Genomic DNA, 57,671 nt, shown 5'->3' on the forward strand with positions numbered 1-57,671 from the left:
AGGCAGACCACAGGCCATGGGGATTTGCCCTCCCCCAGCCATGAATAGTGTGTAGGGAAAAAAAACCCCGAATCACTCAGAAGAGGAGCCGCTAAAAACAAACATCTAAATGAGCATCGCCGGCACGGATGCTGCATAACATGCTTCCTTGGGGGAACAACTGGTCAACACAGTGTCAACACTTAAACACGAAAACCCCCTGTGACCAGGAGGTTTACCGTGCCCAAGGTGGGATTCGAACCAGACTATCCCCCCTGCAAACAAAGGGAAATCTTTAACCACCGCGGCAGTACGGCCCAGTACGAGCCAATCCGGACCAATCCGACAAAAAAAGTGTTGACACTGTCAACAGCCCTAAATACGGTCCAAAGAAGAAATTCCCACTAATTCCTTCTCGATTGGCCGAACCCAATCGATTGACGATCTCCTCATAACTGGGACGCTTATTCAGCACCGCACCAACCTTTTCCACGGATGCGAACCACGAGAGCATGTAATGGTTGATGGCGCCGATGACTGTCCTCATATTGGCAAGCTGCGCAGCAATGTTGCTGTTGAGCAGCGAATCCAGAAGGGCTGCTCGATTGCGCAGACGGCAGACACCATCAACAGCCCGTCCAAGCTCATAAGCTGAGGGTATTCGCAAATCGTGGACCACTGAACAACACGTCTTCATTTGAGGATCTTCGACAAATACTCACGACACCATGTCCCCCCCAAACAGTTTTCAGAACATGCATGGCAGGAATGATTAAGGTGGAAGGGCCGACTGGCAGTCGGCCCTTCCTAAACGCTTAAGACTTATTAGCCGTATTCCTGCCCAGCTCTACACCCTAAAGAACTTTTTACGACTGAATGTGTTCCCGATCATTGGGAACACCAGGTGTCTTCGAGCTATTTAGTTCCCTGTATAGAGCCAGCAAATACCTAGGATGGGTTATGTCACGCCGTACCCAACCCCAATAGCTAACTCCAGGCTCAATATTCTCACGCGACCACAAGTGACCTGCATACAAAGCGTTGGCGAGTACTGAACTTAGGACCAAAGCCATCGCTTCGGAGAGCGTAGGCAGAACGAGGTCTGGAACATTGAAAAACACAGTGGCTAGTAGAAGGATTGAACCGGCCACTGGTGCCCACCTGAATTTGGGCACCCGTGATGACGCAGCTATGACGCCGAGGCTAAGTCCTGTTATGAGGTACAGCATGGAATGAATCCTCTCATCATTTTGCCGGTCTGGTGGTCAGTGCGAGAAGCTGTGCTAATAGCAATTTTGGCTGTTGTACCCTACAGCAACTGGGACTGGTACGGCAGCGATGAAAATGCATCCGTTTTCACTCGCAGCCCGCTTAGTATTGTGGAATATTGCACCACCGAAGATCCCACACCATGCGGCACCAATTCCCACTCCTACGAGCGCCAGTGCGCCGCAGAAGAACCCGAGGCTTCCCTGATCCGCGAGAGCTTTAGTTTCACTTTTATTGAGTCCTGCCCCGTAGGCGGCTTGGTACCACTCCCAAGTGGGATCAGCTACAACAGGATACTCAGTTTGGGACGACGGCGTCACGACCTGGATCAAGTCACCTCCTCGGATCTCGTAGTTCGTGGGCACAGATTTCCCTGATGCGTCGCGCGCCCATGCTGGCTTGACCCCGAATGCTGTGTACTTGCCGTCCGCATCGAACCCGATGACATAAATGGATCCATCAGGAGCTTCGACGGGCTGAAATCCATTACCGATTCCATAACTGAACTCGTGGGGGGGGGAAGAAGCGGAACGAATGATCGTTTGAATGCGAACTGAGCCGTTCGTCATGGACTGCACAGCGGCATCAACACTGTTGTCTTGTGATTGATAAACGACGGTTCCGTCGGAACTGGACTTTCCGTTATTCAACTTTAGGTCTTTTGGTAGGGACACATGCAGCGTCGCCTTCTTTTCTGCTTCGATGGAGACGGGCACAGAGGCCGCATCCGGAATTTCGACTTCCACATTTGTGGAACTAAAACGTGTTTTGCCACCGAGGGACATTCCCTGCGAAACAGTGCCTTGATTCGGCGCAACTCTCTGGATGAGGCTCTGAACTTGCTCATCTGAATCCGGAGCCGCCGATGACACACTTGCAGATGTCGCCACCAGAGCGATTGAAGCTCCAAGTACCGTAAGAATTCGCAGAGTCCTAAATTTTGTTGTTTTCACTTAATCCACCTTGATTTCAGATTGCTCCATCCCCCTCAAACCGAGGAGGTTTCAAGATTCCCTAAGGAAGTGACCACGGTATCACTAGTAAGTTGACTAAAACTCAAAGGATACCTGCCTGTCCATAAAAGCAGGAGGACTGTGGCTAATGGCTATAACGGCGCCACTCACGGTTGAAGTTGTCAGTCTTTGCGTTAGAAGCCACCAACATGCTCTTTGAATTTCAGCGCGTATACATCGTCATACTTCTCGGATGAGAGTACGCAGTCTGGGCTGCAAATAGGTAAAGAATTGAGCTCATTTGATGCTCGCATGGAGCAACTAAGACTTTGATAAATGTCCAACCGGACAGCATTTTACGGTTTCGAGCTATCCATAGGGACTAATTTTTCCTTCAAAATGCCCACAAAAGACAAACGCTTTTTTACCTAAATTTTGCATTGGGTCTACCCCGATCTTTTTGTCGACACGGGTCGTCCCCAGGTTTTGTTGACTCCTTGACCTAGCGAGCTGGTGCTCGTGGAAGGATGTCAAACATGCCTACTGCCTATGGGGCGGAGTTCCGCCAGGGAGTCACCGATGTGTTTCGTAAGGGTAAGGCGCGGATCGCGAGGGACTTCTGCTTTTCGGTTACCACCTCGACGCGCTGGATCGCCATGGAACCCCAAGGAGACCGGTGCCGGCCAGTTAGCGGCAGCATCAACGGCCATGGGGAAAATGAAAAACCCAACCGCATGTTGGAGCAGGCGAACGGGACCCTACGCCAGGGGGCGACTCCTTCGGTCTAGGACGTCAACCTGAAATTACTCTTCTACGTGCGGTGTCAACACATGGTGATTTCTGGCGAAAGGCAGACCGCAGGTCATGGGGATTTGCCCTCCTCCAGCCATGAACAGTGTGTAAGGAAAAACTAACCCCGAATCACTCAGCAGGAAGCCGCGAGGATCGAATAGCAAAAGCAAAGTCAACTAATCCAGACGGTGCGGAGCAGGAGCCATCAGCCCAATACCAGGATTGCACCAAGCTCCACCGGCAAGGCCGGACAAAAAGAATGACCCCCTGTTTCCAGGAGGCCAATCTTCGAACATATGTGCCCAAGGTGGGATTCGAACCCACACACCTTTCGATACTGCATTTTGAGTGCAGCGCGTCTGCCGTTCCGCCACTTGGGCCTTTGCAAAAGTGTTGAAATAACCACCGTTACCAAGATCACGCACCCGTTTGTGAATCGCTTCCGAACGAGTGCGCGCAACTACTCTACATGCATATAGGCTGTTTTGTAGAACTGAGGCCGCAATGGCCTAAAAAATTGCCACAGGTGTGGCAATTCATCTCTTTAAAGGAGCCCCCCGTGTCCGAACAAACGGAAACATCCCCCACGACCCCCGCACGCCGCGTGCTTGTCGCTGAAGATGAAACCTTGATCCGCTTGGACATCATGGAGATCCTGCGCGGAGAAGGCTATGACGTGGTGGGTGAGGCCGACAACGGCGAGAAGGCCGTGGAACTGGCCAAGGAACTCCGGCCGGATCTGGTTTTGATGGACGTCAAAATGCCTGTCATGGATGGCATCACCGCCGCCGAGCACATTGTGAAGGCACGCATTGCTCCGGTGGTGCTGCTGACGGCCTTCAGCCAGAAGGAACTGGTTGAGCGCGCCCGCGACGCCGGCGCCATGGCCTATGTGGTCAAGCCCTTTACTCCTGCGGACCTCATCCCCGCCCTGGAAATTGCGCTTTCCCGCCACGAGGAGATCAAGGCCCTGGAGGATGAGGTCTCCGACCTGCAGGAACAGTTCGCCACCCGCAAACTTGTGGAGCGTGCCAAGAGCCTGCTCACCACCAAAATGGGGCTCACGGAGCCGGAAGCCTTCCGCTGGATCCAAAAGACCTCCATGGACCGCCGCCTGAGCATGCGTGAGGTGGCCGAGACCATCATCAACCAGGTGAACTAGACCGGTTCCGCCAGACAAAAAAGCCGCCCTCCCCGAAAGGGGACGGCGGCTTTTTTGCTGTGCAGCAGCTACATGGCTACTCCGTAGGCCAGGGGCCAATCTTTTCCTTATTGGGCCACACACCGTTGACGGACTTGCCTGAATCGGCCAGGTCCCCCACCTTGTGGGCCTTGACCAGGTTGGTGGAACCTGCCTGTCCGGGAGGCGAACCGGCGGCAATGACCACCAGTTCCCCTTCGGCCACGAGGCTCTTTTCCAGCAAGGTGGCGTCCACCTGCTCCGTCATGGCGTCCGTGTGCGCCACCATGGGAACCAGCACGGGCTCAATGCCCCAAGCCAGGGCCAGCTGGTTGCGCACGTGCTCATCCGGGGTGAAGGCGAAGACCTGCTTGGCCGGGCGCAGGCGCGAGAGGCGGTGGGCCGAGTCGCCGGACTGCGTGAAGGTGGCAATGTACTTGGCATCAAGCTGGTCGGCGATCTGCACGGCTGCTGCCGTAATCACGCCGCCGGGGGTGCGGGGGTTGGTGCCCAGGGTGGGAATGCGCTTGAGGCCGTCCTTCTCCGTGGCCTCAATGATGCGTGCCATGGTCTTGACGGTTTCAATGGGGAACTTGCCCACACTGGTCTCACCGGAGAGCATGACTGCATCGGCGCCGTCGAGCACGGCATTGGCACAGTCCGAGGCCTCCGCGCGGGTGGGGCGCGGGTTGTCGATCATGGACTCAAGCACCTGGGTGGCCACAATCACGGGCTTGGCCCAACGGCGTGCCATCTCCACACACTGCTTCTGCACCAGCGGCACGTCTTCCAGCGGCAGCTCTACGCCCAAGTCGCCGCGGGCCACCATGATGGCGTCAAAGGCGTCAACGATCGCTTCCAGGTTGGCCACGGCCTGCGGCTTCTCGATCTTGGCGATGACCGGCACGCGGCGGCCTTCCTCATCCATGATCTCGTGCACGCGCTGGATGTCGGCTGCGTCACGGACGAACGACAGTGCCACCAGGTCGACGCCGCACTCAAGTGACCAGCGCAGGTCGTCCTCATCCTTCTCGCTCAGGGCCGGGACGTTCACGGCAACGCCGGGCAGGTTGATGCCCTTGTTGTTGGAGACCTTGCCCGGCACCGTGACTTCGGTGACAACCTTCACATCATCAACAGCCGTGGCACGGACGGAAACCTTGCCGTCGTCGATCAGCATGATGTCACCCACTTTGACGTCCTCGGTCAAGGACTTCAAGGTGGTGGAGCAGATGTCCTTGGTGCCCGGGACGTCCTGGGTGGTGATGGTGAAGACGTCGCCCACGGCCAGGTCGTGGCCCGTGCCGTTTTCAAAGCGGCCCAGGCGGATCTTGGGTCCCTGCAGGTCAGCCATGATGGCCACCGGCTTGCCCAGGGCGGCAGCGGCCTTGCGCACGTTGGTATACGTGTTTTGGTGGACTGTGTAGTCGCCGTGGCTCATGTTCATGCGGGCTACGTTGACGCCCGCCGCCAGTACCGCAAGTGTGTTTTCATAGCTGGCGATTGCCGGCCCGAAAGTCGCAACAATTTTTGCGCGTCTCAATGTACCTACCTAATGTGTGTTGTCAGCAAAAAAACTTTGGTCCTCACGCATAGCCTATCGCTTTTGCCACTACACCCTGATAGCCGAGTCACTGGGTGAGACGGGTGCCGGCAGGGATGTCTGCCCCATCAAGTGCCGGTCAACGGCTGCTGCGCACGCACGCCCTTCAGCGATGGCCCACACAATCAACGACTGGCCACGCCCGGAATCACCGGCTGCAAAAACCCCCTCCCGGTCCGTCATGTAGTAGCCGTCGCGGTTAATATTGCCGCGCGGGTCCAAGGAGACGGGCAGCTGGTGCAGCAAGGGGGCGGATTCCGGTCCAGTGAAGCCCAAGGCCAGGAACACCAGATCCGCGGCAATGACCCGCTCGGTGCCTTCCTTGGGCACCCGCCGCCCGTGCAGGTATTCGGTCTGGGCAATCTTGAGCCCCGTCAGCTGCCCGTTTTCGCCCAGAAACTCCACCGTGGAGGCCAGGTAGCTGCGCTCACCACCCTCTTCATGGGCACTGGCCACGTCAAAGAGGTTGGGGAACATGGGCCAGGGATGGGAGGCGGCACGCTCCATGGGCGGCTGCTGGCCAATGGCCAAGGTGGTCACCGACGCGGCCTGCTGGCGGTGCGCGGTGCCCAGGCAATCGGCTCCCGTGTCGCCGCCGCCCAGTATGACCACGTGCTTGCCGCGGGCATCAATGTGCCCCGGCACGGCGTCGCCGGCCACTGCCCTGTTGCCCTGCACCAGGTATTCCATGGCAAAGTGCACACCCTTCAGCGCGCGTCCGGGAATGGGCAGATCCCGCGGCACCGTGGCACCCGTGCACACCACCACGGCGTCGTAGCGCCGGCGCAGTTCCTCCCAGCCGAGGTCCTTGCCCACCTCCACACCGGTGCGGAAGCGGGTTCCCTCGGCCTTCATCTGCGCAATCCTGCGGTCCACGCTTTCCTTCTCCAGTTTGAAGTCCGGAATGCCGTAGCGCAGCAGCCCGCCAATGCGGTCATCCCTTTCGTACACGGCAACCGTGTGGCCGGTGCGTGTGAGCTGCTGGGCAGCTGCCAGTCCGGCCGGACCGGAACCAACGACGGCGACAGTCTTGCCGGTGAGCCGGGCCGGCGGCAGCGGGTGCACCCAGTCCTGGTTGAAGGCTTCATCGATGATGGAAACCTCCACCTGCTTAATGGTCACCGCCGGCTGGTTGATGCCCAGCACGCAGGCGCTCTCGCACGGCGCCGGGCACAGCCGCCCGGTCCACTCCGGGAAGTTGTTGGTGGCATGCAGCCGTTCAATGGCCTCCTGGCCCCGGCCCCGCCAACTGAGGTCATTCCATTCCGGAATCAAGTTGCCCAGCGGGCACCCCTGGTGGCAGAACGGCACGCCGCAGTCCATGCAGCGACCGGCCTGCGACTTCAGCACACCCTTTTCCTGCGCCTCATACACTTCCTTCCAGTCCATGATGCGCACGGCGACAGGGCGGCGGGGTTGGGTGATGCGTTCGCGATTTTTCAAGAAACCGTGCGGATCAGCCACCGGTGACCTCCAAAATTTTCTGCCAAACGGCTGGGCCGTCCGGGTCCTGGCCCAGTTCGGCTGCTGCCAACTGGGTTTCCAATACTGCTGCGTAGTCGCGGGGCAGAACCTTGGTGAAGCGGGCCGCCGCGCGGGGGAAGTCGGCCAGCAGCACGTCGGCCGTCTCGGAGCCGGTCTCCTCGGCGTGCCGGCGCAAAAGCGAGCCGATGATGTCGGCGTCGGCGGCGTCGGGCACCAGCAGCATCAGCTCCCCCGCATCCAGGGCGGCCTTGTTCACCAGCGCCGGGTTCAAATCCAGCACATACGCCGTGCCGCCTGACATGCCCGCGCCAAAGTTGCGGCCCGTGGGTCCAAGGATCAGTGCCGTGCCGCCGGTCATGTATTCACAGCCGTGGTCGCCAATGCCTTCCACCACGGCCGTGGCTCCGGAGTTGCGCACCAAAAACCGCTCCCCCACCAAGCCGCGCAGGAACATTTCCCCACTCGTGGCACCGTAGCCAATCACATTGCCGGCAATGACGTTGTGGGCGGCGTTGAAGCTGCTGGAACGCTCCGGGCGGACCGTGATGCGGCCACCGGAGAGGCCCTTGCCCACATAGTCGTTGGCGTCCCCCAGCAGGCGCAGGGTGATTCCGGCCGGCAGGAACGCGCCCAGGGACTGGCCTGCCTGTCCGGTGAGCGTCACATCAATGGTGTCGGTGCCCAGGACCTGGGTGCCGAAGGTGCGTGTGACGTGCCAGCCCAGCATGGTGCCCACGGACCTGTCGGTGTTGACCACCGGAACGCTGATCTTGACGGGTTCGCGGTTGCTCAGCGCCCCGCTGGCCATGGTGACCAGTTGCTGGTCAAAGTGCTTGTCCAGTTCGTGGTTTTGCGTGGTCAACCGGCGCATGGGCGCGTCGGCGGGCACACCGGCGTCGGAGAAGATCGGGCTCAAATCCAGTCCGGCGGTTTTCCAGTGATGCAGCGCCGGGTCAAGGTTCAGCGCCGCGGACTGGCCAATGGCCTCCTCCAGGCTGCGGAACCCGAGGCCGGCAAGGATTTCGCGCACCTCCTCGGCGAGGAATTCAAAGAAGTTCACCACGAACTCCGGCTTGCCGGTAAAGCGGCTGCGCAGCTCGGGGTTCTGCGTTGCCACCCCCACCGGGCAGGTGTCCAAATGGCAGACGCGCATCATGACACAACCGGAAACCACCAGCGGGGCGGTGGCGAAACCGTACTCCTCCGCCCCCAGCAGGGCAGCAACCACCACGTCACGGCCCGTCTTCAACTGGCCGTCCACCTGCACCACCACCCGTTCCCGCAGGCCGTTCAGGCGCAGGGTCTGCTGCGTCTCCGCCAGGCCCAGCTCCCACGGCATGCCTGCATGCTTGAGCGAGTTCAGCGGACTGGCGCCGGTGCCGCCGTCGTGCCCGGAAACCAGGACGACGTCGGCCTTGGCCTTGGTCACACCCGCCGCCACCGTGCCAATGCCCATTTCGGAGACAAGCTTCACGTGGACGCGGGCTTCGGGGTTGGCGCGTTTGCAGTCATAAATGAGCTGGGCCAGGTCCTCAATGGAGTAGATGTCATGGTGCGGCGGCGGGGAAATGAGCCCCACCCCGGGGGTGGAGTGCCGGGTCTCGGCAATCCACGGGTACACCTTCTTGGCCATGAGCTGGCCGCCCTCGCCGGGCTTGGCGCCCTGAGCCATTTTAATTTGAATGTCCTGGGCATGGGTGAGGTACAGGCTGGTCACGCCGAAACGGCCGGAAGCGACCTGCTTGATGGCGCTGCGGCGCTCCGGGTCCAGCAGCCGTTCCACGTCTTCGCCGCCTTCGCCGGTGTTGGACTTGGCGCCCAGCCGGTTCATGGCAATGGCCAGCGTCTGGTGGGCTTCCTGCGAAATGGAACCATAGCTCATGGCGCCGGTGGAGAAGCGCTTGACGATGCTGCCCACGGACTCCACTTCCTCCAGTGGAACGGGGGTGCGCAGACCCTCCTTGAAGTTCAGCAGGCCGCGGAAGGTCATGAGCTTGTTGGCTTGGTCATCAACGCCCTGGGTGTATTGCTTGAAAATGTCATAGCGGCGTTCCCGGGTGGCGTGCTGGAGCCGGAAGACGGTGTCCGGGTTGAACAGGTGCGGCTCCCCGTCGCGGCGCCACTGGTACTCGCCGCCGCCTTCCAGCGGGCGGTGCGGAACGTCGACGCCGTCCACCGGGTAGGCATTGAGGTGGCGGGCATGCACTTCGGCGGCAATGACGTCCAGGCCCACGCCGCCGAGCTGGGTGACGGTGCCGGTGAAATAGGCGTTGATGAGTTCCTGGGACAGGCCCAGGGCTTCAAAGGTCTGCGCCCCGCAGTAGGAGGAGACGGTGGAGATGCCCATTTTGGACATGATCTTCAAAACCCCCTTGCCCAGCGCCTTGATCAGGTTGTACACAGCTTCCTGGGCCGTGACGCCAGTGACGTCGCCGGTGCGGACCAGCTCCTCCACCGATTCCATGGCCAGGTACGGGTTCACCGCCGCCGCGCCGTAGCCCACCAGCACTGCCACATGGTGCACTTCGCGGACGTCACCGCCCTCCACCACCAGGGAGACCTTGGTGCGGTTGGCGCTGCGCAGCAGGTGGTGGTGCACGGCGCTGAGCAGCAGCAGGGAAGGAATGGGGGCCCACGCTGCGGAGGAGTCCCTGTCGGAGAGCACAATGTACTGCACGCCGCGGTTGATGGCGCCGGAAATTTGTTCGTTGATTTCCGCCAGCCGGGCGCGCAGGGCGGGCTCGCCGCCGTCGACCCGGTACAGGCCGCGGACTTTCATGGCGATGCGTGCGCCGCCGGAGCCGTCGGCCGCGGCGGGGCTTTCCATATTGGCAATCTTGGCGAGTTCGTCATTGTTGATGACGGGGAAGGAAAGGGCGAGCTGCGCTGCCTTGACGTTGCTGCGGGAGAGCAAATTGCCCTGCGGTCCAATGGCCGTGTTGAGGGAAGTGACAAGTTCCTCCCGGATGGCGTCCAGCGGCGGGTTGGTCACTTGGGCAAATTGCTGCACAAAGTAGTCAAAGAGCAGGCGCGGACGCTTGGACAGCACCGCCACGGGGGTGTCGGTGCCCATCGCTCCCAGCGGTTCGGCCCCGGCCTTGGCCATGGGGCCCAGCAGGATCTTCAGCTCCTCGGTGGTGTACCCAAAGGTGCGCTGGCGGTGCATCACGGAAGCGCTGGTGTGGATTACATGCTCGCGTTCGGGCAGCTCGGCCAAGGTGATGGTGTTCTCCCGCGCCCATGCGGCATACGGCTTGGCCGCCGCTGCCTGCGCCTTGATCTCGGCGTCGGAAATGATCCGGCCGGCGTCGGTGTCCACGAGGAACATGGTTCCCGGCGCCACCCGGCCCTTGCTGGCAATGGTTTCCGGAGCCAGGTCCAAAACGCCGACCTCTGAGGCCAACACCACCAGGCCGTCGGTGGTGGTCCAGTACCGCGCCGGGCGCAGGCCGTTGCGGTCCAGGGTGGCGCCCACCACGGTGCCGTCCGTGAAGGACACGGCCGCCGGTCCGTCCCAGGGCTCCATCAGCAGCGAGTGGTATTCGTAAAAGGCCTTGCGGTCCGGATCCATGGTGGCGTGGTTTTCCCAAGCCTCCGGAATCATCATCATGACCGCCTCGGTCAGCGGACGGCCGGAAAGCCATAAGAGCTCCGCGACCTCATCAAAGGAGGCCGAATCCGAGGCGCCGGGGGTGCAGATGGGAAACAATTCCTCGGGCGTGTCGCCCAGCAGTTCATGGGCCATGGTGGACTGGCGGGCACGCATCCAGTTGCGGTTGCCCTTGACGGTGTTGATTTCCCCGTTGTGGGCAATGGTGCGGAAGGGCTGCGCCAGCGGCCAGGAGGGGAAGGTGTTGGTGGAAAAGCGGGAGTGCACCACTGCCAGTTTGGACGTGAAGCGCCCGTCGGAGAGGTCCGGGTAGAACGGTTCCAACTGTGCCGTGGTCACCATGCCCTTGTAGACAATGGTCTTGGAGGACAACGACGGGAAATAGACGCCAAACTTTTGCTGGGCCCGCTTGCGCACGCGGAAGGCCTTGCCATCGAGGGCGTTGGCCGCACGGATGTCCAGCGGTTCGGCGGGCTCCGTGGCCAGAGCCAGGAAAAGCTGGCTGAAATGCGGCATGCACGCCCGGGCGCTGGCGCCCACCAACTCGGCGACCACCGGCACCTCGCGCCAGCCCAGGACACGCAGTCCTTCACTGGCGGCAACAGCCTCGATGCCGGCCCTGGCGTCCTGTTGCTCCCCGGCACCGGTGGGCAGGAAGGCAGTACCCACGGCGTAGTGTCCCGGAGCGGGAAGTTCGAAGCCCGCCACTGCACGGAAAAGCTGGTCGGGCACCTGGGTCAGGATGCCTGCGCCATCGCCGGTTCCCTCATCGGCACCGACGGCCCCGCGGTGCTCCAGGTTCCGGAGCGCCACCAGGGCTTTTTCAATAATGTGGTGCCCGGGTGTGCCCCGGAGCGTGGCCACCACCGCCAGGCCGCAGGCATCCTTTTCACTTTCAGGACGGTACAGCCCCCGTTGCCCGGGCATGGCTGCGAAGCGTTTGAAAGGTGAGATGGCCGTGGGCTGCTGGGACCCACGGGAAGATGATGATGCCACGAGGTGTACATCCTTCCCCTGTTGTGCGGTGAATTGGGGACAACGTTGGCCCGGAGCGCGGCAAGAGCGGATCTCTTCCCGCGGTGTGCTTTTCTGACGGATCCCGTGCCGGCCAGATGGTGGCAGGCGATTGCCGTGGTGTGGGCACCATTAGTCTGCACTTGCATCACATAGTCGTGATTTGTCATGCATCTGCACAAAGGTCCACGGTCTTATGAACCATGGCCGTCTTGGTGCCGAGTTTTACTATATAGCCGCCCTCACAGGGCTCAATGGGCAATCTTGCAGTTCGATATAATATGCATGATCAGTAATAGTATGCAGCAAATACGAGCGCTTTCTTTGCTTTCAGGGTCAGTTTTGTTTCGTGCGTGGGTCGATCGACAGCTGGGAGCCCGCATGGCGGGCAGGGCACGCAACACGGTAGGGGGCAGGGGCGCAAGCGGAGGGATGGATTGGCCGCCAGGCGGCGCGAACGTGATACACGCCTACGGGATTGGCCACTGAGTACCTGGTGAAAACGATGACAGCGGATCAAATGGTTGCCCGCGCGGAACCTGCCGCTGCGGCACTCGAGCGGGATGCCAAAGGCATAGCGGCCGCCGCGCGTGAACGGGCCAAGGAAACCATTGTGAAGGGCTTGGCCATCGGGGCGATACGCAATCCGGGGTGGGTGCGCGGTGTGGCTGTGCCAGCTGCTTCGCCTTTCCCCGTGGTTTTTGGGTGCGGCGGAGCTTGCGTGGCGCAGGCCCCACCAACAGCGCGGCCAGAGCCCCTGCGGGGGCCACGCCGCTTTCAACCGCCACCAGTCCGCGGATCTTCACCACCAGGACAGCGGCGCATGATGCCCGGGCCGCTTCTGCCAGGGCATTAAAAGAGGGGCCGGCTAATGCCGGCCCCTCTCCTATTTTTCCCTTGCACAGGAAATCTATGTAGAACAGTCTAAGCCCTTGAGGATCAACGCCATCCTTGCCCGGCCTGAAAATTATGCCCGGCGCTTTCTCGGCGCTGGCCTTTTTGGCTGGTTCTGCGCAGTTCATGCACAGCAGCGCTCAAGGGTTCCGGGGCCAGTTCGCTGGGCTTGACATTACGGACCGCGGCGAGGTCCGCCAGTGCCTTTTTCAAGCCCGCACTGCCCCGCTAATTCTGGCGGGGTGTGTGCTTTTCTGCTTCCGCGGCCGGGTCAAGCTTGGGTCGTCCCGATCATGCGGTTCAGCTCTGCCTGCTCCAGTCCGGCCGCCTCGGCCGTGGTCCGGTATCCGTCCTCCTGCTCGAGGGTCAACGCCGAATCCGTCTCAGGCATTGGTTTTCATCTTTCCCAGCATCTTCGGGCTGGCTTACAGCACGTGGAAGATCAACATATCCCGTGGCTGTCCAGGCATTTCCCCAGCAGCATGGAAAGCCGACCACCGGCACGCGAGGCAGCAAGCACAAGCCATCCCCCGTGGAACCGCAGCAGGTCGGGCTCAGCTTCGCGGCCCCAACGGATTGTCGAGGCAACGGCAAAGGCGGCCCCTTGAGGGCCGCCTTGACGTTGCTGCGTGGCAATGCTGGAAGAGGTCAGGACCTCAAGTGTCCTTGCCGGCGGACTTCGGGGCGGCGTCTGCGCCGCCGGAAGCCATTGGCGCCCCCTTGGAGCCTGCGGCATCGACCGACGTTGCGGCGCCGTTGCCCGGTGCCCCGGCGCCGGCACCTGGACCAGCGGCGCCCTGGGCAGCCACGGGGCCGCGGCCCGGCAGGTATACCGAATTGCTGTCCCCACGGGGCCGGGAGAAGGTCAGGACCAAAAATGCCACCAGGGCAGCCAAGAAGACCAAGATGCTGGTCCACACGTTCAGGCGTGCAGTGACGCCAAAGAAGCTGAGCATCTCAGCGTCGTCAATGCGCAGCATTTCAATCCATACCCGGCCCGCCGTGTAGATCATGGCGTAGAGCAGAAACAACCTGCCGCGGCGCAGCGCGAATCTGCGGTCCACCAACAGCAGCACCACCACACCCAACAGGTTCCAGAGGCACTCGTAAAGGAAGGTGGGGTGAAAGAGCGTGTCGGGGCTGGACCCGGCCGGCACGTACTCGGGAGCCACAGCCAGCCCCCAGGGAAGGGTGGTGGGCCCGCCAAAGAGCTCCTGGTTGAAGTAGTTGCCCCAGCGGCCCAAAGCCTGGGCCAGGAGCACCCCTGGCGCTGCGGCGTCAACAAAGGCGGAAATCTTAACATTCGCGCGGCGGCAGCCAATCCACGCGCCCACCACTCCCAGGACCACTGCGCCCCAGATGCCCAGTCCGCCCAACCATATCTGCGGGATGAGCGCCAGATCGCCCGTGCCATCAAAACCGGGGCCAAAGTAGGCGTCCGGGGAGGAAAACACGTGGTACAGACGGCCGCCAATGATGCCAAAGGGGATGGCCCAAATGGCAATGTCCCAAATGGAACCTTCGGGACCGCCTCGGCGTGTCCAGCGGCGGCCGGTCAGCCAGATGGCTGCCACGATGCCCACCAAAATGCACAGGGCGTAGGCGTGCAGGCGCAGCGGGCCCAAATCGAATCCCGACCAGACGGGTGCGGGAATGGCTGTTGGCAGGGTCCCGGCCAGGGCCTGGGGCGCCAGTGCGGAGATCACTGCGCGGACTCGTTCCCGGTGGCCGCGGCGGCAGCCAGCGGGGCGTCAAATCCCGAGCTGAGCTCCTTGGCCAGGGCTCCCACGGCGTCCACTCCCCCATCCCGGAGGGCGACGACCAGGGCGGTGCCCACAATGACACCGTCGGCATAGGCGGCAATTTCACGCACATGCTCCGGCCGGGACACCCCCAGGCCCACGCAGGCACGTTCGGCCCCGGCACGGTGGGCAGCTGCCACCACCGCCTCTGCGGCGCTGGACACGGAGCTGCGGGCGCCGGTGACACCCATGATGGAGACCGCGTAGGTGAATCCGCGGGTGGCCTGGACGGTCATGGCCACACGCTCGGGCGTCGAAGACGGTGCCACCAGGAACACCCGGTCCAGGCCGTATTTGTCGGAGGCAGCCAGCCATTCGGCCGCCTCATCGGGAATCAGGTCCGGAGTGATGAGCCCGGCCCCGCCTGCTTCGGCGAGGCGGCGGGAAAATTCGTCCACGCCCAGCTGCATGACGGGATTCCAGTAGGTCATGACCATGACCGCGGCGTCACTGTGTTCGGTGATGGCTTTGACAACGTCAAAGACGTCATTGACCTGGAAGCCGTTGGCCAGCGCCTGCGTGGTCGCGGCTTGAATGACCTCCCCATCCATCACGGGATCGGAATACGGGATGCCAATTTCAATGATGTCGGCACCATTGCGAGCCACGGCGATGGCGGCGTCAATGGAGCTTTGCTTGTCCGGATAGCCGGCAGGCAAATAGGCGATCAAGGCTTTGCGGCCCTCCGCCTTCGCCTTCTCAATGGCTGCTGCGGACTTGCTCGGTATGGCGGCGGGCACAGCGGCCGCGGCGGAATCACTCATTGCTGGCATCCTCTGCGTTGTTGTCCATGGTGGCTGCGCCGCCACCGTAGGCTGCGCCCTTGGCCGTGCGGGTGGACAGCCGGGTGCCCTTGACGTGGCCGTCCTCGTCCAGGATGCCAAACCATTCAGCGGCGGTCTGCACATCCTTGTCCCCCCGTCCGGAGAGGTTCACAATGATGACCACGTCCTCGGGCTTGTCGGCGTCGGCAGTGAGGCGCTGGCCCACCTTGAGTGCCCCGGCCAGGGCGTGGGCGGTTTCAATGGCGGGAATGATCCCTTCGCTGCGGCACAGGAGCTTGAAGGCTTCCATCGCTTCGGCGTCGGTGATGGGCTCGTAGGAGACCCGGCCAATGTCGGCCAGATACGCGTGCTCGGGCCCCACACCGGGGTAGTCCAGACCGGCGGAAATTGAATGCGACTCAATGGTCTGGCCGTCCTCGTCCTGCATGAGGAAGGAGCGGGCGCCGTGGAGGACCCCCGGCTTGCCCAGGGTGATGGTTGCTGCGTGGCGGCCGGTTTCGACGCCGTCACCGCCTGCCTCGAAACCGTAGATCTTTACGCTGGGGTCATCGAGGAAACTGTGGAACAAGCCAATGGCGTTGGATCCGCCGCCAATACAGGCGCACAAGGCATCCGGCAGACGGCCAATCTGCTCCAGGATCTGGCTGCGGGCCTCCTCCCCAATGACTTCGTGGAAGAACCGCACCATGGCTGGGAAGGGGTGGGCCCCGGAGACGGTGCCCAGCACGTAATGGGTGCTTTCCACATTGGCCACCCAGTCCCGCAGGGCGTCATTGATCGCGTCCTTGAGGGTTTGTGAGCCGTTGGTGACCGGCACGACCGTGGCACCTAAAAGCTGCATGCGCGCCACGTTCAAGGCCTGGCGGCGGCAATCCTCCGCGCCCATGTACACCACGCATTCCAGATCCAACAACGCAGCGGCGGTGGCGCTGGCCACGCCGTGCTGGCCTGCACCGGTCTCGGCAATGATGCGGGTCTTGCCCATCCGTTTGGCCAGCAGCGCCTGGCCCAGCACATTGTTGATCTTGTGCGAACCCGTGTGGTTGAGGTCCTCGCGCTTGAGGAACACGCGGGCCCCGCCGGCATGGGCGCTGAAGCGCTTGGCTTCAGTCAGCAGGGACGGACGCCCGGTGTAGTTTTTGTTCAGTTCGGCAAGCTGCTGCAGGAATTCCGGATCGGTTTTGGCCTTTTCAAAGGTGTCCTCCACCTCGTCCAGGGCGGCAATGAGCGACTCCGGCATCCAGCGGCCGCCAAAGTTTCCAAAGTAGGGCCCGGGCGCGTGCCGCAGGGACGGCGCTGGATCCGTGTCAACGGGGACGCCGCCTTGTAAGAACGCTGTTGCCGGATCCACCATCTCGGCGGGGTCATGAGACGAAGCTGCTGGCGTGCTTGCCATCAAGTTCACCGTCCTGTTCCTGAATAGAGTATGCACAAAATGCTTTGATGGCAGGGGCCGCATGGCCGCCTGCGTCCAGCCTGCCCGGGTGGGGCAGTGCCGTGTCCTGGCGCCGGCGGGGTCCAGGCCCGTATGCGCCAGGCTCCGGCTATGAAGCGTGGCCCGCCGGTGTTCCGGCGGCCTTGAACTGCGCAATCCGTTCCCGGGGCGTCGCGTCCTTCACCAATGCCTCGCCCACTAAGATGGCGTGGGCTCCGTGGGCCCGGTAATGCTCGACGTCGGATACGTCCCGTACGCCTGATTCGGCCACCACGATGGGTCCTGCCGGAATGCTTCCCGCCAGGGCTGCGAACACGCCGCGGTCCACTTCGAGGGTCTTTAAGTTACGGACATTGATGCCGATGATCCTGCTGCCCACAGCGGTGGCGCGTTCAATTTCCTCCCCCGTGTGGGTCTCCACAATGGCGTTCATGCCCAAGTGGTGGGTCAGGTCCAAATAGCTGCGCAGCTGAACGTCGCTCAGCGCTGCGGCAATGAGCAGCACCGCGTCCGCGCCGTGGGCGCGGGCCTCCCAAATCATGTACTCATCGCAGGTGAAATCCTTGCGCAGCACGGGGATGTCCACGGCTTCGCGCACGGAATCCAAATCCGCCAGGGAACCGCCAAAGCGCCGCTGCTCCGTGAGGACACTGATCACCGCGGCGCCGCCGTCGCGGTAAAGTGCGGCCAGTGCGGCAGGGTCCGCAATCCCGGCCAGCTCGCCCTTGGAGGGGCTGCGGCGCTTTACCTCGGCAATGACCTGCAGCTGCGCGCGGTCCACGGAGTTTCCGCCCAGCGCCGCCCAGGCGTCGCGTGCCGGGTCCAGCTGCTGCACGCGTTCCTGCAGCTGCGTCAGGGTGACCTTGCGCTGCCGGCCCTGCATGTCTTCCCGGACACCGGCAACTATGTCCTGCAAAACACTCACTGCTAGTGGCCGTTGCTCTTTAGTTTGCTGCCGCCCACACCGTAACCTGCCTTGCGCAGCACCGGTCCCAGGATCAGGCCCACAACAATGACGCCAACACCAATCCAGAACAGCACGGTGGCGCTGGCACCAATGACAAAGGCGATGCAGGAAATCAGCACACCCACCAGCATCACACCCACGCAGGTCCACGCAGCGGGGCTGTTGCCGTGGCCCAGTTCAACACCGTGGTCGACCGGCTCGTCCCGGGACAGCTGGGCGCTCTGCTTGTTGCTCATGATAAATCTCCCTATATCAACTCGGATGCTTTGAACTACATTCTGCCATCACTTCAGCACGGAAGCAGCAACCGACAGCCTGCGCCGCGGGCCGCTGAAACTAACGGGTGGGATCTTCCCCCCGGCTGAGGCTGTCCCAGCTGTCTATTTGATCCATGGGGGCGTCCTGCGCCGCCGCCGCGGGTTTTTGCGGGGAGTCGTACTTCGACCGCACACTCCATCCCCGGCCGGCCCACAGCAGCAGCAGGGCGCCCAGGGCCAGCAGAGCTGCCGCCGCCAGGGCAAGCACAGGGAAGATGGTGGTCGTGACATTTTCCGGCCTGCCCTCGATGCCGGTGGCGGCACCCACCTGCGACACCGCCGCCGCTGCCGGGTCCGCCAAGACACCCACCACGGCCGCCATGATGCCCGCGGCGCTGGCAAGGACAATGACGGACGTGAGGATCCGGGCAAATCTGCCGGCAATGGTGGTGGCCAGGGCACCAGCGGCGGCCACCAGCGCGAGGGCGGAGACAACCACCGCCGCCTTGCTGCCGGCAATGTCCAAATCGCTTTGCGCCACTTCGCCGGCACCAATGTCCACATGGATCCAGGTCTGGGTGGTGGTGCCGAACACTGCCAGGGCCGCCAGCAGCGTCAACAGCACCAGCGTGGCTTTGCGCTTCCAGAACGGCAGCGTCACGGCCGTGGTGTGGGGGGCCGGCAGGTCCATGCCGGCGTGTTCGCCGCTCACGGCGCGTCAACCGTGATCGTCGCCAAATCCCGCAGGGAGGCTGCTGCATGCACGGCGCGCAGGGGCGCCGCGGCCTTGTTCACCGTCTCCTGGGCTTCGGTCTCATTGACGGAGTCCGCCACAATGCCGCCGCCGGCCTGCACATAGGCCCTGCCCCCACGCAGCAACGCCGAACGGATGGCAATCGCCATGTCCATGTCGCCGGCAAAATCGAGGTACCCCACCACGCCGCCGTAGATGCCGCGGCGGTGCGGTTCCAGCTCATCCAACAGGCGCAGGGCCCGCGGCTTCGGAGCACCGGAAAGGGTTCCGGCGGGGAACGTGGCGGCCAGGACGTCGTAGGCGCCCTTGTCCGGGCTCAAGGTGCCCACCACGGTGGAGACCAAGTGCATGATGTGGCTGAACCGCTCCACCTCCATAAACTCGGTGACGTCCACCGTGCCCGGCAGGCAGACCTTGGACAGGTCGTTGCGGGACAAATCCACCAGCATCAAGTGCTCGGAACGTTCCTTGGCATCGGCCAGCAAATCCTTGGCCAGGCCCTTGTCCTCCTCAGTGGTGGCGCCGCGCGGCCGCGAGCCGGCAATGGGGTGGGTGATCACCTCGCTGCCCTGGACCGTCACGAGGGCCTCGGGTGAGGATCCCACAATGGAGTACGGGCGCTGCGCTGCGTCTTCAAAACTGAAAAGGTACATGTAGGGGCTCGGGTTGGTGTTGCGCAGCACGCGGTACACATCCAGGGCGGAGGCTTCGCACGCCATTTCAAAGCGGCGGGAAATCACCACCTGGAACACTTCACCATCAACAATGGCCTCCTTGCCGCGGTCAAGGGCCGCCAGGTATTCCCTGCGGTCCCACCGTTCCTGGACGCTGCTGGCAAAACTTGCCCCGGCGCCGTCCAGCACCGACATGGGCTGCGCGACGGGGTGCTGCAGCCGCGCCAGCATGGCGTGGATCCGGGCCACCGCGTCATGCCAGGCGGCGTCGACGTTTTCATCGGTGCCATTGGCGTTCACGGCATTGGCAATGAGCATCACCGAGCCTTCATGGTTGTCATGGACAGCCATGTCCGCCACCAGGTTCAGGGCAACTTCGGGCAACTCCAAATCATCTAGCGGCGGTGCCGGCAGTTTTTCCCAGTGCCGCACCGATTCCCAGCCCACAAAACCCACCAGCCCGGAGGTGAAGGGGGGAAGACCCTCGAAGCGGTCGGTGGCCAGGAGCTTCAGGGTCGCCTCCATGGCTGCCACGGGGTTTCCTGTCAGCGGCACACCCACGGGGGGTTCCCCCTGCCAGAACGTCCCGCCGTCGTTGGTGGTCAGTGTTGCACTGGAACGCACGCCAATGAAGGAATACCGTGACCAGGTGCCGCCCACGGCAGCCGATTCCATCAGGAAGGTGCCCGGTGCGCCGGCGGCCAGGCAGCGGTACAGGCCGATGGGGGTCTGGGCATCGGCCAACACCTTCAGGTGCACCGGAATGACGCGGCGGGTGCGGGCCAGCTCCCTGAATTCGGTCAGGGAGGGGCTGATGAGCTCATGCATCGCTGTTGTGCTTTCTTGACGCGGATTGAAGTTGACGAAGTGGGCGTGCCGGCGCAGTGGCCACGGCGGGGACCGCGACGGGCTACGGCTGGCGGTGGCCTTGGACGGCGGCAAGTCCACGGCCGTCGAAGCAGGAACTGCTGCCCGTATGGCAGGCAGCACCCACCTGGTCCACCGTGATGAGCAGGGCGTCGCCGTCACAGTCCAGGGCAACGCTCTTCACATACTGGAAGTGGCCGGAGGTGTCGCCCTTGCGCCAATATTCCTGGCGGGAACGGGAGTAAAAGGTCACCCGGCCGCTGCTGAGGGTGCGGCGCAGCGCCTCGTCATCCATCCACCCGAGCATGAGGACCTCGCGGCTGTCGAACTGCTGGATGACGGCGGCCACGAGCCCGGCGCCGTCACGTTTGAGCTTCGCGGCCACCTCGGGCGGCAGTGCATGCGCCGGACGGGCGGGGGCGGGCTGGGACTGGGATTCTGGACTTTGTTGCATCGCGCCCAATTCTACCGCCACCAGCTGGCAGAACGCCCATCGTGCCCGGGCCGCCGCCGTCACGGGAGCCCGGAGCCGGCATGGGCCGGGGGCGCATGGGCCGGGGGCGGTGCGGGGCCCCTGCCGAACTTCACGGGGCCCTGCGGCGGTTCCTGGTCCCATCACCGAGGAATACATGCTAATTTTCAAGGGATGCAATACGTAGACCCTTCCCGTGAAGTACTCGCCGAAACCCTGCTCGCTGCCGGGCCGGGAGCTGCCACCTTGTGCGAGGGTTGGCGCACCCAGGAGCTGGCTGCGCACCTTTATCTGCGCGAACACAACCCGCGCGTGGGCCTGGGAATGGTTTTTAGGCCACTGAAGTCGGTGAGCGACAAGGCCATCTCGGCCTTGGCGGAAGAGTCAAGCACCCCCGCCGCCTACACGGCCCTGGTGGAAAAGTTCCGTGCCGGGCCCCCCAAAATCTCACCCTTTGCGCTGAAGACGGTGGATAAGAATGCCAACCTGACGGAATTCTTCGTGCATACCGAAGACATCCGCCGCGCCACGGACCGTTGGGCGCCGCGGACCCTTGATGACGGCTACTCCCTGGCCCTCTGGGCGGAACTGCTCAAACGCGCCGCGATCCTTTACCGCGGCGTGGATCTGGGCATTGTGCTGGTCAGCCCCCAGGGCCCGCGGCACGTGGCCAAGCGGGCGCCGGTCTCCGTGGCCATCATTGGCGATCCCGGGGAACTGCTGCTGCATGCCAATGGCCGCACCGGCCAGGCGCTGGTGTCCTTTGAGGGCCAGCCCGACGCCGTGGCCCTGCTGCAGACGGCCGACGTCGGACTGTAGCGTCAACATCAAGCCGCCACACCCCTGAACCGGCGCCCCTGAACGGGCGGCCCTGAACGGGCGGCGCTGAACGGGCGGCGCGGCGGCTTTGCCGTGGGGGCCGGCGCCTAGCGGACCTGGTACCCGGCGTCCCGGATGGCGGCCTTGACCTCGGCAATGGCGCTGTCGGGGCCAAAGTGGAACACCGACGCCGCCAGCACGGCGTTTGCGCCGGCGGCGACGGCGGGCGGAAAGTGTTCGGCCTTGCCCGCTCCGCCGGAGGCGATGATGGGGATGTTCACTGCGGCGCGGACCAGGCGGATGAGCTCCAGGTCAAAGCCCTCCTTGGTGCCGTCGGCATCAATGGAGTTCAGCAGGATTTCACCCACGCCGCGGTCCGCCGCCTGCCGTGCCCACTCAATGGCATCGAGGCCGGTGCCTTGGCGCCCGCCATGGGTGGTGACTTCAAAACCCGAGGGCGTGAGGGCCCCCCTGGTGCGGCGCGCATCCACACTCAACACCAGCACCTGCGAACCAAAGCGGCGCGTGATGTCATCAATGACGCCCGGGCGGGCAATTGCCGCCGTGTTGATGGAGGCCTTGTCGGCTCCATGGCGCAGCAGCCTGTCCACATCGGCAACCTCACGCACTCCGCCACCAACGGTGAGTGGAATGAAGACCTGTTCGGCGGCACGGGACACCACGTCAAAGGTGGTCTCGCGGTTGCCTGAGGAAGCCGTCACATCCAGGAACGTCAACTCATCGGCTCCGGCGGCGTCGTAGCGGCGGGCCAGTTCCACCGGGTCGCCGGCGTCACGCAGGTTTTGGAACTTGACGCCTTTGACCACGCGCCCGGCGTCCACATCCAGGCAGGGTATGACCCTGATGGCAACACTCATGAGCTGTACTCCTTGTGGGTGGGTGCGGCAGCTAGATGCGGCAGGCGTGGATGTTGCTGACCAGGATGGCGCGGGCGCCCAGATCGTAAAGTTCATCCATGATGCGGTTGGTGTCCTTGGCCAGCACCATGGAGCGCACCGCAACCCAGTCCGAGTCACGCAGCGGCGAAACAGTGGGTGACTCCAGGCCCGGGGTCAGGGCGGTTGCCTGATCCAGCAGGTCCTTGGTCACGTCATAGTCCAGCAGCACGTATTGGCGTGCCACCAGCACACTGTGGAGGCGGCGGATCAACACCTCCACCCCGGCCGGCGGCGTCACACCACGGCGGCCAATGAGCAGGGCCTCGGAGAACAGGATTGGTTCGCCGAAGATTTCCATGCCGGCAGCCTTAAGTGTGCTGCCGGTTTCCACCACGTCGGCAATGGCGTCGGCCACGCCCAGGCGCACGGAGGATTCCACGGCGCCGTCCAGGCGCACCACCGAGGCGTTGATGCCCAGCTCGGCCAAATAGTCACGCAGCAGCCCGTCATAGCTGGTGGCCAGGCGCTTGCCTTCGAGCTCGGCGGTGCTGGAGAAGTGGCCCACCGGTCCGGCAAAGCGGAAGGTGGACGCCGCAAAGCCCAACGGCAGCAGTTCCTCCGCCTCCACCTGGGCATCCATGAGCAGATCGCGGCCGGTGATGCCGACGTCGAGCGTGCCGGCGCCCACGTACACGGCAATGTCACGGGGGCGCAGGAAGAAAAACTCCACATTGTTCGCCGGATCAACCATGACCAGTTCACGGGAATCACGGCGCTGCCGGTACCCGGCCTCCGCCAGCATGGCCGAGGCGGCCTCGGACAGGGATCCCTTGTTGGGGACAGCAACACGCAGCATAAAAACACATCTCTTAGGTAGTTTCAGGCAGAAAGGAACGGCCCTGTGGCGGACTGCCGCCACGGCTGGAGTTCAAGCAGGCGGGGCCACAGGGTGTGGCTAGAGATGCTTGTAAACGTCCTGAAGTGTCAACCCTTTGGCGATCATCATGACCTGCAGGTGGTAGAACAGCTGGGAAATCTCCTCAGCGCAGGCTTGGTCCGATTCATATTCGGCGGCCATCCACACTTCGGCAGCTTCCTCAACCACTTTCTTGCCGATGCCGTGGACGCCGGATTCAAGTTCGGCCACGGTACGGGAGCCGGCGGGCCGGGCTGCGGCTTTCGCACTGAGCTCATCAAAAAGGGATTCGAAGGTCTTCACGCAGTACACCTTACCCGTTCGGTCCACGGCTGGCGGATCTTGGGCCGGGGTGTGTCCAACAGGTGAACATCGAACCGTTCCGCCCCGCGGCGGCGGTTTGGGAATGGAGACCCGCTTCAGACGCCCACCCCCGACAGTGCCAGGGCCGTGGCGAGGGCGGCGGTGACGGCCTCGTGGCCCTTGTCCTCCGCCGACCCGGGCAGCCCGGCACGGTCCAGGGCCTGCTGCTCGGTGTCGCATGTCAAAACACCGAAGCCCACCGGAACACCCGTGGTGACGGCCACCTGGGTCAGCCCGCTGGTGGCGGCTTGGCAGACAAACTCAAAGTGCGGGGTGCCCCCGCGGATGACCACCCCCAGGGCCACGACAGCGTCAAAGCGCGGGGCCAGACGTGCCGCCGCCACGGGAAGTTCAAAGCTGCCGGGCACGCGCACCACCACAGGCGTGGCGATCCCGGCCTCCGCGGCCCCCCGCAGGGCGCCGGCGAGCAGCCCGTCCATGATTTTGCTGTGCCAGCTGGCCGCCACGATCGCCAGCCTCAGTTCACTGGCCTGCGACTGTGCCGCGCTGTCAAAGTTGAGGGTGGGTGCTCCGTGGCCGCTCATGATGTTGGTCCTTCCAAGGGGGTGGTGACGTGCAGATCGGCTGCCAAGGCGTGGTTCATCCGATCCCTTTTGGTCTGTAAATAACGTAGATTTTCGCGGCGGGACGGCACCCCTGCGGAGACCACCTCCACCACTGTGATGCCGTACCGGCTCAACTGCTCCTGCTTCAAAGGGTTGCTGCTCAAGAGCCGGATCCTGTCCAGGCCCAAGGACTTCAGGATGCCGGCGGCCGCCGCGTAGTCGCGCGCGTCCACAGGCAGCCCCAGTTGTTCATTGGCTTCAACGGTGTCTGCGCCGGCCTCCTGCAGGCTGTAGGCACGCATCTTGTTCATCAGTCCAATGCCGCGCCCCTCATGCCCGCGCAAATACAGCAGCGTGCCGCCTTGGCGTTGGATCTGCCGCAGGGCGTAGTCGAGCTGTTCGCCACAGTCGCAGCGATAGGAACCAAACACGTCCCCGGTCAGGCACTCCGAATGCAGGCGCACCAGGGGCACTGCCGCCCCGCCCGGGGCCGTCAAGCTCAGGTGCTCCGCCCGCCCGGCCGAATCAAGCCATGCCTGGGCTGCAAAGTCCCCGTAACGGGTGGGCAGCTGCACCACGGGGCCGCCTTCCACCGCCGGGTTTGGATCCGTCATGGCGTGGCCGCGGCAGCAGCTGCCGGCTGCGCCAGGTGCTGGATCAGTTCGGCAATGGAGATGAGCACCAGTCCATGGGCATCGGCAAAAATGCGCAGCTGGGGAACGCGCAGCATTTCCCCGGCATCATCAACCACCTCGGCAATCACCCCCACCGGTTCGCATCCGGCCAGGCGGCACAGCTCCACCGCCGCCTCGGTGTGCCCGGGACGTTCACGCACTCCCCCGGCCGCTGCCCGCAGGGGGAAAATATGCCCGGGCCGGCTCAGCTCCCTTGGCCCGGAGGCGGGGTGGGCAAGAATGTTCACACTCAGCGACCTGTCGGTGGCGCTGATCCCGGTGGAGATGCCCACCGCTGCATCACAACTGACCGTATAGGCGGTGCCTTTGGCGTCCTCATTGACCGCCACCATGGCCGGCAGTTCCAGTTGGTCCGCGCGCCCGTGCTCCATGGGCACGCAGATGACGCCGGAGCTGTGGCGCACTGTCCAGCCCATGAGTGCCGGGGTGCTGTGCTGGGCGGCAAAGATGATGTCGCCCTCGTTTTCGCGGTGCTCGTCATCAACCACGAGCACCGCCTCGCCGCGGGCCAGGGCGGCAATGGCAAGGGGAACCGGATCCAGGAAGCCGTGCCGGTCCATCACAGGCCACCCTCGATGGTGGCGGGCCGAACGGATTCGGCCGGTTCGCCGGCGAATTCGAGCAGCCGCTGGGCGTACTTGGCCAGCACGTCAACCTCCAGATTCACTGCCGCGCCCGCGTGCTTGGCGCCCAGGCCCGTGGCAGCGAGCGTGACCGGTATCAGCCCCACCTCAAACCACTGATCAGCCTCGGTGGCAGCACTGACGGCAGTGACTGTCAAGGACACCCCGTCAATGGCGATCGAGCCTTTTTCGGCAATGTAGCGGGCCAGCGCCCTGGGCACGGTGAAGCGCAGCCGCTCCCAACTGCCCTGGTTTTCACGCTCCACCAGCGTTCCGGTGCCGTCCACGTGGCCCTGGACCACGTGGCCGTCGAGCCGCCCGGCAACGGGTACGCAGCGTTCCAGATTCACTGTGTCACCGGCCTGCAGCAAACCCACGGTGGTGCGCACCAGGGTTTCGCCCATGACATCCATATCCACGGTGCCGTTGTGGATGCGCGTTGCCGTCAGGCAGACCCCATCCACTGCCAGCGAGCCGCCGGCCTCCAGGTCCGCAACCGCTGCCCCGGCAGCGAGGACCAGCGCGGCGCTGTCATCGTCCGCTGATCTCAACAGCTCAATGACGGTTCCACGCCCTGCAATGATTCCGGTAAACATGATCACGCACCTTCCGCGCCCGTGCGGGCGGGCATCAAAGTCAGTTTCAGGTCCGGCCCCAGCACTTCGACGGGGCCGGTGGTGGTGGCGTCCCATTCCCACTTCTGGGCCTGGGACAGGGTGTCAATGCCCAGATCCGTGAGGGCTGGAATGCCCGATCCCAGCAGGATCGGCGCCAGATAAACCACCAGTTCATCGACCATGCCACTGGCCAGGAAGGCGGCATTGATTTTGGCGCCGCCTTCAATCATCAAATGACCCACGCCGCGGTCATAAAGTTCGCGCACCACCTCTGCCGGGTCGTGGGTGTGCAGCGCCAGGAAATCGTCGTTGCCCAGGCGCTCCGGACTGCTGGGGGTGGTGGATGTGCCACGGACCGCCGCGTCGGCGGGGATCTCACGCATGCCCATGACCACGCGCAGGGGTTGCTCGGCGGCGTCGCATCCGTCGGCGCCACGGGCCGTCAGGCGGGGATTGTCAGCCAGCACGGTGCCTGTTCCCACCACAATGGCATCGACCCGGGCACGCAGCCGGTGGGAGTCCTGGCGTGATTCCTGGGAAGTGATCCACTGGCTGGTGCCGTCCACGGCGGCGATCCTGCCGTCCACCGTCTGGGCCAGACGCGCCGTGATGAAGGGGCGCCGCTCGCGCACGGCAATGAACCATTGGCGGTTCAGGTCCTCGGCCTCGGCGGCCATGAGTCCCATCCGGACGTTGATGCCCTCATTGTGCAGGATTTGGGCTCCGCCGGAGGCCGGCAGGTGCGGATCCGCCACGGCAAACACCACGTTGCCAATGCCGGCGTCGAGGATGGCCTGGGTACAGGGGCCGGTGCGGCCCACGTGGCTGCAGGGTTCCAGGGTGACAATGAGCGTCGCGGCGGAAAGGTCCCGTTTGACCCCGGTGCCCAGCAGCCGGCCAATGACGTCAACTTCGGCGTGCGCGGTGCCGGCGCCGCGGTGGTAGCCAATGGCCAAAAAAGTGCCGTCGGCGTCAATGATGGCAGCCCCAACCAGCGGGTTTGAGCCGCGCACGCCCTGACGCGCCGCGGACAGGGCGGTCTCCATGCCCAGGGTTTCAGCGGCCGTGAAGTGCTCTAAATGGCCGTCCGGATCGAAAGGAACGGAGTTCAGGGAGTAGTTCATGGCTTGGCCTCTTTCTTGCCCACGGTAATGTCAGGGAAGGTGGCATCCACCGACACTTGGCGGGCCAGGGCATCACTGGTGCGCCGCACCTTCCACCATACGAAGAAACCGGCCAATGTAAATGCACCGTAGAAGATGTACATGAAGGCGGAGGCGTAATATCCGGCGCTGAACAGCAGTGGCACACCCACCAGGTCCACGGCCACCCAGATGAGCCAGAATTCCACCCAACCCTTGGCCATGCCGTAGGTTGCCAGCAGGGAACCCATGAAGATCCAGGCGTCCGCCCAGACCGGTTCGTAGGAGCCAAGGGCCCGGAATATGGGCGTCAGCACGGCGGTGCCCCCCACCATGGCGGCGAGAAGAAGCCAACGCACGCGGGTTCCGGCCCACTCGGGTGCGACGGCCTCGCCAACGTGCGTGTCGTCGTCGTTTTTCATATGGCGGCTCTGGCTCCAGCGCCGCCAGCCGTAGATGGAGACGGCAATGAACATCACTTGCCGGCCGGCCTGGCCAAGCAGGTTCACATAGCCCTCGGAGCCGAAGACGGATCCCATGAACACCGTGAACAACAGCGCATTTCCCACAATGCCCACGGGCCAGGCCCAGATTTTACGGCGCATGCCGCCGAGGGCGCTGAGCAGCCCAAAGACATTACCTATGACCTCGCGCCACAAGAGGAAGCCGCCGTCGGCGAATTCCCATTTAGCGTCGAAGAGCCATCGCAGAAAGTCCATTTTACCTACCCTTTCAAGGCCGCGATGGCTCCGGGGTAGCGTACAGAAAGCCCACGGGCGCAGGAGCGGCGGCAGGCCCATGGCGCTGCCACACCCCCGACCCGAAAAGGCCAAGACTGTTCGTGCTTCTCCCATCCAGACTTTAACTGTCGGTTCCGGAATTTCACCAGATCAACCGTCTGCCACAGCTGTTGCCAGCTGCGGCGCGCGGGTCGCGGACTATAACCGCCGGTTCGGAATTACACCGACCCCGGAGCACGTATTACTGCAAATCGTTAAACATGACGGCACCCGCTGATGCGGACGCTGTAATCATTATGACACTTCTTTGGCCCAGTCCAGGCGGAACCGTGCCGGCGTCGTGGAATCTACCGCCCGAAGGCCAGCCGACCCTTGGTCCGCAGCGATTCAATGGCCTCTTCCGGGGACGGCCTGCCGTAGACCGCGGAGCCGGCGACGAAAACATTGGCCCCCGCCTCCGCAGCCCGGGTGATGGTTTCCTCGGTGATCCCGCCGTCCACCTGGATGGCCACGTTGACGCCGCTGCCGGCAATGGCGGCCCGGGCACGGCGGATTTTGGGCAGGGTCACATCCAAAAATGCCTGCCCGCCAAAGCCGGGCTCCACCGTCATGATCAGTAACATGTCCAGCTCCGGCAGCATGTCCAGGTACGGCTCGACGGCGGTGGCGGGGCGCAGCGCCATGCCTGCCTTCGCTCCGCGGGCGCGCAGTTCACGCGCCAGCTTGATGGGCGCATCCGAGGCTTCGACGTGGAAGGTGACGGAGGCCAGCCCCGCGCCGGCGTACAGCGGGGCCCAGCGGTCCACCTCGGCAATCATCAAATGTGCGTCCAGGGGAATGGGGCTTACTTCCTGGATGCGCTGAACCACCGGCAGGCCAATGGTCAGATTGGGCACAAAGCGGTTGTCCATGACGTCCACGTGCACGGCGTCGGCGTTGGCGATCCTGGCCAGTTCGCTTTGCAGATTCACAAAGTCGGCGGACAAAATGCTGGGGTTGATGCAGCAGGCGGGCAGGGAGTTGGCCACGGGGTCACCTTTCACTTCTGGTCGTCTTGGGGCGCGGGGGCGGGCACCCGCCCGTTTTTGCGGATCAGGGCCAGGAACATCGCATCGCTTTGATGCACATGGGGCCACAGCTGGGCCATCATCCGGTGGGCCGGGACGGCGGCTGCGTGGTTCCCCGCAGCCACGTCGCCGCTGAGGCTGGCGGCATCCAGTGCCTGGCCTGCATCGAGCAGTTCCACGTCCCCACGTCTGCGCATCACATCCTCCACCACGGCAATGGTCTCCGCCACGTGCGGGGAACACGTCACATACGCCACCACTCCCCCCGGTTTGACGGCCTCCAGCGCCGATGCCAAGAGTTCGCGCTGCAGCGGACCGAGCTCGGTGACGTCGGCCAAGGTGCGGCGCCACCGGGATTCCGGGCGGCGGCGCAGCGCACCCAGGCCGGTGCAGGGCGCGTCGACCAGAACACGGTCAAATGCTGCGGGGTGCTCGCGGCCAATGTCGCGGCCGTCCCCGGTGCGCACGGTCCAGCTGTCCTCCGGCACCGCGGCCAGGGCCTGGGAGACAAGCTTGGCCCGATGCACGGACGGTTCGTTGGCCAGCAGCCAGCCGCCCTTTTGTCCGGCAAGGGCTGCCAACAGCGCGGCCTTGCCGCCTGGGCCGGCGCACATGTCCAGCCAGCGCTCCTCGCCGCCGTCCAGTGTGGTTTCGATCTCCACACCGGCCAAGGCCCGGGCCACGAGCTGGGACCCGGCGTCCTGGACGCGCACGGTGCCTTCGCGGACACCGTCCAGCCGGCTCAGATCCCCGCCGGAGGACAGGGCGGAGTCCGCCACCAGCGCACCCGGGGTGAAACCGGCGTCGAACGCCTCATCCAAATTTCCCAGTCCCGGCAGTGCCAGCAGATTCACCACGGGGGCGGCATTGTCAGCCTCAAGCAGCGCCCCCACCTCGCTGGCATCACGGCCGTGCGCCACCAGCGCCTGGCGGAACGCGCGCACAATCCACTCCGGATGGGAGTGCTCAATGGAGGCGATCTTGACCTCGTCGCTGAGCCCTGCGGTGAGTTCGCTGAGCCATTCGGAGAGCTCCTTGGCGGCAACTTTGCGCAGCACGGCGTTGACCAGACCGGAGGGTCCGGCACCAATGACGGCACGGGCCAGCCCCACGGTCTGGTCCAGCGCTGCGTGGCTGGGCACACGCATGGCCAGCAGCTGGTGCACGCCAATGCGCAGCGCGTCCACAATGGCCGGGTCCACCTCGGACAGCGGACGGTCCACGCACCTTGCCAGGATGGCGTCGTAGCTTCCCTGGGCGCGCAGGGCCCCATAGGCCAATTCAGTGGCGAATCCGGCATCCCTGCGGTCCAGGTGGTGCTTGCGGATGCGGGCCGGGAGCACCAGGTTGGCGTAGGCGTCGTCCGCCGACACCGCGCGCAGAACTTCAAAGGCCACGAGCCGGGCAGGGTCGGCGGCGCGGGTGCGCTGGCCCGGGGCGGTATCCGTGCGGTTGCGCCCGGTGCTGCGGTTGCGTTCACGTCCGGCCGCGTCACGGCGCCTGACACCGCCTGCGTTGTTGTTGGGGTGGCCGGAACGTCCGCCTGGCTCGCTGCTCATTCAAACACCGTTTCTTCCTTGTTGGCTAGGCCACGTGCCCAGTCACTTGCCTTCATCATTTTTTTGCCCGCCGGCTGCACGTCCACCAGTTCCACCGCATGGGAGCCGGTGCCCACCAGCACCGCGCCGGCGTCCAAGCGCAGCCGGCCCGGCGGCAGGCCCTGCACATCGCTGCGCATGGCCACCGGTCCCAGCTTGAAACGCTGCCCCGCCAGCATGGTCCAGGCGCCGGGCTCGTAGCTCACTCCGCGGATGCGCCGGTTGACGGCCAATGCCGGATCACCCCAGCGCACCCGCCCGTCCTCCAAGGTCAGCTTGGGGGCCAGCGAAACGTCACCTTGCTGTGGCACCCCCACCAGTTGGCCGGCACCGAGGCCGTCCAGGGTTTGGGCCAGGAGCAGGGCACCGCTGTGGGCCAGGCGCCGGAGCAGCCCGGCGCTGGTGTCGGCGGGGCCGATGGCCTCGGTCATGGTGCCAAACACCGGGCCGGTGTCCAGACCCTTCTCCAGCAGGAAGGTAGAGGCGCCGGTGACTTCGTCGCCGTTGATGACTGCATGCTGCACTGGCGCCGCCCCGCGCCATGCCGGCAGCAGGGAGAAGTGCAGGTTGACCCAGCCCAGGGGCGGGATTCCCAGGGCATGTTCGGGCACCAGGGCGCCGTAGGCCACAATGGCTGCCACCTCGGGGCCGGCGGCGGCAATGGCGGCGGCGGTCCCGGAGTCGACCTTGTTGGCCTTGATGACCGGCAGGCCCAGTTCCTGCGCACGTGCCGCGACGGCCGACGGCGTCATGATCCGTTTGCGGCCCAAGGGGGCGTCCGGGCGCGTGAGCACTGCCACGATTTCATGGCCGGCGGCCATCAGGGCGGTCAGGGACGGCAGGGCAACTTCGGGTGTGCCGGCAAAGAGGACCTTCACTGGACGGCCCCGACGGCAAACGCCGAGCCAACGCTTTGGGCCCTGCGCGCCATGGTCTGGGCGGTGACATTGTGGTAGTTGGCCCTGCGGATGGCGCGCAGGGCCTCCCGGCGGTCGTCACCGTCCAGGCGGTCCACGTACAATTTGCCGTTGAGGTGGTCGGTCTCGTGTTGAAAGCACTTTGCCAACAGGCCGGTGGCCTCCAGATCCAAGGGCCGCCCGTTGAGGTCAACCCCGGTCAGGCGCACCCAGCGGTGGCGCACCACTGTGTAACCCAGGCCGGGAACTGACAAACAGCCTTCGGGCTCGCCGGCGGCGAGGTCGTCGCAGGCGGCCAGCACGGGGTTGATGACGTGGCCTTGTTCACCATCAACGTTGTAGGTGAAGATGCGCTTGTTCACGCCAATCTGCGGGGCCGCCAAACCGGCGCCCTGGACATCGGCCATGGTCTGGTGCATGTCGTCAATGAGCTTGGCCAGCCCGGGGCCGAAGTCCGTCACTTCCTCGGCGACGGTTCGTAAAACCGGGTCGCCGATGATGCGGATACTTAGGATGGCCATGGACGGCACCTCGCTTTGCTTGTGGCACGGGCCGGAACCCGTTTGATAACTTCCGGCCCAACCAGTCTAGTGGGCCGATTCCGGGGCCGGCGGCGGCACTTCAAACAGCGGCGGTCCTGCTGCCGCTGCATCCAGGGACGTTTGCCACACGCGGCGCAGGGAAGCGAACTTGAACCAGTGGGCCTTGAGCACCTCCGGGTTGGCACGCAGGGTCCTGACTTCCGTCTCGCCAATGGCGACGCCCAGCAGGATGGGATCCTGCCCGTATTTCCATGGCTCCCACTCACCGGCGGCCTCATCCACAATGGATTCCTCCGCCTTCAGCCCGGCCACCAGCTGCATGACCACCTTGGCATCCAAGGACTTCACCTGGCCATTGCGGTCGGTGCCCTTGGTCTTGTAGTCAATGATGCACAGGCGCCCGCCAATTTTTGCCACCAGGTCCAGGGTTCCGGCGTAACCAAGGCTCTGGTTCCACACGGTGATTTCCGGCACCAGCGGTTGCACATCATACTGCTGCCACCACGCGTCAAAGCGCAGGGCAAAATTCTCCTCACCCTTTTCCGCCAGGGCCTCACGGGCCTCGGCAAGGCGATGCGGACGGTCCAGGGTCCGCAATGCCAGCTGCTCGCAGTACTGGTGGACCCGATCGCCACGGGCTGCGGCTGAATCCCGGAACTGTTCGGCGGCATTGGAACTCTCACGCACCACGGTGCGCAGCTTGCCGGGATTGCCCACCCCCGCACCCAGATCCGGGTGGTTCACGGCGGCCGTTGCGGCCATGTACCCAATCCAGCCGTCCAACGAGGACGCCTGCTGGCCAATGACCGTGGTGATGGAGGGAACCGTGGGCGGATCCTGCAGGGAGCGGGCATACATCCGCCCGAGTTCAGTGCTGTGTGCCAATGCTGGAGCTGTCATGCCTCTACTATTCCACTACCCTGTGACACCGCACAGCCGGATTCGGACCACTGTGGACAAGCTGCATCGCGGGCCTTGGCAGCATTGGCCGTTAAACGGCAAAGGCACCCCGGGGGGTGCCTTGAAGTGGGCGATACTGGGATCGAACCAGTGACCTCTTCCGTGTCAGGGAAGCGCGCTACCGCTGCGCCAATCGCCCATGGGCGGTGAAAAAATTGCCGGAACCGTGAGGTCCCGGCAATTTTCATGTTCCGAGCGGTTGACGAGATTCGAACTCGCGACATCCACCTTGGCAAGGTGGTGCTCTACCAGCTGAGCTACAACCGCATATATACTGCCTGTGCTGATTTGCATCAACATGATGAACAAGTTCATCAGTGGGCGATACTGGGATCGAACCAGTGACCTCTTCCGTGTCAGGGAAGCGCGCTACCGCTGCGCCAATCGCCCAAACGCACCCTGCCAGCTGCGGCAACATACCTTGGATACTGCGTACTTCATGGTTCAGCCATATGGAGGTGGGAACGGGATTCGAACCCGTGTACACGGCTTTGCAGGCCGTTGCCTCGCCTCTCGGCCACCCCACCGTGAAAACCAAACGATGTCATGCGAGCGGTTGACGAGATTCGAACTCGCGACATCCACCTTGGCAAGGTGGTGCTCTACCAGCTGAGCTACAACCGCATGCGCATCATTTCCCCCGTTGGCGTCTCCGCTTCGGTAGTCCGTGTTGCTGCGGTGAAAACATTACCTGAGCTTTTTCCGAAACACCAAATCGGCCCGTGGCAGGGCCTTGGAAGCAGTGGATCCATGGCCTGGATGCTTGAATTTCCGCAGGTCATGGGCCCGTCATCCGCACCGCCGGGGCCGTCCCAGGGGCTTGGTTTGAGCACAATTGACCCCGTTGGGCACCTTTTATCCACTATGGCGCTGGTCACATTCGGTCACAGCTGCCACGCACGCCACCGCGCACCGCCGTGCACCGCCGTGCCGTGTCCGGCTGTGGAGCGGGCTGTGCGCAGCTGCACGGAGGCCGATTATGAGAAAAGGGAAAGCGTGGGCTACTGTATTGAACGCAGCAATGCTCATGACCCGCAGCAAACACGGTGCGGACATGGAAATTGGGCGATTGGCGCAGTGGTAGCGCGTTCCGTTCACACCGGAGAGGTCACTGGTTCGAACCCAGTATCGCCCACCAGGAAAAAAGCCCCGTTGACCAGCAGAAATGCTGGCCGGCGGGGCTTTTTTGTGCCTGACGGCGGTTTTGCCCGCAGCTGGCGGATGCGGGAATCGGCGCCCACGCAGCCCTTCCGTGCCACAAACCCGCGCCCGGCGCCCTGCCGTGGCTTGCCTTGAACGGCTCCCCCCGGCCCGGGACGGACCGTGCATGCCGGCTGTGGGTCACGGCACGGGCGTTGACAAAGCGGCAACCGGGACTAGGCTTTTTAACGGTTAGGGCGTTAGACCCCAGGATCGAAGGGAGGTGCCTATTGTCTGTTTTTGACGATATTAAAGGCAAGGCCGCAGGATTGATCAGCGGCAGGGAACAGAGCATCAAGGACGGCATCGAGAAGGTTGGCGACATCGTCGATAACAAGACCGGTGACAAGTTCAAGGGCCATGTGGACTCCGCCCAGCGGGCCGCCTCCGGATTTGTGGATGGCGCAGCCAACAACCCCAAGCCTTAGCCTTTAATGAGCGCGTCAAGGGCGTTGGTCCCGTCGAGAGACGGCACCAACGCCTTTAGCGTTTAAGGCCCCCCGTTGCGCCCGTGCCCGCCCCCGCGGCGCTCAAGCTGCGGACAGTGGGGGCTCCTGGGCCTCGCGGGCCAGCGCGGTCAGGCGCGAGACTGCGCGGAAGTATTTCTTCTGGTAGCCGCCGCCCATCATTTCCGCGGTGAAAAGCTCATCCAGCGGCGCTCCGCTGGCCAGGATTGGCACATCCTTGTCATAGAGGCGGTCTGCCAAGACCACAAAACGCAGGGCCACGGATTGTTCGGTGATGGTGTGCACATTGCGCCAGACCACTGCATCAATGCCGGAGAGCATCTGCCGATAACGCGAGGGGTGCACCCCGGCCAAGTGGTCCAAAAGCACGGCAAAATCATCCACGGCAACGGTCCTGCCCGCAAAGTCGGCCCGCATGCGCGCATTGAGGTCGCTGTTGGGCACGGGGTCCGGAGGGGTCGGCAGTCCGCGGTGGCGGTAGTCCTCCCCGTCAATATGCAGAATTTCAAATTGCTCGGCCAGGACCTGGATTTCCCGTTGAAAGTCCACTGCGGCAAAGCGGCCCTCCCCCAGGGCCCCGGGGAGGGTATTGGAGGTGGCGGCTAGTTTGACCCCTGCATCGGCCAGCTCACGCATCAGCCGCGACATGAGCACCGTGTCCCCTGGATCGTCCAGTTCAAACTCGTCAATGCAAATGAGTTTGTAGTGGCTAAGGGCCTCCACCGTCTTGCGGAAGGACAAGGCGCCCACCAGGTTGGTGTACTCCACAAAGGTGCCGATGGCCTTGGGGCCCGGCGCCTGGTGCCACAGCGAGGACAGCAGGTGTGTCTTGCCCACCCCAAAGCCGCCGTCAAGGTAAATGCCCGCCCGCTGCCCGACGCCGTCGGACTTGTCCCTGCCGCCAAAGAAGCGGCGCAGGCCGCCGCCCTGCTTCTTCTGGGTGGCCTGGCCAAATTCACGCAACATGTCCACAGCCTGAGACTGGGTGGGCTGCGAGGGGTCGGGCCTGTAGCTGTCAAAGGAAACTTCACCAAAACGGGGCGACGGCACGAAGCCCTGCAACAGCTCCTCCACGGACACCACGGGCCGACGCGTGGAAAGTTGTTCTACATGTACCAAGTAAATTTCCGATCAGAACGATGGGGGTGCAGACGGTTTTCAGCCTTAGCCTGCCAGCTCAAGAATACCAACCCGATATTGCGTTTCGTTAACGCGCGGGATTATTGTGCGCCGCCTGCTGGTTAGGCTCAAAGACGGGAACAAGGGCTGCACCCCTTTGGCGCAGCAACACACTAGCCTCCTCCTCATTGCGTGCCCGGGGTTGAAATCAACGTCAGGACCACGCAGGAGCAGTTGAATGGATAAGGACGACATGGCCATTGCAGTAGAAGAAAATGAAAAGTTCGCCGCCTATGCGCACCCCGAGCGCCTGGTCTCCACCGAATGGCTCGCCCAGGCACTCGCCGACGGCGCCGCCGCGGAGGGGTCCCTGGTGGTGGTGGAATCGGATGAGGACGTGCTCCTGTACGAGACGGGCCACATCCCCGGTGCGGTAAAAATTGACTGGCACACGGACCTGAACGACGACGTCACCCGGGACTACATTGACGGGGCGGCCTTTGCCAAGCTCGCCCAGGCCAAGGGAATTTCCCGCGACACCACCGTGGTGGTGTACGGGGACAAATCGAACTGGTGGGCAGCCTATGCCCTGTGGGTTTTCACCCTGTTCGGCCATGAGGATGTCAGGCTCCTGGACGGCGGCCGTGACAAGTGGATTGCTGAAGGACGCGAACTGACCACCGACGCCACGGCAGTGGCGGCATCGGCGGCGTACCCGGTGGTCGAACGCAATGACGCCCCCATCCGCGCCTACAAGGAGGATGTGCTGGCGCACCTGGGCAAGCCCTTGATTGATGTGCGGTCAAGCGAGGAGTACACCGGCGAACGCACCCACATGCCCGCCTACCCCCAGGAAGGCACGCTGCGTGGCGGACACATCCCCACGGCCGCGTCCATCCCGTGGGCCCGCGCGGCCGCCGAAGACGGCACCTACCGCTCACGGGAGGACCTTGAGGCCCTCTACCTGGATGAAGCGGGCTTGGTTCCCGGCGACGACGTGGTGGCCTACTGCCGCATTGGCGAACGGTCCAGCCATACCTGGTTTGCCTTGAAGTACCTGCTGGGCTTTGACACGGTCCGCAACTATGACGGTTCCTGGACGGAGTGGGGCAACGCAGTACGCGTACCCATCGCCGTCGGCCCGGAGTGCGGCGAACTGCCCTCGGCGAACTGACCTCCTGCGAACGAATCGTATGCTTAAGCCAATGACTACTTCACAAGCACTTCCCCCCGCACTGGCCGAGATTGTCAATGACTTTCGAGAACTTGAAGAAAGCGACAGGCTGACGCTGCTTTTGGATTTTTCGCGGTCGCTGCCCCCTCTGCCCCAGCGCTTGTCCAACCATCCGGAACTGCTGGAGCAGGTGGTGGAGTGCCAGTCGCCGCTGTTTTTGACAGTGGAGTCCGAACTGACCGACCGCGGCGAAGTGATGCGCCTGTTCTTTCAGGCACCTGCCGAGGCGCCCACTACCCGTGGCTTTGCCTCGGTGCTGTTTGAGGGTCTGGACGGGTTGACGGCGCAGGAGATTTTGGCTGTTCCGGACGACATGCCCGAGCAGTTGGGGTTGACCCGCGCCATTTCGCCGCTGCGCATGCGGGGAATGTCGGCCATGCTGGGGCGCGTGAAGCGCAAGATTGCCTGCGGCGTGCGTCCCGCGTCGTAGCCTTGCGCCGTGGCCAGGAAAACAAGTGCCGGCACTCCGGCAACAGTGGCACTCACTGTTGCCGGAGTGCCTTTCACTGCCCACAGCTATGACCATGATCCCGCCGTCACCAACTATGGCGCCGAAGCTGCCGGCGCTTTGGGTGTGAGCGCCGCACGGATCTTTAAAACCCTGGTGGTGGAGGTGGACGGGACCTTCGCCATTGCCATTGTGCCCGTGGGCGGCAGCTTGGATTTGAAGGCCCTGGCGCAGGTGCTGGGCCATAAAAAGGCCGCCCTGGCCGACCCGGGCGCCGCCCGGCGCCGCACCGGTTATGTACTGGGGGGAATTTCGCCCCTGGGGCAGCGCCGGCCCAGCCCCACCGTGCTCGATGATTCGGCGCTGGCCCATGCCACCATCCTGGTCTCCGGTGGCCGGCGTGGCCTTGACCTTGAGCTGGGGCCCCATGACCTGATCACGCTCACCGGTGCCACCACCGCCCCCATTGGCACGGCAAAACGCCACTGAGCGTATGCCCCCTGGCCCTGCAGCGGACCTTCTACGCCTGGTCCCGGGGCAGGGCGTGCCGGCCCAGGCGCGGGCGCAGCCACTCTTCCACGGCGTCCTCCCAACGCTGCCGGTCCACATTCCACTCCTTGGTGTGCCGTGCCTTGCCGAAGGGTTCGAAGGTGACCATTTCCGGATTGCGGCGGGCCAGTTCGGCCGTAGGCTCGAATGGCACAAAATCATCGTCAATGCTGTGCAGGATGAGCGCGGGGGTCCGCAGTTCCACGGCCCGCGACACCCAGTCCATGTCCTTGAGGTTCACCGGCGCGGCCAGGCCCGTGATGCGCCGTCCCAGCGGATGCGTGAGCATGACCTGGGCGTACTGTCCGATGAAGTTGGGGATGCGGTTTGCCTGCGCCTGGTGGGCCAGCACATTGACCCAACTGATGACGGGGCCGTCCAGGACCAGGGCCAAAACATGTTTGCGGTTCCGCGCCAGGTCGGCGGCCTGCAGGCAGATGGCACCACCCATGGAATAGCCGAACAAGACCACGTCCTTGGCCCCGCGCGCCACAGCAAAGTCAATGGCGGTTTCAACATCGGCCCACTCGGTGACCCCCAGGCCGTACCTGCCGTCGGCTGCGGCGGGGGCGTCGCCGTCGTTCCGGTAGGACATCAACAAGGCGTGCATGCCCAGGCGGTGGGCTGTGGGCACCGCACGCAGGCCCTCATTGCGTGTGGCGCCCCGGCCGTGGACCATGATGGCCCAGGTGTGGCCGGGGGCGGGCGCGGGCAGGAACCAGGCCGGTGCGTCGCCGTCGCGCAGGGGCAGGGTGACGTCCTCCACGTCAAGGCCCATTTCGCCGGGGTGGGCGTGCAGGTTCCCCGACCACCAGCCGGAGGTCGCTGCGCGCAGCTCCCCGCCGCACTGCGAGATCACCTCACGGGTGACGCTGCCTTCACGGGGCACATAGGAGATGATCGGGCCGATGGCGGCGTGCGCCGTGCCGGCGTTGAAAAACAATCCGTAGTGGCCGTCGACCACGGTCTCCGCCGTGGCCTCCAGCACCACGTGCGTGGTGGGTCCATGGGAAATGACCGCCAAGATGGCCACATTGTCAATGCGGCGCTTGTCCGGAATCACCACACGCCGGGCAAAATAAGCTGCCAGGGCGGAGGTGGCGGTGACCACCACCACGGCGCCGGAGCAGGCCGCAGCAATCCCCGCTGCGCCCCACTTGAGCCATGAACGTGACTGCTGATCCGAGGAGGCCATGCCTCCATTGTGCCCACAGCGGCCGGACCCGTCGAGCGGCGCACCGCAGCAGGGGCACAACTTTTCTGCGCCTTGCGGCCCATTCCCGCCCGGGGCGGCCCTCCCCTGCCCTAGGCTGGGGGCATGAGCGAGTCAATCATCATCCTGACCGAAGAATCCCTTACGGCCCTCGACGTTGCCAACATCACGGCACTGTACGGCCCCGACGAGGACGTGGAGCTGGTGGTGCTGGTGCCGGCGGAGACCCACCGCAATCTCTTCGTTGACGTCATTGACCAGCTGACCATGCTGGACTTGCCGGCGGCCCTGCGGGAACTGCGGGACAAACCGGACCCGGAGCGTGTCCTGAGCCAGGCCCAGGACATCCTCGCCGCCTCCTTGGCGGAGCTGGAACTTTCCGGCGCCAAGGTCAGCGGGCACGTGGCCCCGGGCGACGCCGTCGCCTCCCTCGTGGCGGCAGTGACCGAAAGTGCCGCCCGGCAGGCAGTGGTGGTCACCACCCCGCACGCCGTGGCGGATACCTTCCGGCAGGACTGGGCGCACCAGGCCCAACGCAAGTTGGGCCTGCCGGTGCTGCATTTATATTCAGATTCGGGATTTATTGGCGACTCCTGAGCGTTGGAAACAGTATGACCAACTCAGAAAATTCAGTGGCCCCCACAGTCGTCAAGTCCGATGCCCAGTGGCGCGAGGAACTCAGCCCCGCCGAGTATCAGGTGCTGCGCCAGGCTGGCACGGAACGCCCCTTCACCGGCGAATATTGGGACTCCGCCCAGGAAGGCGTTTATGAATGCCGCGCCTGCGGAGCCGAACTGTTCACCTCCCGGGAGAAATTCGCCTCCGGCTGCGGCTGGCCGTCCTTCTTCGCCCCCTTGGCCGACGGCACGGTCCGCTACCTGCACGACCGTTCGCTGGGCATGGAGCGCATTGAGGTGCGCTGCACAGCCTGCGACTCCCACCTGGGCCACCTGTTCAAGGGGGAAGGCTATGACACTCCCACCGATGAGCGTTTCTGCATCAATTCGGTGTGCCTGAAACTGCGCGAGGTGCCGGCAAAGCTGGCGCCTGAGACTCCTGTGGACGGCTAAGCAAAAGAGTCTCTGATGCTTAGGCACTTGCGGCATTAGCATTGCTTTTTCATTGTTACGCTCGGCACAAGCTGCGGATGCATTCCGGCAGCAGCTGCAGAAGTCCTCGAGCAACAAGGAGCCAGCCCGTGCCCAGCACCACAGAGACCCCCAGCCGCACCACTGCAGCCCACCGCAGCCAGGAGCTCCATCAACTTGCCCACCACCGGGCGTGGCTGGAGCTGAAGGAGGCGGTGGGCGCGCTGCAGGAGCTGCAGGCCCAGGACGGCTCGGTGCCCGACGCCGGGCACCGGGGAACCGCCACCGCCCTGGTGCAGCGGATCTCAGAGTCCATCACGGCGCTGGCCCCGCATTTTCCGCACAACAGCCGCTACATGGACTCCCTGGTGGCCGATTTCAGCAAGTGGGCCGCAGCCGGGTTCGACGTGCCGGACTTTTTGGACTCTCTGCAGGCCTTCGCCCCCGAGGAGCACCGCATCAACGGTCTGGGACACCTGGTGGTCTTCCCCATGTACACCCAGAACGGCTCCACGTCCCGCCACGTCGAGGCTGTGCTCGTGGAGGTGCTCTGGCCTGAATTCATTGCGGAACTGGAAGCCGGGGACTACTCCAACAAGCTGTTCGTGCCGCTGCGCTTCATTGACTTCACCTCCGGCTATGACAGCAACTCCGCGGTGCTGTTTCCTGAAAGCGTCGCCGTGCGCCAGACCCCCACCTTCACCTGGGGCGCAATCTTCCAGGACCGGGAAGCCGCACGCTTCCGCCGGGTGCTGCGTGCCGCCGCACAGGTGACGCACCTGGAGCTGCCCCCGGAAGCCAGTGCGCTGCTGGCGGACCAGGACTGCGCAGAGGAGACCTTCATCATGTGGGACTTGATCCATGACCGGACGCACATGCGCGGGGATCTGCCCTTTGACCCCTTCATGATCAAGCAGCGCATGCCCTACTTCCTCTACTCCCTGGAGGAACTGCGGTGCGATTTGACCGCGTTCCGCGAATCGGTGGCGGTGGAACGGGACGCATCGGCCTCACCGGAGGCACGCAGGCACGCAAAGCTGGTGCAGTATGCGGTTATTTTTGACCGGATCTTCCGCTTCGCCATTACCGGTTCCCGTGTGCGCAACTATGACGGCCTGGGCGGCCAGCTGCTGTTTGCGTGGCTGCACCAGCACCGCGTGCTGCACTGGACCGACACCCGGCTCACCCTGGACTGGGACGAGGTTCCCGAGGTGGTCATGGCGCTGGGCCGGGAAATCGAGGAGCTGTACTGGCGCTCCATTGACAGGCCCAAGCTGGCCCACTGGCTTGCCGCCCATGAGCTGGTGTCAGCGACCCTGACCCCGCACCCGGCTTCCGTGTGGGCCAAGGGCCCGGCGGCCCTGCCCCTGACGGGGGCGCTGCGGGAGATCACCGACCAGGTCCTGGACGATGAGTTTCCGCTGTCCATGTTTTACGAGGCGCTGGAGAAGAAAATGCGCCCTGTCATTGCCTCCACGGCGGGCATCACCGGCACCAGTGAACTTTAAAAGGTGAACGCTGTTCCAGCGCAGGAAGGCAGCCGCACCGCAGCCCCCCTGGTGGTGGTTGCCGGCGGCAGCAGCCCCGCCGGCATTGCCGTGGCGGCTGCCTTGGTGGCGGCCGGGCTGCGGGTGCTGATGGTGGGATCCGACGCCGGACGCATCCAGGCGGCGGCACAAGGCACCGGCGGTGCCGTCCCCCTCAGCTGTGATCTCGGGGACCGCGGCGAGGTGGCTGCCCTGGGCGCCCGCATCCGGACGGACCATGGAGCGGTGGACGGGCTGCTGCACCTGGTGGGCGGATGGCGTGGCGGCGGGACGTTGGTGGAGCAAAGCGATGCCGACTTCGACCATCTCCAGCACAGCGTGCTGACCACCCTGCGCAACACCAGCCGCGAGTTCCATGCCGATCTCGCCGCGTCCCGGGTGGGGCGCCTGGCCATTGTGTCCTCCACCGCCGTCACTGCCCCCACGCCGGCCAACGCCAACTACGCAGCCATCAAGGCCGCGGCGGAAACGTGGGTGCAGGCCATTGCCGCCGGTTTCACCAACACCCCGGCAGCCGCCGTCGTGCTGGTGGTCAAGGCGCTGGTGGATCAGGGCATGCGGGACCGCTCCCCCGCCCGCAGCTTCGACGGATTCACGGACGTGGCAGTGCTGGGGCAGGCCGCGGCACAGCTTTTTGCCAGGCCCGCTGCCACCATCAACGGCGCACGCATTATTGTGGAGCACAACAACCTCACGTGAAAGGCCCAGGTGAAGCACGCCTTGGAAGCACTGCATGACCGAAGCATCATAAGTTTTGCCTCCGACAACTACTCCGGCGTCCACCCGGAAGTCCTGGCCGCCCTCGCGGCAGCGAACGGGGGGCATCAGGTGGCCTATGGCGAGGACATCTACACCGCCGAACTCAAGCAGGCCATGAACGCCATGTTTGGGCGCGAGGTGGAGGTTTTTCCCGTCTTCAACGGCACCGGCGCCAATGTGGTGGGGCTGCAATCCATGCTCCCCCGCTGGGGTGCGGTGGTCTGTGCGGCCACCGCACACATCAACCTGGATGAAAACGCCGCGCCCGAGCGGGTGGGCGGCATGAAGCTGCTGGCAGTGCCCACCCCGGACGGAAAACTCACCCCGGCCCTCATTGACCGGGAAGCCTGGGGCTTTGGTGATGAACACCGGGCCCAGCCGGCGGTGGTGTCCATCACCCAAACCACCGAACTGGGCACCTGCTACACACCCCAGGAGGTGCGCGAGATTTGCCGGCATGCCCATGCCCTGGGCATGAAGGTGCACATGGACGGTGCCCGCCTGGCCAATGCCGCCGCCCATCTGGGGGTGCCCGTGCGGGAGTTCACCTCCGACGCCGGCGTGGACGTCCTGTCCTTTGGCGGAACCAAGAACGGAATCCTCTTTGGCGAAGCCATTGTGGCGTTGAACCCGGCGGCGGCCGACGGTCTGATCTATCTGCGCAAAATGAACATGCAGCTGTCCTCAAAAATGCGCTTCATTTCGGTGCAGCTGCTGGCGCTGCTGGCCGATGGGTTGTGGCTGCGCTCCGCCGGCCACGCCAATGCCATGGCGGCACTGCTGCGCGCCGGAGTGGAACACCTTCCCGGTGTCCAGTGCACGCAGCCCACCGAGGCCAATGGCGTGTTCGCGCTTTTGCCCCCGGGCGTGGCGGCACGGCTGCGGGAAAAGTTCCGCTTTTATGATTGGGACGCGGCAGCGGGGGAAGTGCGGTGGATGTGTTCCTTTGACACCACTGAAGCTGACATTGCCGCATTCGTGGCGGCGCTGCAGCAGGAACTGGCCCTTTAGCCAGGGGCCGGCAGCGGCGCGCCTGCGTCACTTTGGCGGCGGCGGGCCATAATCTGCACATGTGAGCCAACTATCATCGCTGCCGGCAGAGTTCCAGGCCGCCTTGGCGTCCATGCGCTCCGCCAGAACCCGCAGCGAACTGTCATTGGCCGAGGTGCCCGCGCCGGCACGGCTGGCACCCTACGGCGTGGCCCTGGGGGCGGAAATCGTCATGGCCGGTGAAGAGCTGGCCACGGGCAGGTTCATTCTCCTGCATGACCCCCAGGGATCCCAGTTGTGGGGCGGCACCTTTCGGGTGGTGACCTATGTGCGGGCCCAGCTTGAGCCGGACCTTGGCAACGATTCCCTGCTGGGCAATGTCGCCTGGGCCTGGCTGATGGAATCACTGGATGGGCACCGGGTCCGTTACAGCAATGCGGGGGGCACCGCCACGCGCATCCTTTCCGAATCCCATGGCGCCCTCGCCGCCCGGCCCGATGCCATTGATCTGGAGCTGCGCGCCTCCTGGACGCCTGTGGGCGACTCCTTTGCCCCGCACCTGGAGGCGTGGAGCCATGTGGTCTGCACTTTTGCAGGGCTGCCGCCGGTACCTGAAGGCGTGACCTTTCTGCCGCGCCGGGCCCCGCGCCAGGACCACTGAGCGGCGCCACAATGGTCAGCCGGAGGCGCCAAGGGCGCGTTCGGTAGAATGGGACCATCATGACCATTCCGGAAGCAAGCGCCCACCACCGCGCCAAGACCACATTAACCACCCAGCACACCCGCCCCGGGCGCAGCACCAAAACCGTCCCGGCCCAGGCCCTGACGGAGGGCGTGGCAGCCGGCACGGCAGCGGCGCCGGGCCCGTCCGCCACGGTGGTGGTGGACGGGCGCACCGTGGAACTTGCGGATCTGCCGGACCTGGTTGAGCTGGACACCCCCCGGGACGGCATCCCCTCCGTCGTTGACACCGCGCCGGCCCTGCGGCGCTGCGCCGCCGCCCTGGCCGCAGGAACCGGTCCGGCGGCCGTGGACACCGAACGCGCCTCCGGCTTCCGGTACGGACAACGCGCCATGCTGGTGCAAATCCGCCGCGAAGGGGCCGGCACCTGGCTGATCGACCCCGAAGCGTTCCCCAATCTGGACATCATCAATGATGCACTGCGTGGGGTGGAATGGATCCTGCACGCCGCCAGCCAAGACCTGCCGTGCCTGGCCGGGGTGGGCATGTGGCCGGACAGGCTCTTTGACACGGAACTGGCCGCCCGCCTGGCGGGCCTGCCCCGCGTGGGCCTGGGCGCGGTGGTCGAATCCCTCCTGGGCTTCCACCTCGCTAAGGAACATTCGGCGGCCGACTGGTCCACCCGCCCGCTGCCTGAGCCCTGGCTGCGCTACGCGGCCCTGGACGTCGAGGTGCTGGTGGACCTGCAGGAGGAACTGGTGGCCCTGCTCGAACGCGACGGCAAACTGGACTATGCCGCGCAGGAGTTCCAGCACCTGCTGGACACAGGCGTCCCGGCTCCCCGGCAGGACCCCTGGCGGCGCACCTCCGGCTCGCACACCATCCGCAGCCGGACCCAGATGGCCGCCGTCCGGGAGCTGTGGGAGACCCGGGAACGGCTGGCGCAGTCGCGGGACATCGCGCCGGGGCGGCTCATCCCCGATTCCGCCATCATTGCCGCCGCCAAGGGCATGCCCACCACGGTTCCGGCGCTGCTGGCCCTGGCCGGTTTTCACGGACGGGCCGCCAAGCGGGATGCGCCGCGCTGGCTGCACGCCCTGCGCAGCGCCAAGGACAGCACTGAACTGCCGCCGCTGCAAGTGGCTGGCAATGCCCCGCCGCCGCCGCGCACCTGGTCCGAACGCGATCCGCAGGCCGCTGCCCGGCTGGCCGCCGCACGGGCCGGCCTGGGCCAGCTCTCCGAGGAACTGGCCATTCCCGCGGAAAACCTTTTGACGCCGGACTTTTTGCGGCGTATCAGTTGGCGTCCGCCGGAGGAAATCACCCGCGGCAGCGTGGGGGCGCTGCTGGCCGAACTGGGGGCCAGACCCTGGCAGATTGAGCTCACGGGCACTTTGCTGGCGCAGGCCTTGGCCCATCCGGAAGCTTTCAAGCCCGCAATCGAGGCCGCAGGCTAAAAGCTCCCGCACGGCACCCGACCCAACTTGCCGCAAATGCTACTGGTCAGTAACATGATTTGTGACACAGTCGCCCCGGTCCTGCGGACTGCACGGCGGCAAACTGTTTGCACTCAAGGAGCAAGTGATGGTCCAAAACCGGCAGGTCAGAGACGTGGTCTTTGTTGATGGTGTCCGCACCCCCTTCGGAAAGGCGGGCGAGAAGGGCATCTACGCGGACACCCGCGCCGATGACCTGGTGGTTAAATGCATCCGGGAACTGATGCGCCGCAACCCGTCGCTGCCCCCGGAACGGGTGGATGAGGTCTCCATTGCCGCCACCACCCAGACCGGTGACCAGGGCCTGACCATTGGGCGCACGGCCGCCCTGCTGGCAGGACTGCCGCAGTCGGTCCCGGGCTTCGCCATTGACCGCATGTGCGCCGGTGCCATGACAGCCGTCACCACCACCGCCTCCGGCATTGGCTTCGGCGCCTATGACGTGGTGATTGCCGGCGGTGTGGAGCACATGGGCCACCACCCCATGGGGGAAGGCGCCGACCCCAATCCGCGGTTCATGTCCGAACGCCTGGTGGATCCGGCGGCCCTGAACATGGGCAACACCGCCGAGAACCTCCATGACAGGTTCCCGGCCATCACCAAGGAGCGCTGCGACGCATACGCCGTCGCCAGTCAAAGCAAGCTCGCGGCCGCCTATGAAAAGCAGCAGATCCAAGCCGACCTGGTGCCGGTCGCCACCCGCAAGTCCGGTCAGGGGTGGACGCTGAACACGGTGGATGAGCCGCCGCGCCCCGGCACCACCGTGGCGGACCTGGCCACCCTGCGGACCCCTTTCCGGGCGCACGGACGGGTCAGCGCGGGCAATGCCGCGGGCTTGAACGACGGTGCCACGGCAGCGCTGCTGGCGTCCGCGGAAACCGCTGCGGAGCTGGGCCTGCCCGTGAAGATGCGCCTGCTCAGCTACGCCTTTGCCGGCGTGGCACCGGAGGTCATGGGCATTGGACCGGTGCCCGCCACCGAAAAGGCCCTGCGCCTGGCCGGCCTGGACATCACCGACATTGGCCTGTTTGAAATCAACGAAGCCTTTGCCGTGCAGGTGCTGAGCTTCCTTGACCACTTTGGCATTGCCGACGACGACGCCCGGGTCAACCGCTACGGCGGCGCCATTGCCGTGGGCCACCCGCTGGCCTCCTCCGGGGTGCGGCTGATGAACCAGCTGGCCCGCCAGTTCGAGGAGGACCCCTCAGTGCGCTATGGCATGACCACCATGTGCATTGGCCTGGGCATGGGGGCAACCGTCATTTGGGAGAACCCGCATTGGGCCGCTTCGGGCACCGCAGCCGCCACAGCCACCACCGACCCCGAAGGGAGCGCAGCATGAGCGCCCAGGACTTTTCTTCGCTGACCCGCCTGTTCCCCGATGAAGTGCTCAGCCACTCCCTCGTTGCAGACATTGCCCTGCCCGGTGTTGACGGTGCAGCCAGTGCCGGCACCTTTGCCCTGATCACCCTGGATAACGGCCTGGACCACCGCCGGCCCACCACGCTGGGCCCCAACACTTTGGTGGAGCTGGGCGAGGTGCTGCAAAGCCAGCGTGAACGGGCCGCCCGCGGTGAAATTGTGGGTGTGGGCGTCACAGGGAAACCGCACTTTTTGGCGGCGGGCGCCGATTTGTCGGCCGTCAAGGGCCTCAAGGACCATGCAACCGGGCTGTTGATGGCGCAACTGGGCCATTACGTGTATTCCATGCTGCACGACGCCGGGGTGCCCAGCTTTGTCTTCATCAATGGCGTGGCGCTGGGCGGCGGGCTGGAAATCGCCCTGAACGCCAACTACCGCACCGTCTCCACGGGAGCGGGTGCGCTGGGCCTGCCCGAGGCATCCCTGGGCCTGGTTCCCGGCTGGGGCGGGGCGTACCTGCTCCCGCGCCTCATCGGCCCGGCGAACGCGGTGAAGATCATGGTCGACAACGCCTTGAACAACAACCGCACCATTGGCGGCGCGGAGGCATTCAGGCTCGGCATTGCCGACGCCCTCTTTGAACCCGCCGACTTCCTGGAGCAGTCACTGCTCTGGGCCGCCCGGGTCATTGCCGGCACGGAGCACGTGGCCCGGCCCCACGCGGTGGCCGAGCCCTTGAGCGAGGCCGACAGTGCCGCGTGGGATGCCGCCGTCGAACGCGCAAAGGCTGTGGTCGAGGCAAAGACCGGCAATGCCGCACCGGCGCCGGGCAAGCTGGTGGAACTGTTGGAACACGGCAGGAACTTCACCCGGGAGCAGGCCTTTGCCGCCGAGGATGCGGCGCTGGCCGAGCTCATGATGACGCCGCAGTTCAAGGACACCGTCTACGCCTTCCTGGATCTGGTGCAAAAACGGGCCAAGAAACCGGCAGGGGCGCCCGATCCGCGTTTGGCCCGGCCCGTCACGAAGGTGGGCGTGGTGGGCGCGGGCCTCATGGCCGGGCAGTTCGCGCTGCTCTTTGCCCGCCAGCTGAAAGTGCCGGTGGTGATGACGGACATTGACCAGGAACGGGTGGAGCGCGGCGTGGCGCAGGTGCATGCCGAGGTGGACAAGCTGGTGGCCAAGGGCCGCCTGGGAGCCGACGCCGGCAACCGCACCAAGGCGCTCGTGACGGGATCGGTGACCAAGGACGTGTTTGCGGACGCTGATTTTGTCATTGAGGCGGTCTTTGAGGAGCTGGCGGTTAAAAAGCAGGTCTTTGCCGAGGTGGAGGCCATTGTCACGCCCACGTGCATCTTGGCCACCAACACCTCATCGCTGTCAGTCACCGCCATGGCGGCGGACCTGGCGCATCCGGAGCGGCTGGTGGGCTTCCACTTTTTCAATCCGGTGGCCCTGATGCCGCTGGTAGAGATTGTGCGCGTCACCCAGACCGACGACGCCACCCTCGCCACGGCCTTCGCCACCGCCAAGGCCCTGCGCAAAAATGCGGTGCTGGTCAAGGACGCCCCGGCGTTTGTGGTCAACCGGGTGCTTCTGCGGCTCATGACCGAGGTCTCCAAGGCCTTTGACGAGGGCACGGACGCGCACACCGCCGACAACGCCCTGCGGCTCATGGGCCTGCCCATGACTCCCTTCACGCTGCTGGCCATGGTGGGCATCCCGGTGGCCCAGCACGTCACCGAATCCCTGCACACGGCCTTTGGCGGCCGCTTCCATGTCTCGGCCAATCAGCAGGCCTTGATCGATGGTGGAAAGAAGGGCCTGTGGGAGCAGGATGGGGATGGCGGCAGGCACATCCCGGCGGAAACCTTGGCGCTGCTGAGCTTTGACACCAACCCCGTCACGGGCGCGGAACTGCTGCAACGCACCCAGGATGCCCTGGCCCAGGAAATTGGGCTCATGCTGGACGAAGGCGTGGTGGCCGGACCGGAGGACATTGACCTGTGCATGATCCTCGGCGCGGGCTGGCCGCTGCACCTGGGCGGCATCACCCCCTATCTGGATCGGGTGGGCGCCTCGCAGCGCGTCAACGGCAGGCCTTTCCACGCGTAGCCGGCTAAGTCCAAAGTGTGCGGCGATGGTGTGCCGAGAGGCTTGGGGGTCTTGGGCTTTCATCCAGCGAATTCTGGGACAATGGGATTATGACTGCTGAGACCTCTGTGACCCGCCGTTCAACTTTGCGCGCCACCACGGCTGCCGCCGGTGCCGCCTGTGCCTTGGCCCTGGCGGGCTGCGCTCCTGCCGGGAATACGGGCGGCGGTGCGGGGCAGACACCTGCCGAGATCCCCAGCGGCGGCACGCCCTATCAAGTGGGGAAAATTTCGGAACTGCCAGTGGGGTCAACGGCTGCCGGAACGGCCAACGGCGTGGAGGTCATGCTGTTTCGCCCCGATGAGGGCACCGTGTTGGCCTACACCGACATTTGCACCCACGCAGGCTGCAAGGTGGCACCTGCGGGTGCTGACTTCAAATGCCCCTGCCACGGCACCGTGTTCAAGGGCAGTGACGGGACCGTGTTCAGCGGTCCCGCCAAGACCGCCCTGCCACGTTACGCTGCGGCCATTGACGGAGAGTGGATCACGGTCTCCGTGTAGCGCACCGGCAAGCTAAAACAGGGCCGCCTTGGGCACAGGCGGAAAGATGATATCCAGCGCCGCCAGGTCCTCCGCCGTGGGCTGCCATGATGCTGCCCGAGCATTCTGCCGCACCTGTTCGGGCTTGGTGGCGCCGGCAATGACGCTGGAGACGGCCGGCTGGGCGGCCAACCAGCTGAAAGCCACTTGGACCTCTGTCAAACCACGCTCCGCAGCAAAATGACCGAAGGCCCGCAGCTGCTCCCTGTCAGCATTGGCGACCATGTGCTGGCGGGTGTAGCTCAGCCGGCTGCCCTCGGGGGCTTGGCCGGCACTGTATTTGCCCGTGAGCATCCCGTTGGCCAACGGAAAGTAGGGAATGACGCCCAGCCCAAAGGCCTCGGCGGCAGGCGTGACTTCCAGCTCCGCACGGCGGTCGAGCAGATTGTAGTGGTTTTGGCTGGCCACAAAACGCTGCCCGCCGGACATCCGGGCCAGATATTCGGCCTGCGCAATTTGCCATCCCGCCAAATTGGAATGGCCCAGGTACAGCACCTTGCCGGCCGTGACCAGATCATCCAGGGCCGCGAGGGTCTCCTCCATGGGCGTACCCGGATCCGGAGAATGGAAGTAATACAAATCAATGTAGTCGGTGTTGAGCCGGCGCAGCGAAGCGTCCACAGCCTGCATGATGTATTTCCGGGAACCGCGGCGGCCCCAGTCAACCCCGTTGGCCTCCCCCGCGGGCAGGCCGAATTTGGTGGCCAGCACCACACGCCGGCGTTCGCTGCCAAGCGCGTGGGACAACATGGACTCGCTTTGGCCGGGCCGGCTGCCATACATGTCCGCCACGTCAAAGAGGGTGACCCCCTCCTCCAAGGCCGCGTGGACGACGGCGTCGGCCCCCTCCTGCGTCTGCGTCAATGAACCCGTCCGGCCCAGGTTGTTGCAGCCCAGGCCCACGGCGGAGACGGTCAGCCCCGAGCGGCCGAGTTGGCGGTATTCCATCTGATGGTCAGTCATTGTCCACCCTTTCGTGTGGGGGCCGCAGGCGCGGCTCGGCTTAGAGACTGAAGGCCGTGGAGCCAGTGGCGCTGTGCTTGGCCCGCAGGGCATCGGGCTCGTCAATGGGTCCGGCGGCAATGGTGAGCTTGGTGAAGTCCAACTTCTCTTCCCGCACGCACACCTTGATGTTCGCCACGGCCCGTGCAGGATCGGGCGCCACAATGTAAATGTTCAGCCGGCCCAGGCCATGCGGGGCGGCGGTGAACTCCACCTTTTCCAAAACACCGCTGCCTCGCCAGGCCAGATGCGGAGTCAGACTGTCCTTGACACGCTTGGCCAAGTGCTGGTCGCGCTCGCTCACCCGATCGCTTTTCAGTGCAAACTGGGCCACCACCAGGAACTGCTCGCTGCGTTCCAGCACGGCATAGCCATCCTCGGCGCACTGGAGCGCGAAGGCGGCCAGCATGGCCTCAGCTTCCTCCAGCGTGCCCACCACTGCATCCTTGGAGGTGCTGATGTGGCCCACGGTGCCGTGGTTGAGCACGAAATAGATTTCAGGTGCTTGGGCTCCGTCGGCGTCACCGCTGCCCCCGGCGTCTATCCATGCCTCCCGGAACACCAGGGTGCCATCCTCGGTGCGTTTGTACATGCGGACAATGTTCGCATCCAGGCCAGGCATGATGGTTTCGTGAAGCACTTCGGCTCCGGGCTGCTTGCTCATAGTGATTGCTGGGTCCTTCCAAGGGTGAACCAGGCCGCATCGCGGCCGTCGAATGGTGCGTGACGCTCGGTCACGGCGTGGGTCAGGGCCAGGGCTGCGGCCTCCATGTGGGCGCACAACTGGGGCGGATAGGACATGGTGGCGGCGTGGTCGGCGAATTCTTCACGGTCATCGACGTAGATGCCCGCCGACTTGCTCCGGATGACATCCAAATCCATGTCAATCAGGTGCAGTTCCAGCACCCCGGGCCGGATGCGCCGCCACCCCAGATCGGTGGCCAGGTCAATGTAGAGTTCGACGCCCTGCGGGTGCGCATCGTCGTAAAAGGTGGCCACCCAGGGTCCGGCGTGCGGAACCAGCAGCACGGCGTCGCTGGCGGTGTACAGCGCGGCGCCGGGACGGGAAATGAACTCCCCCGTGCCTTGGAAGATCCAGTGGCCATGTTCATCGGAGCCCAGATACGTCCCCGGCACCACCCAGTGGGCACCGCCGTCGTACTTGCGGTTGCGCGACACCACCAAATCCCCCGCGGCGGGGACAACGGTGGCGGGCAGGCCGAACGGGAAGGAACTCACAGACGCGGCAGCTGCCCGGTCCGCGGCGCATCCTGCCCGGGAAGGGGCCGGGCGAAAGGAACCCTGGTGCCCAGAACCTGTTCGACGATGTCCTGTGCCACCCGCTGCGCCGTCAGGCCCACGCGCTCCAGGACCTGGCTGCGGCTGCCATGGTCCAGGAACGCCACGGGCAGGCCCACCTCGTTCAGGGCCGTGTCAATGCCCGCTGCGCGCAGCTCCTGGCGGATCCGCGAACCCACGCCGCCGGCGCGCACCCCATCCTCGACCACAATGACAATGCGGTGTTGGGCAGCCAGGCGAAGAATGGAGCGCGGCACCGGCAGCACCCAGCGCGGATCCACCACGGTGGAGGTGATGCCCTGGGCGCCGACGCGTTTGGCCACATCCAGGCACAGCTCGCTCATGGCGCCAACGCTGACAATGAGCACGTCCGCCACTGAATCGCCGCCGGCTTCAGAGGGGTCCTGATCCGAGCGGGCCAGCACGTCCACGCCGTCGTCCAGGCGCTCCAGCGCCGCCACTTCGGGGCCCACCTGGCCCTTGGAGTAGCGGACCACGCTGGGCGCGTTGGAAATGGCGACCGCTTCGCGCAGCTCCTCCCGGAGCCGTTCGGCGTCGCGGGGGGCTGCCAGGTGCAGGCCCGGAATGATCTGGAGCATGGACATGTCCCACATGCCGTGGTGGCTGGGGCCGTCGGGCCCCGTGACGCCGGCACGGTCCAGGACCACCGTCACACCCGCCTTGTGCAGGGCAACGTCCATGAGCAGCTGGTCAAAGGCGCGGTTGAGGAAGGTGGCATAAATGGCGACCACGGGGTGGAGCCCGCCAAACGCCAGGCCCGCGGACATGGTGAGCGCGTGCTGCTCGGCAATGCCCACGTCAATGACGCGGTCCGGGAATTCGGCGGCGAACTCGGCCAGGCCCACGGGAATGAGCATGGCGCCGGTGACGGCCACAATGTCCTGACGCTCTTGGGCGATCTTGGCAATTTCTTCGCCAAACACGCCCGTCCAGGACTTGCCCGAGGACGACTCCACGGACGCGCCGGTGGTGGGGTTGATGACACCCACGGCATGGAACTGGTCATTGACGTCCGCACGGGCCGGAGCGTAGCCGCGGCCCTTGTCGGTGAAGGCATGCACAATGACCGGGCCCCCATAGTTTTTAGCCAGTTGCAGGGCCGCTTCCATGGCTTTTTGGTCGTGGCCATCCACGGGGCCCACATACTTCATGCCCAGATCGTCAAACAAGCCCTGCGGAGCCCACCAGTCCTTGACGCCCTTTTTGGCGGCGTGGAGGCTCTTGTAGACAAATTGTCCGGCAACGTTGCCGTCCTGCAGGCGCTTCTTGCCCCACGTCATGGACGCCTCATATTTTTTATGCGTGCGCACGTGATCGATGGCGGGGCGCAGGGACGCCAGGTAATCCGCGAAACCACCCACGGTGGGGGCGTACGAGCGGCCATTGTCATTGACCACAATGACCACCTTGCGGTTTTTGTCTCCGGCAATGTTGTTGATTGCCTCCCAGGTCATTCCACCCGTCAGGGCGCCATCGCCAATGACTGCCACCACGTAGCGGTCAGTCTCGCCCTTGATCTGGTGCGCGCGGGCAATGCCATCGGCCCAGGACAGGGAGGATGAGGCGTGTGAACTTTCCACAATGTCGTGCTCGGACTCACCCCTGTCGGGATAGCCGGAAAGTCCGCCCTGTTTGCGCAGCGTGGAGAAGTCCTGGCGGCCGGTGACGAGCTTGTGCACATAGGACTGGTGACCGGTGTCAAAGACCACGCTGTCCCGCGGGGAATCAAAAATCCGGTGAATGGCAAGCGTCAGCTCCACCACGCCCAGGTTGGGTCCCAGGTGTCCGCCCGTCTGGGAGACGTTCTTGATCAGGAACTGCCGGATTTCCCCGGCAAGCGTCTCCATCTGGACGTCGCTGAGCCTGCTCAGATCACGCGGGTGCGTGATGGATTCTAAAAGTCCCATTGGTTCCCTCCCCAGGTCCACAGTCAACTACTAACAATATCCTGCCCTGTGCCGGCCTGCGCGCCCTGTCCCGGCGCGCGGGCCGATTTACCCTGCCAATGCCGGGAAAAATTTCCTGCTTTTCCTGCCGGGGCCACCCCGCGGCCCTGCGGTGGTGCCCGAGGGCACACTTAAAAGCCCTCAGGCGGGCATTCGGGAAAAACCGAATACCCGCCTGAGGGGGGTCCAGCCCGGGGGCCGGAAACTAGCTTGCTGCGGTGATCTGGCGCAGCACGTACTGCAGGATTCCACCATTGCGGTAGTAGTCGGCTTCGCCGGGGGTGTCGATGCGAAGCACGGCATCGAAGCCCACGGTGGCGCCGCCCTCGGCCACGGCCGTGACCTTCAACGTCTTCGGAGTGGTGCCGTTGTTCAACTCGGTCACACCTTCAACGGAGAACGTTTCCGTGCCGTCCAGTCCCAGTGACTCGGCGTTCTGGCCGGCCGGGTACTGCAACGGCAGCACGCCCATGCCAATGAGGTTGGAGCGGTGGATGCGCTCGTAGCTTTCAGCGATGACTGCCTTCACACCCAGCAGTGCGGTGCCCTTGGCTGCCCAGTCGCGTGAGGAACCGGATCCGTATTCCTTGCCGGCCAGCACAACCAGCGGAATGCCGGCTTCCTGGTAGTTCACGGAGGCGTCGTAGACGTAGGCCTGCGGGCCGCCGTCCTGGGTGAAGTCGCGGGTGAAGCCACCTTCAACATTGTCCAGGATCTGGTTGCGGATGCGGATGTTCGCGAAGGTTCCACGAATCATGACCTCGTGGTTGCCACGGCGTGAACCATAGGAGTTGAAATCCTTGCGCTCCACGCCGTTGGCCAGCAGGTACTGCCCGGCCGGTGTCTCGGACTTGAAGGAACCGGCAGGGCTGATGTGGTCGGTCGTGACGGAATCGCCCAGCTTGAGCAGCACCCGTGCACCGCTGATGTCCTCAACCGGGTCCGCTTGAGCCTTCATGCCCTCAAAGTACGGGGGCTTGCGGACATAGGTGGACTTGGGATCCCACTCGAAGACGTTGCCTTCGGGTGTTTCCAAGGCCTTCCAGCGCTCATCGCCATCAAAGATGGTGGCGTAGGAGTTGGTGAACATCTCCCGGTCGATCGAGGCGTCCATGACTTCCTGGACCTCAACCGGGTTGGGCCAAATGTCCTTCAGGAAGATGTCATTGCCCTCGGCGTCCTGGCCCAGGGCGTCGGCGGCAAAGTCGAAGTCCATGGTGCCGGCCAGGGCGTAGGCGATGACCAGTGGCGGGGAGGCCAGGTAGTTCATCTTCACGTCCGGGTTGATGCGGCCTTCGAAGTTGCGGTTGCCGGAGAGCACTGCGGTGACCGAAAGGTCGTTTTCGGCAATGGCAGCCGAAACTTCCGTGTCGAGCGGACCGGAGTTGCCAATGCAGGTGGCGCAGCCGTAGCCCACGGTGTAGAAGCCAAGCTTCTCCAGGTACGGAACCAGGCCGGACTTTTCGTAGTAGTCGGTGACCACCTTGGAACCGGGAGCGACGCTGGTCTTGACCCAGGGCTTGGAGACCAGGCCCTTGTTGACGGCGTTGCGGGCCAAAACGGCCGCGGCGAGCATCACCGAGGGGTTGGAGGTGTTGGTGCAGGAGGTGATGGAGGCGATGGAGACCGCGCCATGGTCCAGCTCAAAGTCAACGCCGGATTCGTTCTTGACGTGAATGGGGTTGCTTTGACGTCCACCGGCGCCATTGGCAGCGGAGACGGTGGTGCGGGGAGCATCTTCCTGCACCGTGTCGGGCTGCGTGAAGGAGGGCGAATCCGAGGCCGGGAAGGACTCCTCAAGGGATTCGTCCACGGTGCCGGCTTCGGCGTGGGCGTGGGCTGCAACGTAGTTGTTCAAATCCGAGCGGAACTGCGCCTTGGCGTTGGTGAGCTCAATGCGGTCCTGCGGGCGCTTGGGGCCGGAGATGGACGGGACCACGGTGGAAAGATCCAGTTCAAGGTACTCGGAGAACTTGATTTCCACTGACGGGTCGTGCCAGAGGCCCTGCTCCTTGGCGTAGCTCTCCACCAGGGCCAGCTGCTCCTCGGAACGGCCGGTGAGGCGCAGGTAGTCGATCGTGACGTCGTCGATCGGGAACATGGCTGCAGTGGAACCGAATTCCGGGCTCATGTTGCCGATCGTGGCGCGGTTGGCCAAGGGCACAGCCGCGACGCCTTCACCGTAGAATTCCACGAACTTGCCCACCACGCCGTGCTTGCGCAGCTGTTCGGTGATGGTCAACACCACGTCGGTGGCGGTGGCGCCTGCCGGGATTTCACCGGTGAGCTTGAAGCCCACGACGCGCGGGATCAACATGGACACGGGCTGGCCCAGCATGGCGGCCTCGGCCTCGATGCCGCCCACGCCCCAGCCCAGCACACCCAGGCCGTTGACCATGGTGGTGTGCGAGTCGGTGCCCACCAGGGTGTCAGGGTAGGCGCGCAAAACGCCGTCGACCTCGCGGGTCATCACGGTCCGGGCCAGGTACTCAATGTTGACCTGGTGGACAATGCCCATGCCCGGGGGGACCACCTTGAAGTCCTCAAAGGCCGTCTGGCCCCAACGCAGGAACTGGTACCGCTCACCGTTGCGCTGGTATTCAATTTCCATGTTGCGCTCCACGGCACCGGAGTTGCCGAAGACGTCAATCTGCACCGAGTGGTCAATGACCATTTCGGCAGGAGCCAGCGGGTTGACCCGGGTGGGGTCCCCTCCGAGGTCCTTCACAGCCTCGCGCATGGTGGCCAGGTCAACGATGCAGGGAACTCCCGTGAAGTCCTGCATGATGACCCGTGCCGGGGTGAATTGAATTTCAGTATCGGGTTGCGCACTGGGATCCCACGCCGCCAACGCACGGACGTGGTCGGCTGTAATGTTCGCACCGTCTTCAGTGCGAAGCAGGTTCTCCAGCAATACTTTGAGGCTGAACGGAAGGCTCTTGGCGCCCTCCACCGAGTTCAGTCGGAAAATCTCGTAGTCGGTTCCGGCGACATTCAATACGCCCTTGGAACCAAAACTGTCCACATTAGTCATCGATGGACTCCTCTCGCCACTGCTTTTATCTTTGTCTCGCTGGGGACCAGGTGCCAGTTAGGCACCCCTTACCGACGTTCGGAGACGGCTCCGCGCCGTTTCAGAAAGCGGTACAGCAGCTCGATCGCCGCACATCCTGCAGCTGTTACCGCAATCGTAGCCGCTAACAACGCGCCACTGGGAATATCCAGGGCAAAGAAGGTGCGCGCAAAGGGTACAACCATCACCAGCACCAGTCCAGCAACCATGGCCGCCACCAGCAG

Annotated in this window: 51 protein-coding genes, 7 tRNA genes and 1 riboswitch (1 of these 59 running past the window's edge); of the genes, 17 read left to right on the top strand and 41 right to left on the bottom strand. The window is 64.4% G+C overall.

What is annotated here, in order from left to right:
- Positions 1-274: 274 nt before the first annotated feature.
- The 3 genes from ACFUCV_RS08385 to ACFUCV_RS08395 form a co-directional block, all read right to left on the bottom strand.
- Positions 275-658, bottom strand: coding sequence for a hypothetical protein (locus ACFUCV_RS08385; protein WP_380814512.1), 384 nt, complete (start codon positions 656-658; stop codon positions 275-277).
- Positions 659-1,262: 604 nt separating this feature from the next.
- A complete protein-coding gene (locus ACFUCV_RS08390) occupies positions 1,263-2,201 on the bottom strand; it encodes a hypothetical protein (RefSeq protein ID WP_380814515.1) in 939 nt (312 codons plus the stop codon).
- Between the two features lie 1,091 nt (positions 2,202-3,292).
- Positions 3,293-3,373 (bottom strand) — tRNA-Leu (locus ACFUCV_RS08395).
- Between the two features lie 179 nt (positions 3,374-3,552).
- Between ACFUCV_RS08395 and ACFUCV_RS08400 the strand changes: the two genes are divergently transcribed.
- On the top strand, positions 3,553-4,155 hold the full coding sequence (locus tag ACFUCV_RS08400; RefSeq protein ID WP_380814517.1) for an ANTAR domain-containing response regulator: 603 nt from the start codon (positions 3,553-3,555) through the stop codon (positions 4,153-4,155).
- A 76-nt stretch (positions 4,156-4,231) separates the two neighbouring features.
- Here the strand turns inward: ACFUCV_RS08400 and pyk are convergent, their stop codons facing one another.
- The 11 genes from pyk to hisI form a co-directional block, all read right to left on the bottom strand.
- Positions 4,232-5,716, bottom strand: coding sequence for a pyruvate kinase (gene pyk / locus ACFUCV_RS08405; protein ID WP_380814520.1), 1,485 nt, complete (start codon positions 5,714-5,716; stop codon positions 4,232-4,234).
- 69 nt (positions 5,717-5,785) lie between these two features.
- The gene (locus tag ACFUCV_RS08410) at positions 5,786-7,240 is read right to left on the bottom strand and encodes a glutamate synthase subunit beta (RefSeq protein ID WP_380814523.1); all 1,455 of its coding nucleotides are present in this window, start codon (positions 7,238-7,240) and stop codon (positions 5,786-5,788) included.
- Positions 7,233-11,798 carry a glutamate synthase large subunit gene (gene gltB / locus ACFUCV_RS08415; protein ID WP_380814725.1) on the bottom strand — a complete coding sequence of 1,522 codons (4,566 nt, stop codon included), beginning with the start codon at positions 11,796-11,798 and terminating at the stop codon, positions 7,233-7,235. Before gltB ends, ACFUCV_RS08410 begins: the two co-directional genes overlap by 8 nt.
- Before the next feature lie 1,637 nt (positions 11,799-13,435).
- Positions 13,436-14,485: a prolipoprotein diacylglyceryl transferase gene (gene lgt, locus ACFUCV_RS08420; protein ID WP_380814525.1), complete on the bottom strand. Its 1,050-nt coding sequence runs from the start codon at positions 14,483-14,485 to the stop codon at positions 13,436-13,438.
- On the bottom strand, positions 14,482-15,345 hold the full coding sequence (gene trpA / locus ACFUCV_RS08425; RefSeq protein WP_380814527.1) for a tryptophan synthase subunit alpha: 864 nt from the start codon (positions 15,343-15,345) through the stop codon (positions 14,482-14,484). Before trpA ends, lgt begins: the two co-directional genes overlap by 4 nt.
- Positions 15,338-16,762 (bottom strand): tryptophan synthase subunit beta, encoded by a 1,425-nt coding sequence (gene trpB, locus ACFUCV_RS08430; RefSeq protein ID WP_380814530.1) that lies wholly within the window; start codon positions 16,760-16,762, stop codon positions 15,338-15,340. The genes trpA and trpB overlap by 8 nt, the downstream gene beginning before the upstream one ends.
- Positions 16,763-16,910: 148 nt before the next feature.
- Positions 16,911-17,726: an indole-3-glycerol phosphate synthase TrpC gene (trpC, locus tag ACFUCV_RS08435; RefSeq protein ID WP_380814533.1), complete on the bottom strand. Its 816-nt coding sequence runs from the start codon at positions 17,724-17,726 to the stop codon at positions 16,911-16,913.
- Positions 17,727-17,728: 2 nt separating this feature from the next.
- Positions 17,729-18,004, bottom strand: coding sequence for an HGxxPAAW family protein (locus tag ACFUCV_RS08440; RefSeq protein ID WP_380814536.1), 276 nt, complete (start codon positions 18,002-18,004; stop codon positions 17,729-17,731).
- 100 nt (positions 18,005-18,104) lie between these two features.
- Positions 18,105-18,737 carry a Trp biosynthesis-associated membrane protein gene (locus tag ACFUCV_RS08445; RefSeq protein WP_380814538.1) on the bottom strand — a complete coding sequence of 211 codons (633 nt, stop codon included), beginning with the start codon at positions 18,735-18,737 and terminating at the stop codon, positions 18,105-18,107.
- Positions 18,734-20,281, bottom strand: a complete 1,548-nt coding sequence (locus tag ACFUCV_RS08450) for an anthranilate synthase component I (protein WP_380814540.1) — start codon at positions 20,279-20,281, stop codon at positions 18,734-18,736. Before ACFUCV_RS08450 ends, ACFUCV_RS08445 begins: the two co-directional genes overlap by 4 nt.
- Before the next feature lie 82 nt (positions 20,282-20,363).
- On the bottom strand, positions 20,364-20,774 hold the full coding sequence (gene hisI / locus ACFUCV_RS08455; RefSeq protein ID WP_380814543.1) for a phosphoribosyl-AMP cyclohydrolase: 411 nt from the start codon (positions 20,772-20,774) through the stop codon (positions 20,364-20,366).
- A 192-nt stretch (positions 20,775-20,966) separates the two neighbouring features.
- On the opposite strand from hisI, the gene ACFUCV_RS08460 reads away from it, so the two are divergent.
- Complete coding sequence (locus ACFUCV_RS08460) at positions 20,967-21,611, top strand: TIGR03085 family metal-binding protein (RefSeq protein WP_380814546.1); 645 nt, start codon at positions 20,967-20,969, stop codon at positions 21,609-21,611.
- A gap of 107 nt (positions 21,612-21,718) precedes the next feature.
- On the opposite strand, the gene hisF is transcribed toward ACFUCV_RS08460, so the two are convergent.
- From hisF to ACFUCV_RS08555, 19 genes are all read right to left on the bottom strand, one after another.
- A complete protein-coding gene (gene hisF / locus ACFUCV_RS08465) occupies positions 21,719-22,489 on the bottom strand; it encodes an imidazole glycerol phosphate synthase subunit HisF (RefSeq protein ID WP_380814549.1) in 771 nt (256 codons plus the stop codon).
- Positions 22,490-22,520: 31 nt separating this feature from the next.
- Positions 22,521-23,366 (bottom strand): ATP phosphoribosyltransferase, encoded by an 846-nt coding sequence (hisG, locus tag ACFUCV_RS08470; RefSeq protein ID WP_380814552.1) that lies wholly within the window; start codon positions 23,364-23,366, stop codon positions 22,521-22,523.
- Between the two features lie 99 nt (positions 23,367-23,465).
- Positions 23,466-23,729, bottom strand: a complete 264-nt coding sequence (locus ACFUCV_RS08475) for a phosphoribosyl-ATP diphosphatase (RefSeq protein ID WP_380814554.1) — start codon at positions 23,727-23,729, stop codon at positions 23,466-23,468.
- Positions 23,730-23,845: 116 nt separating this feature from the next.
- Positions 23,846-24,334 (bottom strand): 6,7-dimethyl-8-ribityllumazine synthase, encoded by a 489-nt coding sequence (gene ribH / locus ACFUCV_RS08480; protein ID WP_380814557.1) that lies wholly within the window; start codon positions 24,332-24,334, stop codon positions 23,846-23,848.
- Positions 24,331-24,969 (bottom strand): GTP cyclohydrolase II, encoded by a 639-nt coding sequence (gene ribA / locus ACFUCV_RS08485; RefSeq protein ID WP_380814561.1) that lies wholly within the window; start codon positions 24,967-24,969, stop codon positions 24,331-24,333. The genes ribH and ribA overlap by 4 nt, the downstream gene beginning before the upstream one ends.
- Complete coding sequence (gene ribB, locus ACFUCV_RS08490) at positions 24,966-25,610, bottom strand: 3,4-dihydroxy-2-butanone-4-phosphate synthase (protein WP_380814562.1); 645 nt, start codon at positions 25,608-25,610, stop codon at positions 24,966-24,968. The genes ribA and ribB overlap by 4 nt, the downstream gene beginning before the upstream one ends.
- Positions 25,610-26,269 carry a riboflavin synthase gene (locus ACFUCV_RS08495; RefSeq protein ID WP_380814565.1) on the bottom strand — a complete coding sequence of 220 codons (660 nt, stop codon included), beginning with the start codon at positions 26,267-26,269 and terminating at the stop codon, positions 25,610-25,612. Before ACFUCV_RS08495 ends, ribB begins: the two co-directional genes overlap by 1 nt.
- Before the next feature lie 2 nt (positions 26,270-26,271).
- Positions 26,272-27,414 (bottom strand): bifunctional diaminohydroxyphosphoribosylaminopyrimidine deaminase/5-amino-6-(5-phosphoribosylamino)uracil reductase RibD, encoded by a 1,143-nt coding sequence (gene ribD, locus ACFUCV_RS08500; protein WP_380814567.1) that lies wholly within the window; start codon positions 27,412-27,414, stop codon positions 26,272-26,274.
- Positions 27,411-28,151, bottom strand: a complete 741-nt coding sequence (pnuC, locus tag ACFUCV_RS08505) for a nicotinamide riboside transporter PnuC (RefSeq protein ID WP_380814570.1) — start codon at positions 28,149-28,151, stop codon at positions 27,411-27,413. Before pnuC ends, ribD begins: the two co-directional genes overlap by 4 nt.
- 119 nt (positions 28,152-28,270) lie before the next feature.
- Positions 28,271-28,413, bottom strand: a riboswitch (FMN riboswitch).
- A gap of 106 nt (positions 28,414-28,519) precedes the next feature.
- A complete protein-coding gene (rpe, locus tag ACFUCV_RS08510; RefSeq protein WP_380814727.1) occupies positions 28,520-29,188 on the bottom strand; it encodes a ribulose-phosphate 3-epimerase in 669 nt (222 codons plus the stop codon).
- Positions 29,189-29,211: 23 nt separating this feature from the next.
- A complete protein-coding gene (locus ACFUCV_RS08515; RefSeq protein WP_380814573.1) occupies positions 29,212-30,798 on the bottom strand; it encodes an RsmB/NOP family class I SAM-dependent RNA methyltransferase in 1,587 nt (528 codons plus the stop codon).
- The gene (locus ACFUCV_RS08520) at positions 30,795-31,715 is read right to left on the bottom strand and encodes a methionyl-tRNA formyltransferase (protein ID WP_380814575.1); all 921 of its coding nucleotides are present in this window, start codon (positions 31,713-31,715) and stop codon (positions 30,795-30,797) included. The genes ACFUCV_RS08515 and ACFUCV_RS08520 overlap by 4 nt, the downstream gene beginning before the upstream one ends.
- A complete protein-coding gene (gene def / locus ACFUCV_RS08525) occupies positions 31,712-32,275 on the bottom strand; it encodes a peptide deformylase (RefSeq protein ID WP_380814577.1) in 564 nt (187 codons plus the stop codon). Before def ends, ACFUCV_RS08520 begins: the two co-directional genes overlap by 4 nt.
- A gap of 66 nt (positions 32,276-32,341) precedes the next feature.
- Positions 32,342-33,196, bottom strand: a complete 855-nt coding sequence (locus ACFUCV_RS08530) for a cytochrome (RefSeq protein WP_380814579.1) — start codon at positions 33,194-33,196, stop codon at positions 32,342-32,344.
- Positions 33,197-33,323: 127 nt separating this feature from the next.
- Positions 33,324-33,395 (bottom strand) — tRNA-Val (locus ACFUCV_RS08535).
- A 55-nt stretch (positions 33,396-33,450) separates the two neighbouring features.
- A tRNA-Gly gene (locus tag ACFUCV_RS08540) sits at positions 33,451-33,523 on the bottom strand.
- Between the two features lie 51 nt (positions 33,524-33,574).
- Positions 33,575-33,646 (bottom strand) — tRNA-Val (locus ACFUCV_RS08545).
- A gap of 63 nt (positions 33,647-33,709) precedes the next feature.
- A tRNA-Cys gene (locus tag ACFUCV_RS08550) sits at positions 33,710-33,783 on the bottom strand.
- 24 nt (positions 33,784-33,807) lie between these two features.
- Positions 33,808-33,880: transfer RNA gene (locus tag ACFUCV_RS08555), tRNA-Gly, on the bottom strand.
- A gap of 439 nt (positions 33,881-34,319) precedes the next feature.
- On the opposite strand from ACFUCV_RS08555, the gene ACFUCV_RS08560 reads away from it, so the two are divergent.
- Positions 34,320-34,394, top strand: a tRNA-Val gene (locus ACFUCV_RS08560).
- Between the two features lie 292 nt (positions 34,395-34,686).
- Complete coding sequence (locus tag ACFUCV_RS08565; RefSeq protein ID WP_380814581.1) at positions 34,687-34,884, top strand: antitoxin; 198 nt, start codon at positions 34,687-34,689, stop codon at positions 34,882-34,884.
- A 102-nt stretch (positions 34,885-34,986) separates the two neighbouring features.
- On the opposite strand, the gene zapE is transcribed toward ACFUCV_RS08565, so the two are convergent.
- A complete protein-coding gene (gene zapE, locus ACFUCV_RS08570; RefSeq protein WP_380814583.1) occupies positions 34,987-36,042 on the bottom strand; it encodes a cell division protein ZapE in 1,056 nt (351 codons plus the stop codon).
- Positions 36,043-36,295: 253 nt separating this feature from the next.
- On the opposite strand from zapE, the gene ACFUCV_RS08575 reads away from it, so the two are divergent.
- Genes ACFUCV_RS08575 through ybaK form a run of 3 tightly spaced genes read left to right on the top strand, consistent with a single transcriptional unit; the run spans position 36,296 to position 38,213 of the window.
- Positions 36,296-37,216, top strand: coding sequence for a sulfurtransferase (locus ACFUCV_RS08575; RefSeq protein WP_380814729.1), 921 nt, complete (start codon positions 36,296-36,298; stop codon positions 37,214-37,216).
- 31 nt (positions 37,217-37,247) lie between these two features.
- Positions 37,248-37,706 (top strand): SufE family protein, encoded by a 459-nt coding sequence (locus ACFUCV_RS08580; RefSeq protein ID WP_380814585.1) that lies wholly within the window; start codon positions 37,248-37,250, stop codon positions 37,704-37,706.
- A gap of 9 nt (positions 37,707-37,715) precedes the next feature.
- Entirely contained in the window at positions 37,716-38,213 is a 498-nt protein-coding gene (ybaK, locus tag ACFUCV_RS08585; protein WP_380814587.1) for a Cys-tRNA(Pro) deacylase, read from the top strand.
- A 31-nt stretch (positions 38,214-38,244) separates the two neighbouring features.
- On the opposite strand, the gene ACFUCV_RS08590 is transcribed toward ybaK, so the two are convergent.
- The gene (locus tag ACFUCV_RS08590) at positions 38,245-39,468 is read right to left on the bottom strand and encodes an alpha/beta hydrolase (protein ID WP_380814589.1); all 1,224 of its coding nucleotides are present in this window, start codon (positions 39,466-39,468) and stop codon (positions 38,245-38,247) included.
- A gap of 123 nt (positions 39,469-39,591) precedes the next feature.
- Between ACFUCV_RS08590 and ACFUCV_RS08595 the strand changes: the two genes are divergently transcribed.
- From ACFUCV_RS08595 to ACFUCV_RS08640, 10 genes are all read left to right on the top strand, one after another.
- Positions 39,592-40,083, top strand: a complete 492-nt coding sequence (locus ACFUCV_RS08595; RefSeq protein WP_380814591.1) for a hypothetical protein — start codon at positions 39,592-39,594, stop codon at positions 40,081-40,083.
- Between the two features lie 14 nt (positions 40,084-40,097).
- Positions 40,098-40,556, top strand: a complete 459-nt coding sequence (gene msrB, locus ACFUCV_RS08600; RefSeq protein ID WP_380814593.1) for a peptide-methionine (R)-S-oxide reductase MsrB — start codon at positions 40,098-40,100, stop codon at positions 40,554-40,556.
- Between the two features lie 128 nt (positions 40,557-40,684).
- On the top strand, positions 40,685-42,082 hold the full coding sequence (locus ACFUCV_RS08605) for a DUF6421 family protein (protein ID WP_380814596.1): 1,398 nt from the start codon (positions 40,685-40,687) through the stop codon (positions 42,080-42,082).
- A gap of 3 nt (positions 42,083-42,085) precedes the next feature.
- Positions 42,086-42,820 (top strand): SDR family NAD(P)-dependent oxidoreductase, encoded by a 735-nt coding sequence (locus ACFUCV_RS08610; protein WP_380814598.1) that lies wholly within the window; start codon positions 42,086-42,088, stop codon positions 42,818-42,820.
- Between the two features lie 21 nt (positions 42,821-42,841).
- Positions 42,842-43,891: a threonine aldolase family protein gene (locus tag ACFUCV_RS08615; RefSeq protein ID WP_380814600.1), complete on the top strand. Its 1,050-nt coding sequence runs from the start codon at positions 42,842-42,844 to the stop codon at positions 43,889-43,891.
- Positions 43,892-43,952: 61 nt separating this feature from the next.
- On the top strand, positions 43,953-44,531 hold the full coding sequence (locus ACFUCV_RS08620; RefSeq protein ID WP_380814601.1) for a DUF3000 domain-containing protein: 579 nt from the start codon (positions 43,953-43,955) through the stop codon (positions 44,529-44,531).
- A gap of 161 nt (positions 44,532-44,692) precedes the next feature.
- Positions 44,693-46,009, top strand: a complete 1,317-nt coding sequence (locus ACFUCV_RS08625) for an HRDC domain-containing protein (RefSeq protein WP_380814731.1) — start codon at positions 44,693-44,695, stop codon at positions 46,007-46,009.
- Between the two features lie 127 nt (positions 46,010-46,136).
- Positions 46,137-47,390, top strand: a complete 1,254-nt coding sequence (locus tag ACFUCV_RS08630) for a thiolase family protein (protein WP_380814603.1) — start codon at positions 46,137-46,139, stop codon at positions 47,388-47,390.
- Positions 47,387-49,525: a 3-hydroxyacyl-CoA dehydrogenase NAD-binding domain-containing protein gene (locus ACFUCV_RS08635; RefSeq protein WP_380814605.1), complete on the top strand. Its 2,139-nt coding sequence runs from the start codon at positions 47,387-47,389 to the stop codon at positions 49,523-49,525. Before ACFUCV_RS08630 ends, ACFUCV_RS08635 begins: the two co-directional genes overlap by 4 nt.
- An 89-nt stretch (positions 49,526-49,614) precedes the next feature.
- Positions 49,615-50,067, top strand: coding sequence for a ubiquinol-cytochrome c reductase iron-sulfur subunit (locus ACFUCV_RS08640; protein ID WP_380814607.1), 453 nt, complete (start codon positions 49,615-49,617; stop codon positions 50,065-50,067).
- A 12-nt stretch (positions 50,068-50,079) separates the two neighbouring features.
- Here the strand turns inward: ACFUCV_RS08640 and ACFUCV_RS08645 are convergent, their stop codons facing one another.
- The 6 genes from ACFUCV_RS08645 to ACFUCV_RS08670 all read right to left on the bottom strand — a co-directional run.
- Positions 50,080-51,054 carry an aldo/keto reductase gene (locus tag ACFUCV_RS08645; RefSeq protein ID WP_380814733.1) on the bottom strand — a complete coding sequence of 325 codons (975 nt, stop codon included), beginning with the start codon at positions 51,052-51,054 and terminating at the stop codon, positions 50,080-50,082.
- Between the two features lie 55 nt (positions 51,055-51,109).
- Positions 51,110-51,772, bottom strand: coding sequence for a hypothetical protein (locus ACFUCV_RS08650; protein ID WP_380814609.1), 663 nt, complete (start codon positions 51,770-51,772; stop codon positions 51,110-51,112).
- Entirely contained in the window at positions 51,769-52,347 is a 579-nt protein-coding gene (locus ACFUCV_RS08655; protein ID WP_380814610.1) for a DUF402 domain-containing protein, read from the bottom strand. The genes ACFUCV_RS08650 and ACFUCV_RS08655 overlap by 4 nt, the downstream gene beginning before the upstream one ends.
- Entirely contained in the window at positions 52,344-54,335 is a 1,992-nt protein-coding gene (dxs, locus tag ACFUCV_RS08660; protein WP_380814612.1) for a 1-deoxy-D-xylulose-5-phosphate synthase, read from the bottom strand. Before dxs ends, ACFUCV_RS08655 begins: the two co-directional genes overlap by 4 nt.
- Positions 54,336-54,579: 244 nt before the next feature.
- Complete coding sequence (locus ACFUCV_RS08665) at positions 54,580-57,408, bottom strand: aconitate hydratase (protein WP_380814613.1); 2,829 nt, start codon at positions 57,406-57,408, stop codon at positions 54,580-54,582.
- Between the two features lie 68 nt (positions 57,409-57,476).
- On the bottom strand, positions 57,477-57,671 hold the 3' portion of the coding sequence (locus tag ACFUCV_RS08670; RefSeq protein WP_380814614.1) for an HAD-IC family P-type ATPase. Its footprint extends 2,388 nt past the window's final position; only the last 195 of its 2,583 coding nucleotides appear in the window; the start codon falls outside the window, past its right edge — the gene reads right to left on this strand; its stop codon occupies positions 57,477-57,479.

Origin of the sequence: Specibacter sp. NPDC057265, assembly GCF_042668835.1 — a bacterium.
Lineage (GTDB): Bacteria > Actinomycetota > Actinomycetes > Actinomycetales > Micrococcaceae > Specibacter.

What these genes read in the sequence shown, in the direction of transcription:
- ACFUCV_RS08640 (WP_380814607.1), top strand. Translation starts at nt 49,615, where the DNA reads ATGACTGCTGAGACCTCTGTGACCCGCCGTTCAACTTTGCGCGCCACC.
- ribD (WP_380814567.1), bottom strand. Translation starts at nt 27,414, where the DNA reads ATGAACTACTCCCTGAACTCCGTTCCTTTCGATCCGGACGGCCATTTA.
- ACFUCV_RS08590 (WP_380814589.1), bottom strand. Translation starts at nt 39,468, where the DNA reads ATGGCCTCCTCGGATCAGCAGTCACGTTCATGGCTCAAGTGGGGCGCA.
- msrB (WP_380814593.1), top strand. Translation starts at nt 40,098, where the DNA reads ATGACCAACTCAGAAAATTCAGTGGCCCCCACAGTCGTCAAGTCCGAT.
- dxs (WP_380814612.1), bottom strand. Translation starts at nt 54,335, where the DNA reads ATGGGACTTTTAGAATCCATCACGCACCCGCGTGATCTGAGCAGGCTC.
- ACFUCV_RS08630 (WP_380814603.1), top strand. Translation starts at nt 46,137, where the DNA reads ATGGTCCAAAACCGGCAGGTCAGAGACGTGGTCTTTGTTGATGGTGTC.
- ribH (WP_380814557.1), bottom strand. Translation starts at nt 24,334, where the DNA reads ATGAGCGGCCACGGAGCACCCACCCTCAACTTTGACAGCGCGGCACAG.
- ribA (WP_380814561.1), bottom strand. Translation starts at nt 24,969, where the DNA reads ATGACGGATCCAAACCCGGCGGTGGAAGGCGGCCCCGTGGTGCAGCTG.
- trpA (WP_380814527.1), bottom strand. Translation starts at nt 15,345, where the DNA reads ATGAGTGATTCCGCCGCGGCCGCTGTGCCCGCCGCCATACCGAGCAAG.
- ACFUCV_RS08460 (WP_380814546.1), top strand. Translation starts at nt 20,967, where the DNA reads ATGCAATACGTAGACCCTTCCCGTGAAGTACTCGCCGAAACCCTGCTC.
- hisG (WP_380814552.1), bottom strand. Translation starts at nt 23,366, where the DNA reads ATGCTGCGTGTTGCTGTCCCCAACAAGGGATCCCTGTCCGAGGCCGCC.
- gltB (WP_380814725.1), bottom strand. Translation starts at nt 11,798, where the DNA reads ATGCCCGGGCAACGGGGGCTGTACCGTCCTGAAAGTGAAAAGGATGCC.
- ACFUCV_RS08440 (WP_380814536.1), bottom strand. Translation starts at nt 18,004, where the DNA reads ATGAGCAACAAGCAGAGCGCCCAGCTGTCCCGGGACGAGCCGGTCGAC.
- ACFUCV_RS08515 (WP_380814573.1), bottom strand. Translation starts at nt 30,798, where the DNA reads ATGAGCAGCGAGCCAGGCGGACGTTCCGGCCACCCCAACAACAACGCA.
- ACFUCV_RS08595 (WP_380814591.1), top strand. Translation starts at nt 39,592, where the DNA reads ATGAGCGAGTCAATCATCATCCTGACCGAAGAATCCCTTACGGCCCTC.
- ACFUCV_RS08635 (WP_380814605.1), top strand. Translation starts at nt 47,387, where the DNA reads ATGAGCGCCCAGGACTTTTCTTCGCTGACCCGCCTGTTCCCCGATGAA.
- ACFUCV_RS08450 (WP_380814540.1), bottom strand. Translation starts at nt 20,281, where the DNA reads ATGCATGAGCTCATCAGCCCCTCCCTGACCGAATTCAGGGAGCTGGCC.
- ACFUCV_RS08665 (WP_380814613.1), bottom strand. Translation starts at nt 57,408, where the DNA reads ATGACTAATGTGGACAGTTTTGGTTCCAAGGGCGTATTGAATGTCGCC.
- pnuC (WP_380814570.1), bottom strand. Translation starts at nt 28,151, where the DNA reads ATGGACTTTCTGCGATGGCTCTTCGACGCTAAATGGGAATTCGCCGAC.
- ribB (WP_380814562.1), bottom strand. Translation starts at nt 25,610, where the DNA reads ATGGACCGGCACGGCTTCCTGGATCCGGTTCCCCTTGCCATTGCCGCC.
- hisF (WP_380814549.1), bottom strand. Translation starts at nt 22,489, where the DNA reads ATGAGTGTTGCCATCAGGGTCATACCCTGCCTGGATGTGGACGCCGGG.
- ACFUCV_RS08650 (WP_380814609.1), bottom strand. Translation starts at nt 51,772, where the DNA reads ATGAGCAAGCAGCCCGGAGCCGAAGTGCTTCACGAAACCATCATGCCT.
- hisI (WP_380814543.1), bottom strand. Translation starts at nt 20,774, where the DNA reads ATGCAACAAAGTCCAGAATCCCAGTCCCAGCCCGCCCCCGCCCGTCCG.
- trpB (WP_380814530.1), bottom strand. Translation starts at nt 16,762, where the DNA reads ATGGCAAGCACGCCAGCAGCTTCGTCTCATGACCCCGCCGAGATGGTG.
- ACFUCV_RS08645 (WP_380814733.1), bottom strand. Translation starts at nt 51,054, where the DNA reads ATGGAATACCGCCAACTCGGCCGCTCGGGGCTGACCGTCTCCGCCGTG.
- ACFUCV_RS08575 (WP_380814729.1), top strand. Translation starts at nt 36,296, where the DNA reads ATGGCCATTGCAGTAGAAGAAAATGAAAAGTTCGCCGCCTATGCGCAC.
- ACFUCV_RS08530 (WP_380814579.1), bottom strand. Translation starts at nt 33,196, where the DNA reads ATGACAGCTCCAGCATTGGCACACAGCACTGAACTCGGGCGGATGTAT.
- ACFUCV_RS08580 (WP_380814585.1), top strand. Translation starts at nt 37,248, where the DNA reads ATGACTACTTCACAAGCACTTCCCCCCGCACTGGCCGAGATTGTCAAT.
- def (WP_380814577.1), bottom strand. Translation starts at nt 32,275, where the DNA reads ATGGCCATCCTAAGTATCCGCATCATCGGCGACCCGGTTTTACGAACC.
- ACFUCV_RS08495 (WP_380814565.1), bottom strand. Translation starts at nt 26,269, where the DNA reads ATGTTTACCGGAATCATTGCAGGGCGTGGAACCGTCATTGAGCTGTTG.